We start from the raw sequence: 57,671 nt of genomic DNA on the forward strand, positions 1-57,671 counted from the left end.
CGTAGCCCTGCTTGAAGTACTCGCCGTACTGCGCGTTGTTGCCGGTCTCGGGCAACGGCGCGCCGAAGCGGATCGGCGCGTTCTCGTCGCCCGATCCGCCGTCGCCGCCGGGAGAGGCGCACGCGGACAGTCCGACGGCGAGCAGGGCCGTGCCGAGGACGGCGGTGAGACGGCGTAGGGACATGGGGGCTCTCTCCTCGAGGACAGGCGATGTGCGAAGGACGGCGCCGGGACGTGGCGGGGCCGGCGCCGGGACGTGGCGGGGCAGCCCAGCCGATTATCCGTGGTGCGGGTCGCCTTCCGATAATCGGGCGGCGCTGCCGTGACACACAACGTCATCGGGCGCCACAGGCGTCCGCACGGGCAGGGCCCGGCCGCGGGTGCGACACAATCGGAGTGTGAACCACGCCAGCCTCGCCATCGTCGGCGCCAGCGTGCGCGGCACGGCGCTGCTGGATCGCGTCGTCGCCAGCGCGCGCGAGTTGCTGGGCGAGGGCCAACTGGACGTGCACGTCCTCGACCCGCACCCGCCGGGGTCCGGGCGGATCTGGCGCGCGGGACAGCCTCAGGAGCTCATCATGAACACCGTCGCGGCGCAGTCGACGGTGTTCACGGACGCGTCGGTGCGGATGGAAGGCCCGGTGCGGCCCGGCCCGAGCTTCGCCGAGTGGTGCCGCGCGGTCGCGCCCGGGTTGCCCCTGCCGCAGGCGCTCGCGGACGAGGCGGCGCGCACCGAGGACTGGTCGAACCCGAGCCGCGTGCTGTACGGCCACTACCTCCGCTGGGCGTTCGAACGGATCACGTCGACCGCTCCCGCCGGTGTGCGCGTGACCGTGCACGCCCGCCGCGTCACGGCCCTCGCGCCCGACGGGACCGGCCACCGCCTGACCCTCGACGACGGCACCGCGCTGCGCGTGGACGCGGCGATCCTCGCGCTCGGCTGGCTCGCGCGGGAGGGCGCGGCGCCGCATCCGCGCGTGATCGGGCCGGACAACCCGATCGACCAGGACCTCTCGCGCATCCGGCCCGGCGAGCGCGTCGTCGCGCGCGGACTCGGGATGAACTTCTTCGACGCCATGAGCCTGCTCACCGAGCATCGTGGCGGCCGCTTCGAGCCGACCGGCACGGGGCTGCGGTATCGCCCGAGCGGACGCGAGCCGGTCATCCTCGCGGGATCCGCGCGAGGCGTGCCCTATCGCGCCAAGCCCGTCTTCGGGCGCGTGCCGCCGCCGGCCCCGCAGCCCGCGCTGCGCGCCGCGCTGGCCGAGCTGCGCGCGCGCCGCCCGCTCGACTTCGACCGTGACGTCCTCCCGCTGATCGAGGCGGACGCCCGTGCCGAGCATCCCGAGCTGTCGCTCGGCGACGCGCGGGACCCGCTGCCGGCGCTGCGCCGGGCGCATCCCGATCTCGACATCGACGCCCTGGTCGCGCTCGCGGTGAGCGCCGACGCCGCGGAGGCGGCCCGGGGGCTGGAGAGCCCGCTCAAGCGCGCGCTGCACAGCTACCAGCTCTCCCGCGCGGCCGTGGTGGACCTGGTCGCCTTCGGCGGGCTGACGCCCGCCTCGTTCCCGGCCTACCGGCGCTACCTCGCCACCGCGGCGAGCTTCGGCAGCGGACCGCCGCTGCTGCGGACCCACCAGCTCCTGGCGCTGCACGAGGCCGGCCTGGTGCGTTTCCTCGGCCCGGGGCTGCAGGTGAGCGTGGCCGATGACGGCGTGACGGCCTGGGCGGACCACGCGCCGGCGGTGGAGGCCGACTGGCTGCTGGAGGCCTGGCTGCCGGCGCCCGGCATCGAGCACACGGCGGATCCCCTGCTGCGGTCGCTGAGGGACGCCGGCCTCGCGCGCGCATGGCGTCACGCGGACGGCACGCCCTCGGATGCGGTCGACGTGCGGCCCGAGGACGGCGCGGTCGTCGCCGCCGCGGGCGACGTCGTGCCCGGGCTGTTCTCGGTGGGGGTGCCGCACGAGGACAACCGGGTGTTCACGATCATTGCGCCCATCCCGGGCGTGGACTCGCCCGTGCTTCGCGAGGTCGACGCGGCCGCGCGCGCCGCGCTGCGGCATGCGCAGGCTGCGACGCGGCGGGAGCGGGCGGCCGTCGCGAGAGGAGGGACGTCGTGAGGACGCGGTTCGTCGTCATCGGGGCGGGCATCATGGGGCTCGCCGCCGGCTGGCGGTTGGCGGAGGAGGGACACCGGCCCGTCGTGGTCGACCAGTTCCCGGCGGGGCATACGCGCGGAGCCTCCCACGGCGCCACGCGCAACTTCAACGATGCGTACTCCGAGGCGCACTACCTGCGGCTGCTGCGACGCTCGCGGCAGCTGTGGGACCGGCTCTCCGCCGTCGCGGGGGCGCAGCTGCTCGCCCTGCACGGACTGGCGACGCACGGCGACGAGGCCGAGATCGAGCGCATCCGCATAGCGATGAGGGAGCACGACCTCCACCCGCGGCTCCTCACGGCTGCGCAGGCCGCCGAGCGCTGGCCCGGCATGCGCTTCGCCACCGACGTGCTCGTCTCGGAGGACGCGGGGGTCGTGAGAGCGGCCGCGGCGCTCGCGGCCCTCGAGGGCCGCATCGAGGCCCTCGGCGGCCAGGTGCTGCGGGGCGCGCCCGTGTCGCACCTCGAGCCGGCCTCCGACCACGTCGACGTGCGCGTCGCGGGCCCGGCCGGCCCCGTGACGATCCGCGCCGACGTGGCGGTGGTCGCCGCCGGCGCATGGACCTCCCGCCTGCTGGCGGGGCTGGTGGACCTCCCGCCGCTCACCGTGACCGAGGAGAGCCCCGCGCACTTCGCGCCCGTGATCGGCGCCCCCTGGCCGTCCTTCAACCACCTGCTCGGCGACGACTGGCCGGCTCCCGTCTACGGCATGCCCACGCCCGGCGAGGGCATCAAGGTGGGCTTCCATCGCGTGGGCGCGGAGGTCGACCCGGACGCGCGCACCCACGCACCGGCGCCCGGACAGGAGACTCTGCTGCCGCGCTACGTCCGCGAGTGGATGCCCGGTCTGGACCCCGACCGCCTCGACTGGGTGAGCTGCACGTACACGAACACGCCGGACGCGGCCTTCGTGCTCGACCGCCGCGGCCCGCTCGTCGTGGGCGCGGGCTTCTCGGGCCACGGCTTCAAGTTCGGCACGGGCGTCGGCGACGTGCTCGCCTCCCTCGCGCTCGATCCGGACGCGACCGCCGCCGACGCCTTCCGGCTCGCGCGCTGAACCGGAAGGGCGGTCCGCCTCGGGCCGGGCGGCCGTGGAAGACTGAGGTCATGCCTCTTGTCGCCGTCACGGGCGGGATCGCGTCCGGCAAGTCGACCGTCGCCCGTCGCCTCGCGGAGCACGGCGCCGTCGTGGTCGACGCGGACGCGCTGGTCCGCGAGCTGCAGGCGCCGGGCCAGCCCGTGCTCGCCGCGATCGCCGAGCGCTTCGGCGCGGGCGTGCTCGCGCCGGACGGCTCGCTCGACCGCGCCGCGCTGGGCGCGCTCGTGTTCGGCGACCGCGACCGTCTCGCGGCGCTCAACGGCATCGTGCACCCGGCCGTGAAGGAGGAGTCCAAGCGGCGCTTCCGTGCCGCGTTCGAGGCGGATCCGGACTCGGTGGTCGTGTACGACGTGCCGCTGCTCGCGGAGGCCCGCGGCGCGGGGGAGTGGGACACGATCGTCGTCGCCCACGCGCCCGCCGACGTCCGGATCGCGCGGATGGTGGAGCACCGCGGCCTGTCCGAGCAGGAGGCGCGGTCGCGCGTGGCCAGCCAGGCGAGCGACGAGGAGCGCCTGCGGCTGGCCGACGTCGTGATCGACACGTCCGGCACCATGGACGAGACCATCGCGCAGACGGACGCGCTGTGGGAGTCCCTGCGGGCCTGACGGGAGAGCGCGTGGCGTCGATCGACCTCAACTCGGATCTGGGAGAGAACACCCCGGAGCGGGTCGTCGCGGACGACGAGGCGATGCTGGGGGTCGTCACGAGCGCGAACGTCTCGTGTGGCTTCCACGCGGGCAGCCCCGAGGGGATCCGCGCCACGCTCGCCGCGGCCGCCGCACGCGGCGTGACGGTCGGCGCGCATCCCGGGTACCGCGACTACGAGGGGTTCGGACGTCGCCCGCTCGACGTCGACTCCGCGACGCTGCAGGCGCACGTCGAGTATCAGCTGGGCGCCCTGAACGGCCTCGCGGCCGCCGTGGGCGCGGTGGTGCGCTACGTCAAGCCGCACGGCGCGCTGTACAACGCCATCGCGCGGGACGAGCGCCAGGCGAGGGCTGTGGTCGCGGCCGTCCGCGCCGTGGATCCGTCGCTCGTCCTGCTGGGGCTCGCGGGCGGAGTCGTGCTCGGCGTCGCGGAGAGGGCGGGGCTCGCGACGGCCGCGGAGGCGTTCGCCGACCGGGCGTACACGCCCTCCGGCGAGCTGGTGGCGCGCGGAACCCCCGGAGCCGTCCTGCACGATGCGGACGCCGTGGCCGCGCGCGTCGTTCGCCTGGTGACCGACGGCGTGATCCGGGCCGTGGACGGGGCGGACCTTGCGCTGCGCGCGGACTCGGTGTGCGTCCACGGCGACAGCCCCGGCGCGGTGGCGATGGCGCACGCGATCCGCACGGCCCTCGACGCCGCGGGCGTGCGGATCGCTCCCTTCGCCGGGACGCGCGCGTGAGCGGTCTCGCGCCGCACTCGGGGCGGCGCGTGCTGCGCGCGGGGGACCGCGCCCTGCTCGTGGAGGAGGCGGACCTCGACGCCGCGACCCGCCTGCACGCCGCGCTGTCGGACGCCGCCCTGCCGGGCGTCACGGAGCTCGTGCCGGCGGCGCGCACCGTGCTCGTGCGCTTCGAGCCGGCGATCGTCTCCGCGCGGGACCTCGGCGACCGCCTACGTGCGGTGGAGCCCGCCGACGCGACCGCGCGTGACGGGCGGGCCGTGGTGCTGCGGGTCAGGTACGACGGCGAGGATCTGGAGGAGGCCGCCGCGGCGCTGCGCGTGTCGCCGGAGGAGCTCGCCGCGCGGCACGCCGCGGCGTCGTGGCGCGTCGCATTCACCGGGTTCGCGCCCGGATTCGGCTACCTGATCGGGGACGACCCGCTGTTCGACGTGCCGCGCCGGGCGTCGCCGCGGACGCGCGTGCCCGCCGGCGCCGTCGCCCTCGCCGGGCCGTACTCGGGCGTCTATCCGCGCGAGATGCCCGGCGGCTGGCAGGTGATCGGGCGCACCGACGCCGTCATGTGGGATGCGCTCCGCGACCCGCCCGCGCTGCTCGCGCCCGGCGCCGTCGTGCGGTTCGAGCGCGTCGAGCGGCTCTCGGTCACCGGGGCGGCGCCGGGGGCCGTGGGACGGAGCGCGGACGCGCGATACGCGGTCGAGGTGATCTCGCCGGGCGTGCAGCTGACCGTGCAGGATCGGGGCCGTGCGGGACGCGCGGCGCTCGGCGTGGCCGCGTCGGGCGCGGCCGATCGTCGCGCCCTGCGGGCGGCGAACGAGGCCGTCGGGAACTCCCCGTCCGCGGCGGCGCTCGAGGTCGCCGGGGGAGGTGCCGTGCTGCGCCTGCGGGGCGCCGGCGTCGTCGCCGTGGCCGGGGCGCGGATGGACGCCGTGCTCACGCGGTCCGACGGAACCGTGCGCATGCTCGAACGGGGCGTGCCCGCAGCCGCGGGCGACGGGGACGTGCTCGAGCTGGGGCCGGCGCAGGAGGGGCTGCGCGCCGTCGTCGCGGTGCGCGGCGGGATCGACGCCGAGCCGGTGCTGGGGAGCCTGTCGATCGACACGCTCGCGGGCCTCGGGCCGTTCGGCGGGGCGCCGCTGGCCGCGGGGAGCGTGATCCCCCTCCGCGGCCCGGCCGCCGTGCGGGCGGCCGTCCTTCCCGGGCCCGCCGCGCCGGTGCGGCTGCCGCGACCGGGAGACGTCGTCGAGCTCCGGGTCGTGCCGGGGCCCCGCGACGACTGGTTCACGCCCGCGGCCGCGCGGGCGCTCGGCGAGCGGGAATGGCTTGTGACACCCCGCGCCGACCGGGTCGGCGTGCGCCTGCAGGCCGAGCCCGGCGACGGGGCCCCGCTCGAGCGTGCTGTGACGCGCGAGCTGCCGAGCGAGGCGGCGGTGCCGGGTGCCGTTCAGGTGCCGCCCGACGGCCATCCCGTGCTGTTCCTGCGCGACCATCCCGTCACGGGCGGCTACCCCGTGATCGCGGTCGTCGCGGACGCCGACCTCGACGTCGCCGGTCAGCTCCCGCCCGGCGCCCGCGTCCGCTTCCGTCCCGCCTGAGGGTCGTCCCCGCGGCGTCCGGAGCGATCGCGCGCGTCCGCCGGTGGCGGAGAACGGGCCCGGTGTCGGTGGCCCCGCCTACGCTGGAGCACATGCAGACGACGCGCAGCGTCCGCCCGTTCGAGGTGGTCAGCGAGTATCAGCCGTCCGGCGACCAGCCCAAGGCGATCGCCGAGCTGGCGGCGCGCATCAACGCCGGCGAGACGGACGTCGTGCTGCTGGGCGCCACGGGAACCGGCAAGTCCGCCACGACCGCCTGGCTGATCGAGCAAGTGCAGCGGCCCACGCTCGTGATGGCGCACAACAAGACGCTCGCGGCGCAGCTGGCGAACGAGTTCCGCGACCTGCTGCCGCACAACGCCGTCGAGTACTTCGTCTCGTACTACGACTACTACCAGCCCGAGGCGTACGTGCCGCAGACGGACACGTTCATCGAGAAGGACTCGTCCATCAACGCCGAGGTGGAGCGCCTGCGCCACTCGACGACGAACTCGCTGCTCAGCCGGCGCGACGTGGTCGTGGTCAGCACCGTCTCGTGCATCTACGGCCTGGGCTCGCCCGAGGAGTACCTGCGGGCGCTCGTCGCGCTGCAGGTGGGGGAGCGCTACGATCGCGACGCCCTCATCCGGCAGTTCATCGCGATGCAGTACAACCGCAACGACGTCGACTTCTCGCGAGGCAACTTCCGCGTGCGCGGCGACACGATCGAGATCATCCCGGTCTACGAGGAGCACGCGATCCGGATCGAGCTGTTCGGCGACGAGATCGAGGCGCTCTACAAGCTGCACCCGCTCACGGGAGACGTGCTCGAGCGGCTGGACGCGGTCGCGATCTTCCCCGCCACCCACTATGCGGCGGGTACCGACACGGTGCAGCGGGCGATCAAGACCATCGAGCACGAGCTCGAGGAGCGGCTGAAGGAGCTCGAAGGCCAGGGCAAGCTGCTGGAGGCGCAGCGGCTGCGGATGCGCACGACGTTCGATCTCGAGATGCTGCAGCAGCTCGGCTTCTGCTCGGGCATCGAGAACTACTCGCGTCACCTCGACGGCCGGATGGCGGGCGAGCCTCCCCACACGCTGCTCGACTTCTTCCCCGACGACTTCCTGCTCGTGATCGACGAGTCGCACGTGACCGTGCCGCAGATCGGCGCGATGTACGAGGGCGACGCGTCCCGCAAGCGCACGCTCGTGGAGCACGGCTTCCGGCTGCCGAGCGCGATGGACAACCGCCCGCTGCGCTGGGACGAGTTCAAGAACCGGATCGGGCAGACCGTGTACCTGTCGGCGACGCCCGGCAAGTACGAGATGGGCATCGCGGACGGCGTCGTGGAGCAGATCATCCGCCCGACGGGCCTGGTCGACCCGGAGATCGTCGTGAAGCCCTCGAAGGGACAGATCGACGACCTGCTCGAGCAGATCCGCCTCCGCGTCGACCGCGACGAGCGCGTGCTCGTGACGACGCTCACGAAGAAGATGGCCGAGGAACTGACCGACTTCCTGGGCGAGCACGGCGTGCGGGTGCGGTACCTGCACTCGGATGTCGACACCCTGCGCCGCGTCGAACTGCTCACGGAGCTGCGCCAGGGCGTCTACGACGTGCTGGTCGGCATCAACCTGCTGCGCGAGGGCCTCGATCTGCCCGAGGTGTCCCTCGTCGCCATCCTCGATGCCGACAAGGAGGGGTTCCTGCGTTCGGGCACGTCGCTCATCCAGACCATCGGACGCGCGGCACGCAACGTCTCCGGCGAGGTGCACATGTACGCCGACACGATCACGGACTCGATGCGCGGCGCGATCGACGAGACCGAGCGACGCCGTGAGATCCAGCTGGCGTACAACCGCGAGCACGGGATCGACCCGCAGCCGCTGCGCAAGCGGATCGCCGACATCACGGACCAGCTCGCGCGCGAGGGGGCCGACACCGACGCCCTCCTGTCCAAGCGCGACGCCTCCCGCCTCAAGAGCGGCAAGGGCAAGGCGCCGACGCCCGTGCGCAAGCGCGAGGGCCTCGCGGCGGAGGGCGCGCAGCAGCTCGAGGACGCCATCGCCGACCTCACCCAGCAGATGCTGAGCGCGGCCGACGAGCTCAAGTTCGAGCTCGCGGCGCGCCTCCGTGATGAGGTCCAGGACCTCAAGCGCGAGCTACGCCAGATGGAGAAGGCCGGCCACGCCTGACAGGGGCTTCGGGCCGGTCGCGTCGGGCCCGCGGGTCATCTCGGGCAGACCAGGGCCCCGGAGGCGTCCTCCGAGTGCTGATCGCGACGGGAGCCGCAGTGCGCGCACGGATCCGCGTCCCGGTTGCGCGGGAGGTTCGGGCTCACCTGCGCGGGGCCCGCGAGGCGGATGAGGGTAGCGTTCACCCACTGGTACATGCCTCCGGCCTCGCGCACCCTGGTTCGCCACTTCTTGGACTCGGCCATAACACTTAGTGTACTAAATATAGGGCTGATAGCCTTGCTCCGTGCCTGTCACCCGGGAAGACCCTCTCGCGCTCGAGAGCCAGCTCTGCTTCGCCATCGTGACCGCTGCTCGCAACGTCGTCTCGATCTACCGGCCCGTGCTCGAACCGCTCGGGCTGACGCACCCTCAGTACCTCGTGATGCTCGCCCTGTGGGAGAACGCGCCCCGCACGCTGGGCGACCTCGCCGAGGAGCTCGCGTTCGACCCGGCCACCGCGTCGCCGCTCGTGAAGCGCCTCGAGGCCCAGGGCCTGGTGCGCCGCGCGCGTCGCACGGACGACGAGCGCCGGCTCGACATCGACCTCACGGAGGAGGGGCGAGAGCTGCGCGAACGCGCGCTCGCGGTGCCCGAGCAGATCATGGCGCGGGTCGGCATGACGCATGACGAGGTGGTGGCCCTGCGTGAGGCCCTCCGGCCGTTCTCGGGGCGGGTCGACCGCGCCGAGTGACCTGGGCTTCCGCTGAGCATCGGGGCGCGCGGGTTCGAACAAACGTCCGGATGTCCGTGGCGGCGCCTACACTGGTCGGGTGCCGATCGTCCCCGTCCCCAGCCCCGGAAAAATCAGTGTCCGGGGTGCCCGCGTCCACAACCTGAAGAACGTCGACCTCGAGATCCCGCGCGACTCGATGGTCGTGTTCACGGGGCTCTCGGGCTCCGGCAAGTCCAGCCTCGCGTTCGACACGATCTTCGCCGAGGGGCAGCGCCGCTACGTGGAGTCGCTCAGCGCGTACGCCCGGCAGTTCCTCGGCCAGGTGGACCGGCCCGACGTCGACTTCATCGAGGGCTTGAGCCCCGCGGTCTCGATCGATCAGAAGTCCACCAACCGGAACCCCCGGTCGACCGTGGGCACGATCACCGAGATCTACGACTACATGCGCCTGCTGTGGGCGCGCATCGGCGTGCCGCACTGCCCCGAGTGCGGTGAGCGCATCCAGCGCCAGACCGTGCAGCAGATCGCCGATCAGCTCCAGGCCCTTCCCGAGGGCACGCGCTACCAGGTGGTCGCGCCCATCGTGAGCCAGAAGAAGGGCGAGTTCGTCGACCTCTTCAAGGAGCTGGGCGCGAAGGGCTACTCGCGCGCGATCGTCGACGGCGAGCTCGTCCAGCTCGCGGAGCCGCCGACCCTCAAGAAGAGTTACAAGCACGACATCTCGGTCGTGGTCGACCGCCTCGTGGCGCGCGGGGACATCCTGAGCCGCATCACCGACTCGGTGGAGACGGCGCTCGGCCTGGCCGGCGGCGTCGTGCAGGTCAACTTCGTCGACGAGGAGGGCGACGCCGCGTGGCAGTCGTTCTCCGAGCGGCTCGCGTGCCCCAACGGCCACGCGCTCCAGCTGACGGAGATCGAGCCGCGTACGTTCTCCTTCAACGCGCCGTTCGGCGCGTGCCCCGCGTGCTCGGGCCTCGGCACGCGCATGTCGGTCGACGTCGAGCTCATGCTGGGCGACGAGGAGCTCTCGCTGGCCGAGGGCGTCATCGTGCCGTGGACGACGCAGGGCAAGGGCCTGTTCCAGTACTACGAGCGCCTGCTCGACGGCCTCGCGAAGGACCTCGGCTTCTCGCTCCACACGCCCTGGCGCGCGCTGCCGCAGTCGGTCAAGGACGCGGTGCTGTACGGCGAGGGCTACAACGTCAACGTGCGGTACAAGAACCGCTGGGGCCGCGAGGTGCGCTACGCGAGCGGCTTCGAGGGCGTCGTGCCCTACATCGAGCGCCAGTGGTCCCAGGCCGAGAGCGACACGCAGCGCCAGCGCTGGGCCGAGTACCTCCGCGAGGTGCCCTGCCCCGTCTGCGACGGCGACCGCCTCAAGCCGGAGGTCCTCGCGGTCAAGATCCACGACCGGTCGATCGCGGAGGTCTCGCACCTCAGCCTGGAGGAGGCGCGGGCCTTCATGGACCTGCTCACCCTGACCGACCGCGAGGCGCACATCGCGGCGCAGGTGCTGCGCGAGATCCGCGTCCGCCTGGACTTCCTCATCCGGGTGGGCCTCAACTACCTCACCCTCAGCCGCGCGGCCGGCTCGCTGTCGGGCGGGGAGGCGCAGCGCATCCGGTTGGCGACGCAGATCGGCACGGGCCTGACCGGCGTGCTGTACGTGCTCGACGAGCCCTCGATCGGCCTGCACCAGCGCGACAACCGGCGGCTCATCGACACGCTCCTCACGCTGCGCGACCTGGGCAACACGCTCGTGGTCGTCGAGCACGACGAGGAGACGATCGAGGCCGCCGACTGGATCGTCGACATCGGCCCGCGCGCGGGCGAGGGCGGGGGCCAGGTCGTGCACTCCGGCCCGTACGAGCAGCTGCTGGCCGACACCTCCTCGATCACGGGCGACTACCTCGCCGGCCGGCGGGAGATCCCGGTGCCGTCCCAGCGCCGCCGCATCGACCGCAAGCGGATGCTCGGGGTGGTCGGGGCCCGCGAGAACAACCTCAAGGGCGTCGATGCGCAGTTCCCGCTGGGGGTCCTGACCGCGGTCACGGGCGTGAGCGGATCGGGCAAGTCCACCCTCGTGAATGACATCCTGTACCAGGTGCTGGCGTCCCGCCTCAACGGTGCGCGCACGGTGCCCGGCAAGCACACGCGCGTGACGGGCCTCGAGCACCTCGACAAGGTCGTTCACGTGGACCAGGCGCCGATCGGCCGCACGCCCCGCTCGAACCCTGCCACCTACACGGGCGTGTTCGACCGGATCCGATCGCTGTTCGCCGAGACGCCCGAGGCCAAGGTGCGCGGGTACCAGGCCGGCCGCTTCAGCTTCAACGTGAAGGGCGGACGCTGCGAGGCGTGCTCGGGCGACGGCACGCTCAAGATCGAGATGAACTTCCTGCCCGACGTCTACGTCGACTGCGAGGTCTGTCACGGCAAGCGGTACAACCGCGACACGCTGCAGGTGCACTACAAGGGCAAGAACATCGCCGAGGTGCTCGAGATGCCGATCGCCGAGGCGGCCGAGTTCTTCGAGCCGATCCAGGCGATCCACCGCTACATGAAGACGCTCGTCGACGTGGGCCTCGGGTACGTGCGACTCGGGCAGGCGGCGACGACGCTCTCCGGCGGCGAGGCGCAGCGGGTCAAGCTCGCGACCGAGCTGCAGCGGCGCAGCAACGGGCGCAGCATCTACGTGCTCGACGAGCCCACCACGGGGCTCCACTTCGAGGACGTCCGCCGGCTTCTCGACGTGCTCAACGGCCTCGTGGACAAGGGCAACACGGTCATCGTCATCGAGCACAATCTGGACGTCATCAAGTCGGCCGACTGGATCATCGACCTCGGGCCCGAGGGCGGATCCGGCGGCGGAGAGATCATCGCGACGGGGACGCCGGAGCAGGTGGCGACGGTGGAGGGCAGCCACACGGGGGCGTTCCTCGCCGAGGTGCTGGGGCTGCGCGAGCGAGAGCTCGTCCAGCGCAGGGCCGGATAGGGATGTCGGACCAGCTCCCGTACCGGCCCGGGCCCGGCGAGATCCCCACCAACCCGGGGGTCTACCGCTTCCGTGACGCGAACGGGCGCGTGCTGTACGTCGGCAAGGCGAAGAACCTGCGTCAGCGCCTGTCGAACTACTTCGCGCCGTTGCACACCCTCCACGAGCGCACGCGCCGCATGGTGACCACGGCCGCGTCGGTCGAGTGGACCGTGGTGCCGACCGATGTCGACTCGCTGCAGCTCGAGTACCAGTGGATCAAGGAATTCGACCCGCCCTTCAACGTCCGCTACCGGGACGACAAGTCCTATCCGTTCATGGCGATCACCCTCGCGGACGAGGCGCCGCGCGTCATGGTCACGCGCAACCGGCGCATCCGGGGCGCCAAGTACTTCGGGCCATACCCGAAGGTGTGGGCGGTGCACGACACGATCGACCTCATGATCCGGGTCTTCCCGATCCGCACGTGCAGCGACGCGTCGTACAAGCGGGCGATGCAGACCGGGCGGCCCTGCTTCCCCGGCCAGATCGGCAAGTGCGGCGGGCCCTGCTCCGGCAAGGTCACGATCGAGGAGCATCGCGCGATCGTCGACGATTTCATCGCCTTCATGAACGGGGGCGACGAGCGGTTCACGCGAGACCTGACGGCTCGCATGAAGGCCGCCGCGGCCGCGATGGACTACGAGCAGGCCGCCGTGCTGCGCGACAAGCTCGCCTCGATCGAGGCCGTGCTCAACAAGAGCGCTCTCGTGCTGCCGTCCGACACCGACGCCGACCTGTTCGGCGTCGCCGAGGACGAGCTGTCGGCGGCGGTCCAGCACTTCGTGATCCGCGGCGGCCGTGTCCGGGGCGTCAGCTCCACGACCATCGACAAGGAGCTCGACATCTCCGGGGGCGAGCTGGTCGACCAGATCCTCCAGCGCGTCTACGGCGACGCGGCCCCGGTCGACATCCCCCGGCGCGTGCTCGTGCCGGTGCTCCCGCCGGACGCCGCCGAACTCCAGGAGTGGCTGCGCATGCGCCGCGGCAAGGCGGTCGAGATCGTCGTGGCCCAGCGCGGGCAGCGCGCCGAGCTGCTGCGCAACGCGACGCTCAACGCCCAGCAGGCGCTGCTGCGGCACAAGACCCGGCGCACCAGCGACTACGCCGCGCGCACGCAGGCCCTCGGCGATCTGCAGGAGGCGCTCGGCATGACCGAGGCGCCGCTGCGGATCGAGTGCTACGACATCTCCCACCTGCAGGGGACGAACGTCGTCGGCTCGATGGTCGTCTTCGAGGACGGGCTGCCGCGGAAGGACCAGTACCGCTCGTTCTCGATCGCCGAGACGAGCGACGACACCGACTCGATCCATCAGGTGCTCACGCGCCGTCTCGCACACCTCGATCGCGCGGACGAGCCGACCGGCGACGGCGACGGCGAGAGCCAGGCCACGAAGCGTCGGCGGTTCGCGTATCCGCCGCAGCTGCTCATCGTCGACGGCGGGCGGCCGCAGGTGCAGGCAGCCGCCCGCGCCCTGCGGGAATCCGGTCACGAGGAGATCGCCCTGTGCGGCATCGCGAAGCGGCTGGAGGAGATCTGGCTGCCGGACGAGGACTATCCCGTGATCCTGCCGCGGACGAGCGAGGCGCTCTACCTCGTGCAGCGACTGCGCGACGAGGCGCACCGCTTCGCGCTCAGCCACCAGCGCCGTCGCCGCAAGCGCGACATCCGCAGCGTGCTCAGCGAGGTGCCCGGGCTGGGGGAGGCCCGCATCCGGGCGTTGCTGCGCCACTTCGGCTCGGTGTCCGCGCTGCGGGGGGCGACCGTGGAGCAGATCGCGGAGCTGCCCGGCATCGGGCCCAAGCTCGCGCAGACGGTCCACCGCCACCTCCGCGCCGAGGACGTCGCCGACGCGTCCGCCGGGATGCCCGCAGAGGCCCCGACCCCCTAGGCTGGAAGCCGAGGAGAGTGATGATCGACGACGCTGACGCGACGCTCTCGCCGGAGCGGCGGGATCCCGCATTCCCGCCGTCGGACGCGCATCCGGGTCCCGCCGACGTGCGCCGCGGAGACGACAGCGGCGAGGTGCTGATCGTCACGGGCATGTCGGGTGCTGGGCGCTCGACCGCGGCGAACGCCCTCGAGGATCTCGACTGGTACGTCGTCGACAACCTGCCTCCCCAGATGCTGCGCCCGCTGCTCGACCTGGCCGGACGGCTCGGGGGACAGCTGCCCCGGATCGCCGCCGTCGTGGACGTGCGCGGCCGGGACCTCTTCTCGGAGCTGCCGGCCGAGACCCAGGCGATCCGCGACCGCAGCAATCTGCGCGTCGTCTTCCTGGACGCCTCGGACGACGTCCTCGTGCGCCGTTTCGAGGCGGTGCGACGCCCGCATCCGCTGCAGGGGCAGGGCACCCTCATCGACGGGATCCGCCGCGAACGCGATGTGCTGGCGACGCTGCGCGAGAGCGCCGACGTGATCATCGACACGTCGCGTTTCAACGTGCACCAGCTGGCCAATCGCATCGCCGACCTGTTCGCCGACGCCGAGACGCCCGCCCACACCGTGACGCTGCAGAGCTTCGGCTTCAAGTACGGCGTCCCACCGGACGCCGACCTCGTCGCCGACATGCGGTTCCTGCCCAACCCGTTCTGGGACGACGACCTGCGCGCGCTCACGGGTGAGGAGCAGAGGGTGGTCGACTACGTGCTCTCCCAGGAAGGCGCGGCCGAGTTCCTCGACGCGTACGCGGCGGCGCTGCGTCCCGTCTTCGCGGGGTACCAGCGCGAGAACAAGCGGCACTCGACGGTGGCCGTCGGTTGCACGGGAGGCAAGCACCGCTCGGTCGCGATGGTGAACGCCCTCGCTGAGCGGCTCCGGGACCTTCCGGGCGTGGCGGTGCGCGTGCGCCACCGCGATCTCGGCCGCGAGTAGCCCCTCCGCCGGACGACGCGTGGGCCGGCGCCCGAAGGCACCGGCCCACGCGGGCGGATCGGATTACCGGGACTCGGCGCCCTGGACCGTGAGCGTCGCGGGAGCGGTGTAGTTGGTGTACTCGTGTCCGTCGATCACGGTGGTGAACGCGGCGCGGGAGCGCGCGCCAGAGAGCTCCTCGGTCGCCACCACCGACAGCGTGCCGGACGTCGCGCCCTCGATGCGCTCCCACGAGCCACCGGGCAGCTCGCGCTGCCAGACGACCGTCGCCGCGGGGACGGCGTGCGCCGAGGCGCGGAAGGTCGCGACCTCACCGGCTGCGACGGTCGCGTGACGCGGCTCCTCCGTCACGCGCGGGGCCTGCCAGCGTCCCACGATCGTGACGGGCGCCGGCGTCGCGTTCGCGCTCGACGTGTAGACCAGGCCCGTGGTGGGGTCGACGGCGATGCCCTCGACGGCCCGACCGAAGGCGTTGTCCGCGTAGCGCGTCACGGTGCCGTCCTCGAGCGAGACGACCGAGATGCCCGCCTGGCCCGAGGAGGTGGGGCGGTGCCCGACGTAGGCGAGGCCGGCAGCCGGGTCGACAGCGACCGAGCGCACGCCACGGTCCAGGGTGTACGAGCCGACGACGGCAAAGTCGTTCCGGGTGTCGTACACGCGCAGCCCCTCGCTGCCGTTCTCATTGGTGTCGAAGGTCGCATACAGGCGTCCGCTGGTCTCGTCCACCGCGATCCGGTAGATCGTGCTCTCGGTCGGGATCTGGCCCACGAGGCGCTCGGTCGCGACGTCGAGCGTCACGATCCCGCCGCGGTTGAGCGTGAAGAACGCGAGGTTCCGGGTCTGGTCGACCGCCACGCCGCGCACCGAGTCGGGCAGCTGGATGACGTCGATCAGGGGCTGTCCGAACGTCGCCGCGGCCGTCGAGTACGCGCCGACCTTGCCGCCCGAGAACCCGACGGCGACGGCGTCGAGCAGGGGGATGTAGGCGAGGTCCCGCACGGGAGCGCCCACCGAGAACTCGTTCAGGAGCTGGTCGCCGTCGAGGCGGATCGCCTGCACCTTGCCCGCGGAGCTCGAGTCGCCGACGAAGAGGCGGCCGCCGGCCGTGTCGACGTCGACCGCGTCTCCCCGGCCGACCGTGGGGGAGGTGAGCGAGCCCACCGGCGAGTGGCCGAACGGCGCCTCGACGGGGGCGTCGCCGCGCACCTGGACGCGGACGGTGCTGGAGTTGGAGGGCTTGAAGGAGGCGTCGGCAGGGGTGAACCAGGCGGTGATCTCGTGGATCCCCTCCGGCAGGTCGGTGAGCGTCGCGGTCGCGACGCCCTCGATGACGGCGACGGGCTCACCCACGGGGTTGCCGTTGCTGCGGAACTCGACGGTGCCGTCGACCCGGGGCGCGACCTCGGCCGAGACGTCGATGCTCTGACCGAGCTCGATCGCCGAGGCGGAGGCGCTGACCGTGGTCACGGTGATTCCCGAGGGCTGCTGGGGGTTGTTGCCGGTGTCGGGGTCGTCGGTGAGGTCGGTGACGATCTTGGGGCTGTTCCAGCCGTTGCCGGGCTTGTCGACGCGGTAGCCGTCGTAGAACTCGCCGGTGGCGAGGCGGGCCTGGTAGAGGAGGGAGCCTTCGGAGACGTCGATGAGCTGGTAGAGCTGGATGTTCTGTCCGTTGACGCGGAGGTTGGCGCCGTTGTTGGTCCAGTTCTGGCCCTGGTTGAGGGAGTACATCTTGCCGCCGGAGACGGAGATGGAGTAGACGGTGCCGTGCGACTTGGTGGGGTCGTTGGGGTCGTCGTCGGTGATGAGGTTTCCGCGGTTGTAGACGTGGTCGTGGCCCTGGAGGACGAGGTCGACGCCGTACTTGTCGAACAGGGGGGTCCAGTCGGCGCGGACGAGGGAGTTGTTGCGGGTTCCGGTGCCGGCGAATGCGGGGTGGTGGTAGGTCACGACGGTCCACTTGGGGCGCTCGGGGTCGGTGAGGACCTGCTCGAGCCATTCCTTCTGCGCGGCGCGGACGTGCTCCTGGACGGGGCCGTTCTGGAGGGGGCTGGAGTCGAGGGAGATGTAGCGCACGCCCTGGTAGTCGACGTAGTAGGCGCTGCGCTCGACCTCGGGCATGGGGGTGCCGTCGGCGAGGGCGGGGCCGTTGGAGGGGAAGGGGAACTGCGGCTTCCAGAACGGGGAGATGCTGGTGGAGGAGTTGTATTCGTGGTTGCCGGGGGTGGCGATCACGTTGCGCTGCTGATTGCTGTAACCGGCGGCCGCGTACCACTCGGCCCATTCCTTCTCCTGGATGCGGAGGGAGGAGTCGGTGGTGCCGGTCTGGTTCATCAGGTCGCCGGCGTGGAGGAGGATGCGCGCGTCGGGGCGGTCCTTGACGGCCTGCTGGAAGACGCGGGGGACGGCGGAGTCGATGTAGTTCTGCGCGTCGCCGAAGTAGATGAACGAGTACGGCTCGAGTCCGTCGGCGGCCGTGGTGAAGTCCATCCACGGGCTCCAGTTGTTGATCGAGCTGGCGCCCGAGCCGCTGGTGACGGGCTGGGTCGCGTCGCCGACGCGGTAGGAGTAGCGAGTGTTGGGCTTCAGGCCGGTGAACTCGGCGGTGTGGTACCGGTTCACGTATCCGGTCTTGGGGTCGACCTCTTCGGTGAACGCGGCCTCGACCTCGATCACGTCGTAGGCGGCGGCGTTGGAGCGCTGCACGTCGCCGAACGCGGCGGGGGCCTCGACGATCTGGGCGCGGGGGGTGGCGGAGTCCGCGCGCCAGGTCACGCGCTGGCTGGTGGCGGGGTCCTCGGTGGGGATCAGGGTGATCCGGTCGGGGACGGGGGTGATCGCATAGCGCTGCGCGGCGGGGTACGGGGTGTCAGCAGCGAAGGCGGCGGAGGCGGTGAGGCCGACGGAGCCGATCGTTGCGCACACGGCGACCGCGAACGCGAGCGCGACGCGGCCACGAGGGCGACGGGGAACGGGAGAACCGGAGAGCGGATGAGCAGTCACGTGCCCTGACGCTAAGCAGGGGCGATGACCCCGGCATGAACAGAAGCGACCTTCAGGCGACCCGCACATGACGTCTGGGTTAACCGGGCTGGGCATGCTGCGCGACTCGGCTGCGCTCAGGCGCGCTCGAGCGGGTCGACCGTGAACCGGCCCTCGAGCGAGTAGACGACGCACATGGCGTCGCGGTCGCCCTCCGCCCACGACCGCTCGGACGGCGGTGCGGGGTAGAAGGCGAGGTCGCTTTCGCCGGGCTTGCCCCAGAGCTCGTCGAAGCCCTCCTCGCACAGCGCGGTCGCCTCTTCCGCGACCCGCTCCTCGTCCCACGGGCCGTCTGACAGCTCTACGAACGTGTAGACCTGGTTGCTGGCGCCGACGCACTCCGTCGTGGTGAGCATTTCCTCCCCGAGCGCCCGGTTCTCCTCCAGGTCCAGGAAGCAGTCGCCGTTCTCGAATCCGAGGACGCCGGGAGTGTCGACGTTGATGAAGGACGCGTCCTTCACGGCGGGCTGCGACGTGCAGCCGGCGAGCAGGACGAGGGCGAGCGCGGGCAGGGTGCGGACGATCCGGGTCATGGCGCCCACGTTGCCCCCGGGAGATGAACGAGAGGTTGCGCACGGCGCGGAGCGGCGACTGAGAGGTCGCCCCGGTCGGATCGCGTCAGGACGGGTAGGCTAGTCCCTCGCGCCGACGTCGGCGTCGGAGTCGGCGGCCGTGGGGGCCACCGACGCGAGGGGATGCGACTGCGGCCCCGCCGTGCGGCGGGCTTCCCGGTCCGAGAAGTAGGGAGAACGGTGTCACTGACCGCCGATGTCAAGGCCGAGCTGACCGCGGTGCGCGATCCGCGTCCGTCGGTTCGGGTCGCCGAGCTGACGGCGCTGCTGCGCTTCGCAGGCGGCCTCCACTCGATCGCCGGTCGCGTGGCCGTCGAGGCAGAGGTGGACACCGCGCCGCTCGCGCGCAGGACGGCGCGCGACATCGCGGAGATCTACGGCGTGCGTCCCGAGATCGCCCACGTGCAGGGATCCGGCACCCGCGACGGCGAGTTCTTCGCGGTCCGCATCATCGACGGCGGTGAGACGCTCGCCCGCCAGACCGGGCTGCTCGACCTGCGGCGTCGCCCGGTGCGCGGGCTGCCGAACCGCCTCACGACCGGCTCCCGCGACGACCTCGCCGCCGTCTGGCGCGGGGCGTTCCTGGCGTCGGGCAGTCTGTCGGAGCCGGGACGCTCCGCATCCCTCGAGGTCGCGTGCCCCACGGGGGAGGCGGGCATGGCGCTCGTCGGCGCGGCGCACCGCATCGGCATCGCCGCCAAGGCGCGCGAGGTGCGGGGCGTGCCGCGCGTGGTCGTGCGGGAGGCCGAGGCGATCCGCGGCATGCTCATCGCGATGGGCGCCGCGAAGACGGCGGGCGAATGGGACCAGCTGCGGCAGCGCCGCGAGGTGCGCGCCGGCGTCAACCGCCTCGTCAACTTCGACGACGCCAACCTCCGCCGCTCCGCGCAGGCGGCGGTCGCGGCCTGCGCGCGCGTCGAGCGGGCGCTCGAGATCCTGGGCGACGAGGTGCCCCCGCACCTGAGGCAGGCCGGGGAGCTGCGTCTCGCGCATCGCGACGCGAGCCTCGACGAGCTGGGCCACCACGCCGACCCGCCGTTGACGAAGGACGCCGTGGCCGGCCGCATCCGCCGGCTCCTCGCGATGGCCGACAAGCGCGCCGAGCAGGACGGCGTCCCCGGCACCGAGTCGGCCGTCCCCGCCGGCAGCTGACCCCCATCGCGAACCGCGTCAAGCGCGTCCCGTCCCCGTCCTCGCGTCACTAGGATGAGGATCGTCCGGTCCCGTCGCGTCCGCGACGTGGAGGTACACCGATAGGCGCCGTTGTCGCGGCGCGGATGGGAACATCGCATGGCTGTCTACACCCTCCCCGACCTGCCCTACGACTACGCGGCCCTCGAGCCGCACATCAGCGGCAAGATCATGGAGCTGCACCACGACAAGCACCACGCGGCCTACGTCGCCGGCGCGAACACCGCCCTCGAGCAGCTCGCCGCGGCCCGTGAGAGCGGTGACTTCGCGAACGTCAACAAGCTCGAGAAGGACCTCGCGTTCCACCTCGGCGGGCACACCAACCACACGATCTTCTGGAACAACCTGTCGCCCGAGGGCGGCGGGGAGCCGGAGGGCGAGCTCGCCGCGGCGATCGCGGACCAGTTCGGCTCGTTCGCGGCCTTCCAGGCGCACTTCGCGGCCGTGGCCAACGGTATCCAGGGCTCCGGTTGGTCGGTGCTGGGCTGGGACGCGATCGGGGAGCGCCTCGCGATCTTCCAGCTGTTCGACCAGCAGGCCAACGTGCCGCTCGGCATCACGCCGCTGCTGATGCTCGACATGTGGGAGCACGCCTTCTACCTCGACTACCTCAACGTCAAGGCGGAGTACGTCAAGGCGTTCTGGAACATCGCCAACTGGCAGGACGTCGCCGCCCGCTTCGGCGCCGCCCGCGAGAAGACCGCCGGACTGCTCGTCGCCGGCTGATCTCTGGGGGACCGTCCGGGGTGCGTGCCCGGCGGTCCCCCTCTCACCGCGCCCCCGGGCGCACGACATACAGGAGACCTCAGTGTCTGTCAGGATCGGAATCAACGGCTTCGGCCGCATCGGCCGCAACTTCGTCCGCGCTGCGCTCGCGCAGGGTGCGGACATCGAGATCGTGGGTGTCAACGATCTCACCGACAACAAGGCGCTCGCACAGCTGCTCAAGTACGACTCCGTGGGCGGGCCGCTGGGCAAGGACGTGACCTACGACGAGCAGTCCATCACGGTGGACGGCCACGTCATCCGCGCCTTCGCCGAGCGCGACCCGGCCGCGCTGCCGTGGGGCGACATCGGCGCCGACGTGGTGATCGAGTCGACCGGACGCTTCACGAAGCCCGAGGACGCCGCCAAGCACCTCGAGGGCGGCGCCCGGAAGGTCCTCATCTCCGCCCCCGCGAAGGGCGCGGCCCCGACGTTCGTCATGGGCGTCAACGAGGACTCGTACGACCCGGAGAACGACCACGTCATCTCGAACGCGTCCTGCACGACGAACGCGCTCGCGCCGCTCGCGAAGGTGTTCAACGACGCGTTCGGCATCGAGCGCGGTTTCATGATGACCGCGCACGCTTACACGGCCGACCAGAACCTGCAGGACGGCCCGCACAGCGACCTGCGACGCGCGCGCGCCGCGGCGGTCAACATCGTCCCCACCTCGACGGGCGCCGCGAAGGCGATCGGCCTGGTGCTTCCCGAGCTGCAGGGCAAGCTGGACGGCACCAGCTACCGCGTCCCGGTCCCGACCGGGTCGATCGTCGACCTCACCCTCGTGACGCGGGACGGGCTCACGAAGGACGAGATCAACGCCGCCTACGCCGCGGCCGCGGCGGAGGGTCGCCTCGCCGGATACCTGCAGTACTCCGAGGATCCGCTGGTGTCGAGCGACATCCAGCTCAACCCGTTCTCGTCGATCTTCGACGCGGGCCTCACGAGCGTCAGCGGCAATCTGGCCAAGGTGTCGGCGTGGTACGACAACGAGTGGGGCTACTCGAACCGCCTCGTCGACCTCGCGGAGTTCGTCGGCGAGCGTCTCTGACACGCCGTCCGCAGCGAAGGCCCGCCGGTGCTCCGGCGGGCCTTCCTCGTCCGCGCGGGCGCGGTAGAGTCGGATCGATGTCACTGCGAACTCTCGAATCCCTCGGCTCGGTCGCCGGCAAGCGCGTGATCGTGCGCTGCGACCTCAATGTGCCCCTCTCGGAGGGCCGCATCACGGACGACGGGCGCGTGCGCGCGTCGCTGCCCACGCTCGATGCGCTCGTCAACGCCGGCGCGCGCGTCGTGGTGTGCTCGCACCTGGGGCGCCCCAAGGGCGAGCCCGACCCGCAGTACAGCCTGGAGCCCGTCGCGCAGCGCCTGTCGGAGCTGCTCGGCAAGCCCGTCGCCTTCGCCCGCGACACGGTCGGCGAGTCGGCGCGCGAGGCCGTCGACGCTCTCGAGGACGGCGACGTGGCGGTGCTCGAGAACCTGCGCTTCAACGCCGGCGAGACCGCGAAGGACGACGCCGAGCGGCGCGCCTTCGCGGAGCGTCTCGCGGCGCTCGGCGACCTCATGGTCTCGGACGGCTTCGGCGTGGTCCACCGCAAGCAGGCGAGCGTCTACGATCTCGCGCAGCTCCTGCCGAGCGCGGCGGGACTGCTGATCGCCACCGAGCTCGAGGTGCTCGACCGGCTCACGCAGAAGCCCGAGCGGCCGTACACGGTCGTGCTCGGCGGATCCAAGGTCTCCGACAAGCTGGGCGTGATCGACCACCTCCTGCCGCGCGTCGACCGCCTGCTGATCGGTGGCGGCATGATGTTCACCTTCCTCAAGGCACAGGGTCACGCGATCGGCGCGAGCCTGCTCGAGGAGGACCAGCTCGACACCGTGCGCCGGTACATCGCCGCGGCGGAGGAGCGCGGCATCGAGCTGCTCCTTCCCACGGACGTCGTCGTCGCCGAGAAGTTCGCGGCGGACGCCGTGTGCGAGATCACACCCGCCGACGCGATCGAGAGCACCGTCGACGGGGCATCGGGCATCGGCCTCGACATCGGACCCGAGACGGCCGCGGCCTTCGCCGACGCGATCCGCGGGTCGAAGACCGTGTTCTGGAACGGCCCGATGGGCGTGTTCGAGTTCCCCCGGTTCGCCAACGGCACGAAGGCCGTCGCCCAGGCGCTGACCGAGGTGGACGGCCTCAGCGTGGTCGGCGGCGGCGACTCGGCCGCCGCGGTGCGCCAGCTCGGCTTCGCGGACGACCGCTTCGGCCACATCTCGACGGGCGGCGGCGCGAGCCTGGAGTTCCTCGAGGGCAAGAAGCTGCCCGGACTGGAGGTGCTCGGATGGTCGGCGTGAACGCGGCGGCGTCCGGCGCCCGTCCGGCACAGCGCACTCCGCTCATCGCCGGCAACTGGAAGATGAACCTCGACCACCTTCAGGCGGTCGCGTTCGTGCAGAAGCTCCACTGGGCGCTGAAGGACGCCAAACACGAGTTCGACACGGTCGACGTGTCGGTCTTCCCGCCGTTCACCGACCTGCGCAGCGTGCAGACCCTGCTCGACGCCGACAAGATCCCGTTCGGGCTCGGCGCGCAGGACCTGTCGATCCACGATTCCGGCGCCTACACGGGCGAGGTCTCCGGTGTCTTCCTCAAGCGGCTCGACGTCCGCTCGGTCATCATCGGCCACTCCGAGCGTCGCGAGTACCACGCCGAGACGGACGAGGTCGTCGCGGCGAAGGTGCAGGCGGCGCTCCGGCACGAGCTCGTCCCCGTCATCTGCGTGGGCGAGACCGCCGAGGACCTCGAGCGCCACGGAGCGAGCGCCGTGCCCGTCGGACAGCTCGAGGCGGCACTGGCAGGCGTCCCCGCGTCGGCGGACGTCGTCGTCGCGTACGAGCCCGTGTGGGCGATCGGATCCGGGCAGGCCGCCACTCCCGAGCAGGCGCAGGAGGTGTGCGCCAAGCTGCGCGACGTCGTCCGCGCCGCCCTGGGCGACGACGCCGCGGCGCGCACGCGCATCCTCTACGGAGGCTCCGTGAAGGCCGCGAACATCGCGAGCTTCATGCGCCAGCCCGACGTCGACGGGGCCCTCGTCGGCGGCGCGAGCCTGCTGGTCGACGAGTTCGCGTCGATCATCCGCTTCCGCAAGCACGTCGGCGTGTGACGGACGAGCGGCGCGCGGGCGCCGTCAACGGGCCCGTGCCTGCGAAGCCCGTATACTGAACCATCGTGCGGGTCCCCCGGCCCGCAGCCACGAAAGGCCTTATCCCGTGCAGATCATCGAATTCACCCTCCAGGTGCTGCTCGGCCTGACCAGCCTGCTCCTGACGCTGCTGATCCTGCTCCACAAGGGGCGCGGCGGCGGTCTCTCCGACATGTTCGGCGGAGGGATGTCGCAGGCGATGGGATCGTCGGGCCTCGCGGAGCGCAACCTCAACGTCCTGACGGTCATCCTCGCGCTCGTCTGGTTCTTCGCCGTCGTCGGCCTCGGCCTCGTCACGAAGTTCCAGGTGCTCTGACATGGCGGTCGGGGGTAACGCGATCCGCGGCACCCGCGTCGGCTCCGGCCCGATGGGGGAGCAGGACCACGGCCACCACGCCGAACGGATCTCCGTCAGCTACTGGGACAGCCTCGGCAACGAGACCGTGCGCTACTACGCGGCGGGCGTGCCCGAGGAGGAGATCCCGGACGTCGTCGACCACCCGCACTCGGGCCTGCCCGCGGGACGCGACAAGGACAATCCTCCGCAGGTCGCCAGGAACGAGCCGTACAAGACGCACCTCGCCTACGTGAAGGAGCGCCGCACGGACGAGGAAGCCGAGCAGCTCCTCGACGAGGCGCTGCAGAAGCTCCGCGACCGCCGCGGGGAGTAGAATCTCCTCTTTTCCCGGTCGGCGGTGCCGCGTCAGTAGTCCGGGTCGATGAGGTCTTCGGGGACGTCGGCGGCGGCTTCCTGGTCGACGAAGACCACGGTCTCGTGCGTGCCCTCGGCTCCGGCGGCCGGCACGCTCGAGTAGCCGGCGCCCGCGAGCACGAGCCCGAGCGCGGCCGCCTTGTCGGAGCCGGCGACGACCATCCAGATCCGCGATGAGGCGTTGATCACGGGACGCGTGAAGGTGATGCGCTCGGGCGGGGGCTTCGGCGACTCGCGCACCGGGAGCACCGCGCGGTCGGTCACGTGCACCTCGCCGCGGTCGGGGAACAGCGACGCGATGTGCCCGTCCGGGCCCACGCCGAGGAAGCACACGTCGAACGCGGGCCAGGGGCGCCCGTCCGCGCCGAAGCGCGCGAGCTCCGCGGCATAGGCGTCCGCCGCCTCGTCGAGCGTGACGGCGTCGTCGGCCGCAGCCGGCTCGTGCACGTTCTCGGCGGGCACGGTGATGACGTCCAGGAACGCCGCCCGCGCCTGGCCGGCGTTGCGCTCGGGATCGCTGCGCGGCACGAACCGCTCGTCGCTCCACCAGAAGTGCACCAGCGACCAATCGATGTTCGACGCCCAGCCGTGCTGCGCCGCGGCGGCGAGCACGGCGGAGCCCATCGAGCCGCCGGTCAGCGACACGTGGACGGGGCGGCCCTCCTGGGTGAGCTGCGCGAGCTTGCCGACGAAGCGGCCCGCGACGTCCTCCGCGAGCCTCGCCTTGTCGGGATGCACGACGACGCGGCGGCCGTCCGCGCGGTCCGAGGCGGTCATGCGGCGCCCCTCGGCTCGCTCAGTCGAGCCCAGCCCTCGCTGATCACCCGGCCGTACAGGGGATCCGGGTCCAGGCGACGAAGCTCCTCCGCGAGGCACTCGCGCAGCGTCCGGCGGGGCAGGTGCAGGTCGTGGTCGGGCTGCCCGGGCTGCGTCAGCAGCGCCATCGCGTCGCTCTGCCGCTCCAGCACGATGTCACCGCTCGCGCGCGTCAGGCGCACCGATCGGATGCCGTGGTCCCACACGTCCGGATCCTCGTAGCGCCAGTCGACGGGGAGGTCCAGCGCGAGTCCCAGCCATGCCGCGAGCAGCGCGGTGGAGGGGGATGTGGAGGCGCCCCGCACCTGCACGGCGGTCACGGGCTCGTAGGGCGGCTGGTCCAGCACGGCCGCGAGCTGCTCGCGCCACCGCGTGAGGCGGGTCCACGCGAGGTCCGTGTCGCCCGGCGTGTAGGAGGACTCCAGCTGCGTGAGGCGCTCGGACGAGTACGGCGCCGTCGCGGTGTCCGTGATGCGGCGCTGGGCGATCCGTCCCAGCGCGGACGCCCCGGGACGCGGCGGCGGCTCGTCGGGCCACCACGCCACGACGGGGGCATCCGGCAGCAGCAGGCCGGTCAGCAGCGTCGACTCGTTGCCGGCGGCGTCCCCGTAGGCCTGCAGCACGACGACCTCGCTGGCGCCGGCGTCGCCGCCCACGCGGATCTGCGCGTCGAGCCGCGCCTCGCCGTGCGGATCCGTGACGAGCACGATCACGCGCATGGGGTGCTCCCGAGACGCGTCGTTCGCGGCCTCGATCGCCGACTCCTCGAGCCCGCGGTGCGACGTGATGACGAGCGTCAGCACGCGGCCGAGGGCGACCGCACCGCCCTCCTCGCGCGTGCTCACGAGCTGGCGCGCGACCTTGCTGACGGTGGTGTCGGGCAGGTCGATGATCACAGGTCTCTCCAGTCCATCGAGTCGGTCCGGCGCGTCACGGGCGCCTCCAGACGCGGCCGTCGCGGGCGAGCAGCTCGTCGGCCGAGGGCGGGCCCCACGAACCGGGGTCGTACTGCTCGAGCGGGCCGCCCTGCGCGGCCCAGAACTCCTCCACGGGGTCCAGGATGCGCCAGGACAGCTCGACCTCCTCGTGCCGCGGGAACAGCGGCGGGTCGCCCAGCAGGACGTCCAGGATCAGGCGCTCGTACGCCTCGGGGCTCGCCTCCGTGAACGCGTGTCCGTACCCGAAGTCCATCGTCACGTCGCGCACATGCGTGCCGGTGCCGGGCACCTTGGAGCCGAAGCGGATCGTGACGCCCTCGTCGGGCTGCACGCGGATCACGAGCGCGTTCTGTCCCAGCTCGGCCGTCTGCCCGCGCGAGAACAGGTGCTCGGGCGCCCGCTTGAACACGACCGCGATCTCGGTGACCCGGCGCCCCAGGCGCTTGCCCGTCCGCAGATAGAACGGCACGTCCGCCCAGCGGCGGGTCGCAATCTCGAGCTTGAGCGCGGCGTACGTCTCCGACGTGGAGTGGGGGTTCATCCCCTCCTCCTCGAGGAAGCCGCACACCCGTTCGCCGCCCTGCCAGCCGCCCGCATACTGGCCGCGTGCCGTCGCCGTGGCCAGGTCGCGGGGCAGGCGCACGGCCGCGAGCACCTTCTCCTTCTCGGCGCGCAGGTGCTCGGCGGAGAGGCTGATGGGCTCCTCCATCGCGGTGAGCGCCAGGAGCTGCAGCAGGTGGTTCTGCATGACGTCGCGCGCCGCCCCCACCCCGTCGTAGTAGCCGGCGCGGCCGCCCACGCCGATGTCCTCCGCCATCGTGATCTGGACGTGATCGACGTAGTTGCGGTTCCAGATCGGCTCGTACAGCTCGTTGGCGAAGCGCAGCGCCAGGATGTTCTGCACCGTCTCCTTGCCGAGGTAGTGGTCGATCCGGAAGATCGAGTCGGCCGGGAACGCGGCCTCCAGGGCATCGTTCAGCGCGCGGGCCGACGCGAGGTCGTGGCCGAACGGCTTCTCGATCACGACGCGGCGCCACCGGTTGTCGTCCGGGGTGTCGTCGACGAGCCCGGAGTCCAACAGCTGCTTCGCCACGGTCGGGAACGCCTTCGGCGGGATCGACAGGTAGAACGCGTGGTTCCCCATCGTGCCGCGCTCGACGTCGAGCCGATCCACGGTCTCCCGGAGTCGACGGAACGCCTCGGGGTCGTCGAACTCGCCCTGCACGAACCGGATGCCCTGCTGGAGCTGCTGCCACGTCTCCTCGCGGAACTCCGTGCGCGCGTGGTCGCGGATCGCGTCGTGCACGACCTGCGCGAAGTCCTGGTCCTCCCAGTCGCGCCGGGCGAAGCCCACGAGGGCGAAGCCCGGCGGCAGGAGGCCGCGATTGGCGAGGTCGTACACGGCCGGCATCAGCTTCTTCCGCGACAGGTCGCCCGTGACGCCGAAGATGACCAGTGCGCTGGGCCCCGCGATGCGGTTGAGGCGCCGGTCGTCGGGGTCGCGCAGCGGGTTGACGCCGCGCGAGATCTGGACGGTCATCGGGTCAGGCTCCCTGCTCCCACGGGCGTGGCCACTACTGCGCCGCCTCGAACAGCGTGAGCACCTCGGCCTGCGGGTCCGTGAGCGTGAGCGTCACGACCGGGCGTCCGTGCTCGGCGAGGACGGCGGCGTCGCCGCTCGCCTGCGCCTCGATGAGCTGTCCGAAGGTGAAGGGCCGCTCCGGGATCTCCACGTCCAGCTCCGTGCGCTCCGTGATCTGAAGGAACACGCCCTGGGCCGGACCGCCCTTGTGGTACTGCCCGGTGGAGTGGAGGAACCGCGGCCCCCAGCCGAAGGTGGTGGGGCGCCCCGAGTCCGCGGCGACCATCTCCCGGAGCCCCAGCAGCTGAGGCACCTCGAGGCGGTTCACGTACGCCTGGATCGACACGTAGCCGTCCTCGGGGAGCTTGCGCCAGAGGGCGTCGAGGACGCTCTGCACGGTGCCGCCGGCCGCGAGCGCCGGATCGCTGACGCGCACCTCCACGCCCGCCTCGACGAACGCCGGCGCCGACGGCTCGGGCCGCGCCTCGAGGAGGCCGCGCGCGGCGGCCTTGGCCGACTCGACGTCCGGCTGGTCGAACGGGTTGATGCCGAGCATCCGGCCGGCGATGGCGGTCGCGTACTCCCACACGACGAACTGCGCGCCCAGCGTGCCGCTGACGACGATCTCGCCGTCGTGGCGGTGCGCGACCTCGTCCACGTCGTCCACCAGGCGCGCGATCTGCAGGTCGGCCGGCCGGGAGTCCAGCTCGGGCGAGACGGGCAGCATCACGACCGGAAGGATGCCCGTGCCCTGCTTGCCCGTGGACTCCGCGATGAGCTGCTCGATCCAGTCGGGCAGGCCCACGATGTGCGTGCCGTCGGTGATCAGACCGAGCTTGTCGCGGCGCGGCGACGTCCCCGCGATGGCGGCGGCGAGCACGAGCGCGGGGTTGTCGGGCGCGTCGATCGCGACGCGCAGGAGCGTCGCCTCCGCCTCGTCGAGCAGGGCGTCGATGTCGGCTCCCGCCAGGCCCGACGGCACGAGCCCGAACGCCGTGAGCGCCGAGTACCGGCCGCCCACGGTGGGGTCGGCGTTGAAGACGCGGTAACCGGCCGCGCGCGCGGACTCGTCGAGCGGGGAACCGGGATCGGTGACGATGATGATGCGCTCGGCCGGGTCGATCCCGAGGTCGCGGAAGGCGGCCTCGAAGGCGCGGCGCTGCGAGTCGGTCTCCACCGTCGAGCCGGACTTCGACGACACGATGAGCGCCGTGCGGTCGAGCCCCGAGTCGAGCGCTGCGAGCACCTGGCCGGGGGAGGTCGAGTCGAGGATCGTCAGCTCGACGCCCGCGGTCTGCGTGATGACCTCGGGGGCGAGCGACGAGCCGCCCATGCCCGCGAGCACGAAGCGATCCACGCCCCGGGCCGCCAGCTCCTCGCGCAGCGCGACGATGTCCGGCACGAGCGGGCGGGAGACGGAGACCGCCTGCACCCACCCGAGGCGCTGGGCGGCCTCCTCCTCGGCCTCGGGGCCCCACAGCGTCGCATCGAGGTTCGTGATGCACGACGCGACCAGCTCGTCGATCAGGCGGGGCAGGTGGGTCGCGACCGCGGCCTCGGCGTCGCCGGAGACGCGGATCGCGAACGTCACTGCGCTCCCTCCGGCTGGGCGCCCGCCAGCGCGGCGGCGACGGTGTCCTGCAGCTCGTGCCACGACGCGATGAACTTCTCCACGCCCTCCGATTCGAGCACCTGCGTCACATCGGCGAAGTCGACCCCCACCTCGGCGAGGTCGGCGAACAGAGCGTGCGCCTCGTCATACGCGCCGGTGACGGTGTCGCCGGTCACCTCCGCGTGGTCGAAGGTCGCCTCGAGCGTCTTCTCCGGCATCGTGTTGACGGTGCCCTTCGCGACGAGGCCCGTCACGTAGAGCGTGTCCGGAAGCGCCGGATCCTTCACGCCCGTCGAGGCCCACAGCGGGCGCTGCACGTTCGCGCCGGCCGACACGAGCTGCGTCGCGCGGTCCTCCGCGAAGCGCTTCTCGAACAGCTCGTACGCCAGGCGGGCGTTGGCGAGACCGGCCTTGCCGACCAGCGCCTTCGCCTCGTCGCTGCCGATGGCGGCGAGGCGCTTGTCGACCTCCGTGTCGACGCGCGACACGAAGAACGACGCGACCGAGTGGATCGTCGACAGGTCGATGCCGGCCTCGCGCGCCTTCTCGAGACCCGACAGGTAGGCGTCGATGACCTCGTCGTACCGCTCGAGGCTGAAGATGAGCGTGACGTTGACGCTGATCCCGGATCCGATCACCTCGGTGATCGCGGGCAGACCCGCCTTGGTCGCGGGGATCTTGATCAGCGCGTTGGGGCGGTCCACACGCGACCACAGGTCCTTGGCCTGCGCGACCGTGCCCTCGGTGTCATGCGCCAGGTCGGGGGAGACCTCGATCGAGACGCGGCCGTCGACGCCGTCCGTCCGGTCGTAGATCGGGCGGAACAGGTCGCACGCGTTGCGGACGTCGTCGGTCGTGATCGAGAAGATCGCCTCGTCGGTCGACACACCGGCCTTGGCGAGCTGCTCGACCTGCCCCTCGTAGGCCTCGCCCTTCGACAGGGCGCCCGCGAAGATCGTGGGGTTGGTGGTGACGCCGGTCACGTCGCGCGACGAGATGAGCTCGGCGAGGTTGCCGGACAGGATGCGCTGGCGCGAGAGGTCGTCGAGCCAGATGCTGACGCCCGCGGCGGCCAGAGCGGCGGTGGGGGTGGTCATGCGTTCTCCTTGAGGGTCTGGCGAGCCGCCTCCACGACGGCTTCTGCGGTGATGCCGAACTTCTCGAACAGGGTCCTGTAGTCGGCCGAGGCGCCGAAGTGCTCGATCGACACGGAGCGGCCGCGGTCGCCGACGATGTCGCGCCAGCTGAGCGACAGACCGGCCTCCACCGAGACGCGCGCCGTCACGCTCGCCGGGAGCACGCTCTCGCGGTACTCCTCGTCCTGCTCGGCGAACCACTCGAGCGCCGGCGCCGAGACGACGCGCGCGTTGACGCCCTCGGCCGCGAGCGTCTCGCGGGCCGCGATCGCGAGCTGCACCTCGGAGCCCGTCGCCACGATGATGACGTCCGGCGTGCCGCCCGGGGCCTCCGCCAGCACGTACGCGCCGCGCGCCGCGCCCTGGGCCGATGCGAGCGTGTCGCCCGACGCCTCGCCCTCGCCGCGTTCGAACACCGGGATGTTCTGGCGCGTGAGCGCGATACCGGCCGGGCCCCGGCGGCGTCGCAGCATCTCGAGCCACACCACGGCGGTCTCGTTCGCGTCGGCGGGCCGGACGACCGTCAGGTTCGGGATGGCGCGCAGGGCGGTGAGCTGCTCGATCGGCTGGTGGGTGGGGCCGTCCTCGCCGAGCGCGACCGAGTCGTGGGTCCACACGAAGATGCTCGGGATGTCCATCAGCGCGGCCAGGCGGACGGCCGGGCGCATGTAGTCGCTGAAGATCAGGAACGTGCCGCCGAACGCGCGGGTCGGCCCATGCAGCACGATGCCGTTGACGATCGCGCCCATCGCGTGCTCGCGGATGCCGAAGTGCAGCACGCGACCGTAGGGGTTGCCGGACCACTCGCCGGTCGACCACTTCTCCGGGATGAACGACGGCGCGCCCTTGATCGTCGTGAGGTTCGACTCCGCCAGGTCGGCCGAGCCGCCCCAGAGCTCGGGCAGCTGCGCGGCCAGCGCGTTGATGACCTGACCGGAAGCCGCGCGCGTGGAGACGTCCTTGCCCGGCTCGAACGTCGGCAGCGCGTCCTCGATGCCCTCGGGAAGCTCGCCGGCGTGCAGGCGGTCCCACAGCGCCTTGCGGTCGGGGTTCGCGGTCGCCCAAGCGTCGAAGCGCTCCTGCCACTCCGCGCGAGCCGAGGCGCCCCGCTCCGCCAGGGAGCGCGTGTGCGCGATCACGTCGTCCGCGACCACGAAGGTCTGCTCGGGATCGAAGCCCAGGGCCTTCTTGGTCGCGGCGAGCTCGTCGGCGCCGAGCGCCGAGCCGTGGATCTTGCCGGTGTTCTGCTTGCCGGGCGACGGCCAGCCGATGATCGTCTTGAGCACGATGATCGACGGCTGGGAGGTCTCGGCCTTCGCGGCCTCGATCGCCGCGTACAGCTCGGCGACGTCCTCGACGTAGTCGCCGGTCTTCTTCCAGTCGACCGTCTGCACGTGCCAGCCGAGCGCCTCGTAGCGCGCCGCGACATCCTCCGTGAAGGCGACGTTGGTGTCGTCCTCGATCGAGATCTGGTTGGCGTCGTAGATCACGACGAGGTTCCCGAGCTGCTGGTGTCCCGCGAGGGAGGACGCCTCGTTGGTGACGCCCTCCTGGATGTCGCCGTCCGAGGCGATCACGTACACGAAGTGGTCGAACGGGCTCTCGCCCGCCGGCGCGTCGGGGTCGAACAGCCCGCGCTCGTAGCGCGCGGCGTACGCGAAGCCGACGGCGGACGCGAGGCCCTGACCGAGCGGGCCCGTCGTGATCTCCACGCCGTCGGTGTGGCCGTACTCGGGGTGCCCGGGGGTCTTGGAGCCCCAGGTGCGCAGCGACTTGAGATCGTCGAGCTCGAGTCCGAACCCGCCCAGGTAGAGCTGCACGTACTGCGTGAGAGAGGAGTGGCCCGCGGACAGGATGAAGCGGTCGCGACCGGCCCAGCGGGTGTCAGCGGGATCGTGGCGCATCACCCGCTGGTACAGCAGATACGCGGCGGGCGCGAGGCTCATGGCCGTGCCGGGATGGCCGTTGCCGACCTTCTCCACGGCGTCCGCGGCCAGCACGCGGGCCGTGTCCACGGCCCGCCGATCGATCTCATCCCAACGCAGTTCCGTCACCGGATCGCCTTTCGTGGTGGGGTGGGGCGCCCGAGGGGGCCGCTCGGCAGGACCGTGTGGCTCCACGGGTGAGGCAACCGGCCCGGGGCGCGAGTGTGCCCCCAGCATAGCGCCGGGGCCGTCGGCAGGGAGGGCCTCGCGACGCAGCCTGACACGACGGAACGTCGCGCGTGCTGCGGGCGCGTGTCCGAGCCGTGTCGGTTCTCTCACGCTGGCGCCCGCGGCGTGGTGAATCGCGCTGATCCCGTAGACTGGGGGAGCCTGTGCCCGTGCGCGCGGGCGCGGCACCGGGGAGGAGAGGCATGGCCACGACGACCGTCGGCGCCGAGCGCAAGACGAGAAGCGGCCTCGGCCGCAAGGTGCGCGCGTACGTCGCGCTCACCAAGCCGCGCGTGCTCGAGCTGTTGCTCGTGTCGACCGTGCCCGTGATGTTCCTCGCCGCGCAGGGTCTGCCGAACCTGTGGCTCGTGCTCGCCACGGTGGTCGGAGGCTCCCTGAGCGCCGGCTCGGCTGCGGCGTTCAACATGTATCTCGACCGCGACATCGATGCGCACATGCAGCGGACGGAGAAGCGGCCGATCGTCACGGGCGAGATCTCCCCGCGCAGCGCGCTCGTGTTCGCATGGGTCCTCGCGATCGTCTCGACCGCGTGGTTCCTCCTCACGACCAACCCGCTGACGGCGTTCCTGTCGGCGTTCGCGATCTTCTTCTACGTCGTCATCTACACGATGATCCTCAAGCGCCGCACCGAGCAGAACATCGTGTGGGGTGGCATCGCGGGCTGCTTCCCGGTGCTGATCGGCTGGGCGGCGGTGACGAACTCGCTCGACTGGGCGGCCTTCATCCTGTTCGCGCTCGTGTTCCTCTGGACGCCGCCGCACTACTGGCCGCTGTCGATGAAGTACAGCGACGAGTACGAGAACGTGGACGTGCCCATGCTCGGCGCGACCCGATCGGGTGCGCAGGTGGGCCTCCAGATCATCCTCTACGCGTGGGCGACCGTCGCGTGCTCCCTGCTGCTCATCCCGGTCGCGGGGATGGGTGTCGTGTACACCGCCTCCGCCCTGGTGTTCGGCGGCTGGTTCCTGTACGAGTCGCACCGCCTCTACAACCGCGCGGTGCTGGCGAGCGCGGAGGGGCGCGCCCTCTCGCCCGGTCCGATGCGCGTGTTCCACGCATCGATCACATACCTCACGCTCGTCTTCGTCGCGGTGGCGGTCGATCCGCTGCTGCCGTTCTGACACGCGGGCGCTGACCGGCGTGGAGACGGTACGTCGGTGGCCGGCCTTCTGGGTCTGTGCCACCGTCGCGGCCCTCACGATCCTCGACCTGACGAAGGTCAACGTCGCGCTGCCCTCGATCGAGCAGGCCTTCGATGCTGGCTCCACCGAGCTGCAGCTGGTCGTGTCGGGGTACGTGCTCGCGATGGGGCTGCTGCTCGTGCCGATGGGTCGCATCGGCGACCAGCGCTCCCGCCGCACGATGATCGTGATCGGGCTGAGCCTGTTCACCGTGGCCAGCGCCGTGTGCGCGCTCGCACCCAACGCCGAGGTGCTGCTGGTCGGGCGGCTGCTGCAGGGCGTGGCGGCGGGTGTGCACATGCCGCAGGTGATGGGCCTCATCCAACAGCTGTTCCAGGGTCGCGAGCGGGGTCGGGCGTTCGGCATGTTCGGGGCCACGATCGGCCTCGCGACGGCGTTCGGGCCCCTGATCGGAGGCCTGTCGATCGCGATCGGCGGAGCGGAGGAGGGCTGGCGCGGCATTTTCTGGATGAACGTGCCCGTGTGCGCGGCCGTGATCGTGCTGGCACTCCGGTTGATCCCGGGCTCGGCCGGCAGCGGCCGCCGGCTCGAACTGGACCCCGTGGGGACCGTGCTGTTCGGCGGCGCGGTGATCGCGCTCATGTTCCCGTTCTTGTTCACGACCGGGTCCCCCGACGATCCGCCTGCCCGCTGGTGGGCGCTGGCCGCGCTGGGTCTCCTGCTGGTCGCCTTCGTGCTGTGGGAGCGGCGCTACGAGGCCGGCGGTCGGGCACCGCTGCTGCCCATCCGGCTGTTCGCCCTGCCGTCGTTCCGCAACGGCGCGCTCGTGGGCACCGCGTACTTCGCGGGTCTGCCGGCGATGTTCGTGCTGACGACGCTCTTCCTGCAGATCGGGGTGCACCTGGCGGCCCTCGACGCGGCGCTCGTGACGATCGGCTTCGCGCTGTCGAGCGCCGTGACCGCGTGGCTCAGCGGCCGCCTGGTCGCCCGGTACGGCCGGGGGCTCGTGGTGCTGGGAACCGTGGTGATGCTGATGGGCATCGGCGGTCTCGTGCTCGCCGCCCTGTTCGCCCCCGCCGAGATCGTGGGCTACGTCATGGCCGCCATCATGGTCTTCAGCGGGCTCGGGGGAGGCCTGGTCGTCTCGCCCAACCAGACGCTGATGTTCGCCGAGGTGCCCGTGCAGCAGGCGGGGCTCGCGGGGTCGGTCGGACAGCTCGGCCAGCGCGTCGGTTCGGCGATCGGCATCCCGATCGCCCTGTCGTTTTTCTACTCGACGATCTACCGGGAGAGCGGCACGCGGCTGGAGATCGTCGTGTATCAGGACGCCTTCGCGTTCGGGATGATCGCGGTCGGCGGCTTCACCCTGGTGGCCCTGCTGGCCGCGCTGGCGGACCTCGTGCACCGGCGGCGACCTCCGGCGCGCGACGCGGCCTGACGGCCGCGTTCCGGGCGGCTAGCCTGGGAGCGGAAGGAGGGTCACCATGTTCTCTTACGATCCGTATGCCGAGCTCGCGACCCTGCGGGACTTCGCGCCCCTCACGCTGACGAGCGACGACATCGCCCACGACCAGCCCCTGCCGCGTGCGCAGTGGGGCTCCGCGATGGGCGGGAGCGACACCTCGCCCCAGCTGAGCTGGTCGGGAGCCCCGGAGGGGACGAAGTCCTTCGCGCTGTCGTGCTTCGACCCCGACGCTCCCACCGGCTCGGGGTTCTGGCACTGGGCGGTGTACGACATCCCGGCCGACGTGACGTCGTTCCCGGCGGGCCAGACCCCCGCGGGCATCACGCTGAGGAACGAGGCCGGCACTCGCGGCTTCATCGGGGCGGGCCCGCCGCCCGGCACGGGCGTGCACCGGTACTTCTTCGTGGTCGACGCCCTCGACGTGGAGCACCTCGACATCACCGAGGACGCCACCCCGGCGGTGCTCGGCTTCCATCGCCACTTCCACTCGCTGGCGCGCGGCATCCTCGTCCCGACCGCCACGTCGGACGAGTAGTCCCGTCCGGAGGAGGGTGAACAGGGCGCGTGCCCCGGATCCGCCATCCGGGGCACGCGCCCTGTCGTTCGCGCCTCAGGCGAGCATGCCTCGCCACACGGTCTCGAAGGCGACACGACAGCGGGCGAGTGCCTCGGGGTCGCCCATCGATACGCCACGGACGAACGCCTGATAGTAGAAGACGCCGTTGATGAGATCGATGCTGGAGTCGATGTCGAGGTCGGCGCGCAGGATGCCCCGGTCGATACCCGCCTGCAGCGCGCGGCCGATGCTGCCGCGGCGCCCGCTCACGTGCGAGCGCCAGTACGCGCGCTGCAGCTCCCGGTCCGCCATCACGAGCTGCATGCGCAGACGGAAGCGGCGGTCGGGGTATTCGGCCCCGCGCGACTCGCGGGGGTGCGTGAAGTACGCATCGACGATGTTCTGCTTGAGATCGCCCTCCGCGGAGATCTCGACGGCGTTGTTGCGGCCGTGGTCCAGGGCCGCCGCCACGAGGTCGGTCAGGCTGCGCCAGCGCCGGTAGAGGGCTGCTCGCGACACCCCGCTGGTCTCGACGACCGCGTTCACCGTGACCTCGCGGCCCGCGTCGATGAGCTCGAGAGTCGCACGGAGGATCCGCTCGTCGTGTTCCTGGATGCGCGGGCGCCCCGGGCCGCGCCGGCGCGACGCGGTCCCGGGTGGCGCCGTCTGCGCCGTCTGCGCCGTCACGCGTCGAGCGCCCGACGGCGCAGCAGGTCGACCAGGGCGTCGGTCAGACCGGCGCGTCGCACCGGGGCGAGCGCGTCCCCGTCGTGACGTTCGCGGAGCGTGTCGAGGGCCGTGCGCATGGCATCGCCGTGAAACCTCTGCTCGCCCGCCGCGAGGCTCGCCGCGTCCATGTCGATGCCCATGGCGCGCGTCATCGGCCCGATCACGGCGCGCGCGCGCTCGAGGATCGCCGGCACGTTGGGGCCGGTGCGGGCGTAGTCGGCGACGATCTCGTCGTCGGAGGCGCCCAACGCGAGCAGCAGCGAGGCCGCGAGCACGCCCGTGCGATCCTTGCCCGCGGTGCAGTGGAAGGCGACGGTGCCGGGCGCGGTCGCCATGACGGCCAGCGCGTTGACGATCAGCGGTGCGGCGTTCTCGATCAGCGCGGCGTACATCGGGCCGTACGTGCGGCGGTAGTCGCCCGAGAAGAAGTCATGGCGGTTGAGGTCGCCGCGGATGTCGGTCGTGAGCGCCACGTGGTGGTAGGTCACCGCGTGGTCGGCGAGCGGTCCGCGGCCCGTGATGCGCGTCTCGAGGTTCGAGCGGAGGTCGATCACGGAGGTGAGCCCCGCCCCGACCAGCTCGGCCGCGACCTCGTCGGTGATGAGCGTGAGGTCGTCGGCGCGGATCGCGAACCCGGGGCGGATCTCGCCGCCCTGCACGCGGATCCCGCCCATGTCGCGCAGGTTGACGGGCGCGCTGCGCACGAGCGCGTCGACGGGGGACGTCTCGACGGTGGTCATGTGATCTTCTTTCTGATGATGGCGCTGGCCTGATCGATGACGGTGACGAGCACGATGATGCAGATCACCATGGCGGAGAGGTGGCCGTAGTTGTACATGTTCATGGCGGTCGTCAGCTCCAGGCCGATGCCGCCCGCGCCCACGAGGCCGAGGATGGTGGCGCCGCGCACGTTGCCTTCGAACAGGAGCAGGGTGTAGCTCGTGAGCATCGGCAGCGCCTGGGGTAGGATGCCGTACTGCACGATCTGGCGCTTCGACGCCCCGACCGACTCCATCGCGGTGATGGGGCCCCGGTCGACCGCCTCCATCGCCTCGGCGAACACCTTGCCGATGGAGCCGATGGATCCGACCGTCATCGCGAGGATGCCCGCGAAGGGACCCAGTCCCACGGCCGAGACGAACATCAGCGCGATGACCAGGTCGGGCAGTGCGCGGATGATGTTCATCGTCCAGCGGCAGATGTAGTAGAGCCAGCGCGGGGCGATGTTGCTGGCCGCGCCGAAGGCGACGATCAGCGACAGCACGGTGCCGAGCACGGTGCCGACGATCGCCATCTGCAGCGTCTCGATCAGCAGCGCCAGGATCCGATCGAACCGTGAGAAGTCCGGCGGGAAGAGCCGGCCGATGAAGCCGACCATGTTGACGGTGCCCTCGCCCAGCTTGACGAAGTTGAACTGGGCGCCGTTCGCCGACCACACCACGATCGCGGCGGCGAGGACCGCGCCCACGACGAACCGGGCGCGCGGGATCCGGAACGCGCGCTCGAGTCGCTCGCGGTGCTTCGCATCGAGGGTGGTGGCCTGCGCCGGCTTCTTACGGGGATTGCGCGGTGTGTCGGGGGACGCCTGGGCCTCGTCCGCGGGATTCACGGTCGCCATCAGTCCTCCTCCTCTTCGTCGTCGACGTCGTACACCACGGCGAGCTGTGCGGCATCCAGCTGGGACGTCGCGCCCTGGACGACCAGCTCGCCGTGACGCAGCCCGACGATGCGGTCGGAGTGTGCGAGCGCGAGCGGAAGGACGTGCAGGCTCACGAGGACGGGGATGCCCTCCTGGTGCGCGATGGAGCGCAGCAGCTCGAGCACGGTGCGGCTCATCTTCGGGTCGAGCGAGGCGACGGGCTCGTCGGCGAGGATCAGCTTCGGGCGCTGCATGAGCGCCCGCGCGATCGCGACGCGCTGCTGCTGCCCGCCCGACAGCGTCCGTGCCTCCTGGTCCGCCTTGTGCGCGATGCCGACGCGGTCCAGCAGCTCCAGCGCGCGCTTGCGGTCCTCGCTGCGGAATGTGCCGAGCAGGTTCAGGGGGCCGGCGCCGTAGAGCGAGCCCGCGAGCACGTTCGTGAGCACCGAGAGGCGTCCGATCAGGTTGAACTGCTGGAAGACCTGCCCGACGTTCGAGCGCAGCTCGCGCAGCTGCCCGCGGCGGAGGTTGTTCAGGTCGAAGCCGCCGACCCGGGCCGTGCCGCCGCTGATCGGAGCGAAGCCCGTGAGCGTCTTCATGAGCGTCGACTTGCCGGAGCCCGAGGCGCCGAGCAGGGCGACCATCTCGCCGGGGTGGAGGTCGAGGTCGACACCGTCGAGCACGAGCGGAGCGTCGGGTGCGTACCGCACGCGCAGGTCGCGCACGGTGACGAGCGGGAGCCGGGCCTGCGCCCCGGCGGTGCTGGGGGCGACGAAGGGCGTCGACACGGCGGTCACTCGAGGTCGGAGATGTCGACGTCGGCCACGGCCGCGATGTCGACGAAGGGCTGGAAGAGCGCCTTCTCGGGCTCGAGGATCGGCTCGACGCCCTCCGGGATCCCCTCGACGTACAGGCCGAGCACGTCGGCGTTGTCGGCGCTCCACACGGCGGGGATGGCGCTCAGCAGCGCCTCGCGCTTCTCGGCACTCATCTGCTGGCTGCCGAGCACGGCGATCCCGACCGGCATCGAGATGCTCTCGCCGAGCGACCGGGTCTCGCCGGGCTCGAACGGGAACATCGGCGAGCCCTGGCCCGCGAGCTTCGGGAAGAAGGTCGCGGTGCAGGCGACGTCGGCCTGGCCCTGCTGCAGCGCGATGAAGCTCCGGTCGTGGCCGCCCGAGAGCAGGGGCGTGTAGTCCTCGTCCTTCGTGAGGCCCGCGGCGTCGAGCATGTGGATCGGCATGAAGTAGCCCGAGCTGGAGGCCGGGTCGGCGAACGCGACGACGGTGTCGGGCGTGATGTCCTCGAGCGACTGCAGAGGCGAGTCGTCGAGCACGAGGCACGTGGAGACCGGGTCGTCGGATCCGGGCCACGCCACGAGGGCGTCGACCTCGCCGGTGTTGACGGCCAGCGCGGACGGGAAGCCGCTCATCATGACCATGTCGGAATGTCCGGCGCGGACCGCCTCGATCGCGGCGGAGTAGCTCGGGACGTCGACGATCTCGACGTCCATCCCGGTCTTCTCGGCGAGCAGGTCCTGGAGGGCGTCGACGGGCGTGACGGCGTTGGGGTCGTCGCCGAGCGGCAGCGTGGCGACCCGGATCGTTTCGGGGGCGGCGTCCGCCGGGGACGCGGCGCAGCCGGCGAGGAGGACGGCGGAGCCCGCGGCGAGCGCGCCGAGGAGGAGCGGGGTGCGGTGACGCATGAGGTGCCTTTCGGGGGAGGACGCCCGCTCGGTCGGTCGGGCTGCTCGCCCCAGTGTGCGCACCGAAGGTTTCCGGCAATTACGAGACTGCCGATACGCGAATCGACATCTTCATGAACGCAGGGTTACGAAACCCGCGTTCCCGTAACCCGGCCGGGAGCGAAGCGACCCGGGCCCCATCTCCGACGGGACGACCCCGCAGCCTAAGCGGAACCCTACGAGCCAGACACCGGACGCTTCAGGCGCAGAACGACCACGGTGAACGCGGCGGCGGACAGCGCCGCCAGCACCATGTGAATCCCCACGAGCAGCTCGGGCAGCCCCTCGCGGGCCTGCCAGACGCCGACGAACACCTGCACGGCGAGCGCGGCGAGGAGCGCGATGAGCCAGCGGCGGGGCGGCAGATGCAGGGCCCACGCGGCGATCAGCATCACGAGCACGAGTCCGAGCAGGATGTAGCCGGGCCACGCGTGGATGTGAGCGAGCAGAGTGGCATCGAAGCCGTCGCGCACGACGTTCGCGTCGCCGGAGTGCGGGCCGTTGCCGGTCGTGAGCACGCCGAAGAAGATGGTGGCGGCGAGGGCAAGCGTCGTGATGTGGGTGAGCACGGCGAACCACGTGGGCACGGCGCGGGTGCGCGGCCCCGGCCGGTCGTACGCGCGCACCAGGAACGCGGCGGTGACGCAGACCAGCAGCAGCGACGCCGTGTAGTGGAATCCGACGACGAACGGGTTCAGGCCGGTCCAGACGGTGATGCCGCCGACGATGGCCTGGGCGACGACGCCGCCGACCACGACCGATGCGAGGACGAAGAGATCGCGTCGCTCGGCGCGGATGCGCAGGACCAGCACGAGCACCGCCAGGGCGAGCAGCCCGACCACGCCCGTCATGGTGCGGTTGCCGAACTCGATGACACCGTGGATCCCCATGTCCTCGGTCGGCACGAGCGAGTCGGGTGTGCACAGCGGCCACTCCGAGCACCCGAGGCCTGAGCCGGTGAGGCGCACGGCGCCGCCGGTGGCGATGATCGTGACCTCCGCGATGAAGGACAGCCAGGCGAACACGCGGATACGGCGGTCGACCGACTCGGGGAGGCGATCCCAGAAGCGTCGGCCAGGTCCGGACGGGGCGGCGGGGGGAGCGGCGGTGTCGACGGACATGCGGTGGGCCTCCTGGCGGGGGGCTGGGCGGGCGCGGCCCCGGAAGGGGCTGAGCCTGTAGAATCGGGAGTGCTGCGGATGCGGGCGAGCAACTCGCCGCACCGCCCACAGTCTAGGCGCGGCACCTTCGCGTCTCGTATGAAGGCCCACCGACGGCGACCCCGGCTCGATCAGGGGCGCCGGGGCGGCTGATACCGTTTGCGGCCTATGAGGAGAGTGTGACGTCATGTCCGATGTGCTGATCGACCGTCCCGAGCTCGAAGGTCTGGGGGTGTACGAGTTCGGCTGGCACGATGCGGATGTCGCGGGTGCCAGCGCGCGCCGCGGTCTGAGCGAGGCCGTCGTCCGCGACATCTCGGCCCTCAAGAGCGAGCCCGAGTGGATGCTCAAGACCCGGCTGAAGGGGCTCGACCTCTTCGGCAAGAAGCCCATGCCGACCTGGGGTGCGGACCTCAGCGACATCGACTTCGAGAACATCAAGTACTTCGTGCGCTCCACCGAGAAGCAGGCCCAGTCGTGGGAGGACCTTCCGGAGGACATCAAGAACACGTACGAGAAGCTGGGCATCCCGGAGGCCGAGCGTCAGCGCCTCGTCGCGGGCGTGGCCGCGCAGTACGAGTCCGAGGTCGTCTACCACCAGATCCGCGAGGACCTGGAGGCGCAGGGCGTCATCTTCATGGACACCGACACGGCGCTGCGCGAGCACCCCGAGTTCTTCGAGGAGTACTTCGGCACCGTGATCCCGGCCGGCGACAACAAGTTCGCCGCGCTCAACACGGCCGTATGGTCGGGCGGGTCGTTCGTGTATGTGCCGAAGGGCGTGCACGTGGAGATCCCGCTGCAGGCCTACTTCCGTATCAACACGGAGAACATGGGTCAGTTCGAGCGGACGCTGATCATCGCCGACGAGGGCTCGTACGTGCACTACATCGAGGGCTGCACGGCCCCGATCTACAAGAGCGACTCGCTGCACTCGGCCGTGGTCGAGATCATCGTGAAGAAGAACGCGCGCGTGCGCTACACGACGATCCAGAACTGGTCGAACAACGTCTACAACCTCGTCACCAAGCGCGCCGTGGCGCACGAGGGCGCGACGATGGAGTGGATCGACGGCAACATCGGATCCAAGGTGACGATGAAGTACCCGTCGATCTTCCTGATGGGGGAGCACGCGAAGGGCGAGACGCTGTCGGTCGCCTTCGCCGGTCCCGGCCAGCACCAGGACGCCGGCGCCAAGATGATCCACATGGCTCCGTACACGCAGTCGTCGATCGTCTCGAAGTCGATCGCGCGCGGCGGCGGCCGCGCCGGCTACCGCGGCGAGGTCCGCGTGGACGCGAACGCGCACCACTCGGCCAACACCGTGCGCTGCGACGCCCTGCTGGTCGACACGATCTCCCGCTCCGACACGTACCCGGCGATCGACATCCGCGTCGACGACGTGCAGCTCGGCCACGAGGCGACCGTGTCGAAGGTGAGCGAGGAGCAGCTGTTCTACCTGATGAGCCGCGGGCTCCCGGAGGACGAGGCGATGGCGATGATCGTGCGCGGCTTCATCGAGCCGATCGCGCGCGAGCTGCCCATGGAGTACGCCCTCGAGCTGAACAAGCTGATCGAGATGGGCATGGAAGGATCGGTCGGCTAAATGACCAGCTCGACGAAGGCGCCGGATACGGCGCAGGACAGGCACGCCCACGTGGACCCGGCGGCGCAGGTGGCGGACACCAGCGCGCCCGTTCCCGGGGTCCCGGTGCAGACCCGCTCGGAGCGGCTGCGCTCGTATGAGCCGGCCGTGTTCGGGGTGCCCAGCGGCCGTGAGGTGAACTGGAAGCACACGCCGCTGAGCCGCGTGCGGCCGCTGTTCGAGCCCGCCGCGGTGAACGACGGCGTGGAGTACGCCGTGACCGCGGGCGAGCAGTACGTCGGCGCTCCGCTCGCGGCGGGCCAGGCCCCGCGCGGCGAGTTCTTCACGCCCGAGGACCTGCCGGCGGCCGTCGCCTGGCAGGGCGCGACCGAGGCGCTGCACATCCGCGTGCCGCGCGAGGAGGAGGTCGCCGAGCCGATCGTCGTCTCGATCGTGGGGCAGGGAGCCGACCGTCGCGCCGACGGCCACCTCGTGATCGAGGCGCTCGAGCACAGCAAGGCCACCGTGGTGCTGCGCCACTCCGGATCGGCGCAGTACGCGCAGAACGTGGAGATCATCGCGCGCGACGGAGCGAACCTCACCGTCATCAGCGTGCAGCAGTGGAACGACGACGCGATCCACGCGGCCGCGCACCAGACGCGCGTCGACCGCGACGCGTCGGTGCGTCACGTGGTCGTGAGCTTCGGGGGCGGCGTGGTCCGCGTGAACCCGAACCTCGAGCTGTCGGGCACGGGCTCGCACGGCGAGATGTACGGGCTGAGCTTCTCGGACTCCGGCCAGCACCTCGAGAGCCAGGTGTACCTCCACCACAAGGGTGCCGAGACCAGCGGCGACGTGCTGTACAAGGGCGCGCTGCAGGGCGAGAGCGCGCGCAGCGTGTGGATCGGCGACGTGCTGATCGGCCCGGACGCGACCGGCACCGACTCGTACGAGGCGAACCGCAACCTGGTCCTCACGAACGGCGCGCGCGCCGACTCGATCCCGAACCTCGAGATCCAGACGGGCGACATCAAGGGCGCCGGTCACGCCTCGGCGACGGGCCGCTTCGACGACGAGCAGCTGTTCTATCTGCAGGCGCGCGGCATCGCGGAGGACGAGGCACGCCGCCTGGTCGTGCTGGGCTTCCTCGCCGAGATCGTTCAGAAGATCGGCATTCCCTCGCTCGAGGAGGAGCTCACGGGGCTCATCGAGCGTGAGCTCGCCGCCGGCCCTGACGGGCAGGGAGCCCCGGCGTGAGCGCCCGGCGCGTCTGCGCCCTGAGCGACCTGCAGCAGGACCAGCCGCTCAAGGTCGAGGTGGACGGCATCCCGATCGCCGTCGTCCTCGACTCCTCGGGCGAGGTGCACGCCATCGGCGACACCTGCACCCACGGGGACATCTCGCTGTCCGAGGGGTTCGTCGAGGGCGACACGCTCGAGTGCTGGGCCCACGGCTCGGCGTTCTCGCTGCGCACCGGCAAGCCCCTCAACCTCCCCGCCTACGAGCCCGTCCCGGTCTACGTCGTGCAGATCGACGGCGACGACGTGCTCATCGATCCCGCCGCCACGAAGGCGATGTCCTAGGCCCCGGCCACGGCATCCCCGGCCCACGAACACCGCGAAGAAAGAAGTCTGATATGTCCGTCCTCGAGATCCGCGACCTGCATGTGACGGTCGAGACCGACGAAGGCACGACCCCCATCCTCAACGGCGTCGACCTCACGGTCCGCTCCGGCGAGACCCACGCCATCATGGGCCCGAACGGCTCCGGCAAGTCGACCCTGGCCGCGACGATCGCCGGCCACCCCAAGTACACCGTCACGAGCGGCTCGATCACGTTCGACGGCGAGGACGTGCTCGAAATGGAGGTCGACGAGCGCGCCCGCGCCGGCCTGTTCCTCGCGATGCAGTACCCCGTCGAGATCCCCGGCGTCACGGTGACGAACTTCCTGCGCACCGCGAAGACCGCCATCGACGGCGAGGCCCCGTCCCTCCGCACCTGGACCAAGGAGGTCAAGGAGGGCATGAAGAACCTGCGCATGGACGACCGCTTCGCCCAGCGCAACGTGAACGAGGGCTTCTCCGGCGGCGAGAAGAAGCGCCACGAGATCCTGCAGCTCGAGCTGCTCAAGCCCAAGATGGCGGTCCTCGACGAGACCGACTCCGGCCTCGACGTCGACGCGCTCAAGATCGTCTCCGAGGGTGTGAACCGCGCCATGGAGAACAGCGGCCTCGGCGTGCTGCTCATCACGCACTACACGCGCATCCTCCGCTACATCAAGCCGGACTACGTGCACGTCATGGTGGGGGGACGCATCGTCGAGGAGGGCGGGCCCGAGCTGGCCGAGCGCCTCGAGAACGAGGGCTACGACCGGTATCTGGCCCCCGGTGAGCCGGTTCAGGCGTAGGATCGCCGCATGACCGCGACGCTCACCTCGGAGAAGTACGACGAGGTCATCGAGGCGCTCAAGGACGTGATGGACCCCGAGCTCGGGGTGAACGTCGTCGACCTCGGCCTCATCTACGACCTCGCGTGGGACGACGAGAACGACGCCCTCATCATCCACATGACGCTCACCAGCGCCGGCTGCCCGCTCACCGACGTGCTCGAGGAGCAGACCGCGCAGGCGCTGGACGACGTCGTCGAGCGGTTCCGCATCAACTGGGTGTGGATGCCGCCGTGGGGTCCCGAGCGGATCACCGACGACGGCCGCGACATGATGCGCGCGCTCGGTTTCGCCATCTGACGCGGCGCTGCTCGGATCCGCAAGGGGAGGGCTAGGCTGGAGCGGGTGACGACACCGCTGGACGCGCTCCCGATCGAACGGCTCCGCACCCGTACGAGCACGAAGTGGGCGCGCTATCCCGACGACGTGCTGCCGCTGTTCGTGGCGGAGACGGACTTCGAGCTCGCGCCGCCGATCGCCGAGGCCCTTCACGCGGCGGTCGCGCGCGGCGACACCGGGTACACGCCGCCGCGCACGCGCCTGCCCGAGTCCTTCGCGGGGTTCGCGCGCCGACGTCTCGGGTGGGACGTGGACCCCGCACGCGTCAGCACGACGTGCGACGTGATGATGGGCGTGGCCGAACTGCTGCGGGCGGTGACCGAGCCCGGCGACCGGGTCATCGTCACACCGCCGGTCTACCCGCCGTTCTTCGCGGTGCACGAGGAGTCCCGCACCGAGGTGGCGCGTGTCCCGCTGCTGCGCTCCTCGGAAGGCTGGGAGCTCGATCTGGACGGCATCGATGCGGCGTTCGCGACGGGTGCCAAGGCCATGCTGCTGTGCAACCCCCACAACCCCACCGGCACGGTTCACTCGCGCGAGAGCCTCGCCGAGCTCGCGCGCATCGCGCAGCGGCACGGCGCCTGGATCGTGAGCGACGAGATCCACTCGCCGCTCACGATGCCCGGCGTCACGTTCACGCCGTTCCTGACCGCCGCCCCCGAAGCGGCCGAGGTCGGGTTCGCACTCACGAGCGCGAGCAAGGCGTTCAACCTGGCGGGTCTGAAGTGCGCGCTGCTCGTGACGGCCGGCGACGCGCCGACGCGCATCGCGCGCGGGATCCCGGACGAGGTCGAGTGGCGCACGTCGATCTTCGGCGTGCACGCCGGGATCGCCGCCTTCGACCACGGCGACGCGTGGCTGGACGCCCTGCTGGCCCGTCTCGACCTGAACCGCCGCCTTCTTGCCGACCTCCTCACCCGGCAGCTTCCCGGGGCGCGATACCTGCCCGGCGACGCGGGCTTCCTCGCCTGGGTGGACCTGAGCGCGCTGGACTGGGGCGACGAGCCCGCGGCCCGCATCCTGCGCGAGGCCCGGGTCGCCCTCAACCCGGGCACGACGTTCGGCGACGAGGGCCGCGGCCACGTACGCATCAACTACGGCACGGGCCCGGAGATCCTGGAGGAGGCGGTCGGCCGCATCGGGGCCCTGGTCGGCTGACGGGGGGCTTTTCTTTTCCTCCCGCGCTGTTCTTTTTTCCCACGCTCTTTCTTTTTCTCCCACGCGTCGGGCCCCGGGGGGCCGCTCCGCGAGGGAGGCGCTTCGCTTTGCTTCGCGCGCCGGCGCTGCGCGCCTGGTGGCGGGCGCACTCGCGCCCGCACGCTCGCGCTACGCGCTCGCACCGGGTTGAGGTGGGTGGGTGGGGGTAGGGGGCTTTTGGTTGCTCGTTGAGTGGGGCCGCGGTCGCGCAGTCGAAGCCGAGGCAGGGGGCCGAGGTTTTTCCGGTCGTTGAGCGGAGCGGCGGAGCCGCGGAGTCGAAACGGGTTGAGCGGAGCCGCGTAGCGGCGGAGTCGAAACCGGGGCGGGGCGGGAGGCGCGGGTGGGGCGGGGCTTTGTCTGCTCGTTGAGCGAGCCGGAGGCGAGTCGAAACGCGGCCCCGAGCTTGCGCCGGGGGCTGGCCGTATCCGGTGGGGCGGGCCCGCACTCCTCGTCCCCAGCACACCCCGAAATGGGGTTGCCCACGGGTGTGGGTTTCGGGTGTGGATCGGCGGTTTCCCGGGGCCTCGAATGTCGGTGGTCCGGCCTACCGTTGGGGGTATGGAACAGCGGTACGCGACCAGCGACGAGGGGCGGGATGTCCTCGCTTCCCTCGATGCGTTGCGTGCCCTGATCCGTGACACCGCTGCCCTGTCGGACACCGACCTCGTCGATGCCGTAGGCACGGTAGAAGCGTTGGGGCGGATGGTCGACGCCGCCCGAGTCCGTGTGGCCGGTGAAGTGGACGTCCGGTCTGCCCGCGACTCCGAGGACCGCCTCTCGGCCCGGTACGGGTGCCGCAACGGGGTGGAGCTGCTGGAGCGCACGACCCGGGTGTCGGCGAAGACGATCAACGCGCGTGTCCGGTTGGACAAGCGCACCCGGCCCCGGGTGTCGTTGACCGGAGACGAACTCCCGGCCCGGTTCCCCCACGTCGGCCAAGCACTACGAGACGGCACCCTCGGCGCGGATGCGGCGCACGAAGTCACGACCGTGCTGAGCAAGGTGGAGGATCGTGCTGACCCGGTCGAGTTCGACGCGGCCGAAGCCACGACGGTGGCGTACGCCACCGGTGCGCTGGAAGAGCAGGCCGGGATGATTCCGCCGACGTGCGGTGAGGTCGAGGTGCACGCACGCACCTGGGCGGCGTACCTGGACCAGGACGGCCCCGCACCCGACGCGGAACGCGCCGCCCGCAACCGGGGTCTCACTCTCGGCACGTCCCGGGACGGGGTCGTCCCCCTGCGCGGTTCCCTCCTCCCGGAGGTCGCCGCCGGGCTGCAGCGGCTGCTGGACGCGCACCTGAACCCCGCCGTCCGCTTCACCCCCACCGACCCCGAGGACCGGGACGAAACCGAAGCGTGGTCGCCGGATGAGGCGGTGTACGACCCCCGCACGAACACGCAGAAGCGGCACGACGTGCTCGCGGTCATCATCCACACGGCGGCGAAAGCCACAACCACCCCGACACTGGGTGGCGCAGCACCCACCCTCGTCGTCACGGTCGCCGAGGAAGACCTCCACGACCCCACCGCCGCGGCGCGCATCGACGACACCCCGGTCCCGGCGTCCACCGCGCACCGGATCGCGTGCACCGGGGCCGTGCAGAAGATCATCCACGACCGCACCGGAAGGATCATCCGCCTCGGCACCCCGGAGCGGGTGTTCAACACCCACCAGCGCCGGGCGATCACCGCCCGCGACGGCGGGTGCGTGATCCCCGGGTGCACGATCCCCGCGGCGTGGTGTGAGATCCACCACGTCGACGAACACGCGAACGGCGGCCCCACCCACACCGACAACGGGGTCCTGCTCTGCTGGTGGCATCACCACAACCTCGACCGCTCCGGGTGGGACATCCGCATGAGAGCCGGCACTCCGGTGATCAAGGCCCCACCCTGGATCGACAGGCGCGGCACCTACCGCCCCGCACCCAACGCCCTCACTCGCCGAAAGCCCACGCCACGGGCGAGGAGTAGCTAAGGCTTACCTAATAACGTAGAGTGGACGACCGTGACCGCTCTCGCCCCTTCCCTCACGCGCCCCGCGTACCGCCCGTACCGGGCCTGGGTGCGCGATGTCCAGCGGCTCAGCCCCCACTTCGCGCGGATCACGTTCGCCAGCGACGACTTCCGCCATTTCGGCACCGCGGGCCTCGACCAGCGCATCAAGGTGCTGATCCCGTTCCTCGACGGATCCCTGTGCGACGTCGGGCAGGACGACGAGGGCATGCTCCTGGCCGGCACCTGGTACGACGCGTGGCGCGCGTTGCCGGAGGAGCGGCGCAACCCCTTCCGCACCTACACGGTCCGCCGCATCGACAACGACGCGTGCGTGCTCACGGTGGACTTCGTGCTCCACCACGACCCCGGCCCCGCCGGCGCGTGGGCGGAGTCGGCGCGAGCGGGCGACGAGATCGTGATCGTCGGGCCGGACGAGCGCAGCCCGCACTCGCGCACCGGCATCGACTGGCAGCCCGGCAGCGCGTCGCGCCTGCTGCTCGCAGGTGATGAGACCGCGCTGCCGGCGATCGGGGGCATCCTCGACGCGCTTCCCGCGGACCGCTTCGCAGACGTGTTCATCGAGATTCCCACGGCGGACGATGCGCGCGTCCTCACGGCGCCTCCGCACGCCGACGTCCGCTGGGTCGTCCGCCAGGGCGGCGGCGGTCGCGCGCGGGAGCACGGCGCCGGACTCATCGACGCGGTCACGGAGTGGGCTGCGGCGAACGGAGACACCCTCTCGCGGGCCGCGGCGCCGCGGCCGCAGGAACTGGCCGACGTCGACGTCGACCGCGAACTGCTGTGGGACAGCCCCGCCGCGCTGGGCGCGCCGTCCGCCGATGGCGAGTTCTATGCCTGGATCGCGGGGGAGGCCGCGACGGTCAAGCTGCTGCGCCGGCTGCTCGTCTCCGGCCACGGCGTCGACCGCCGGCGGGTCGCCTTCATGGGGTACTGGCGACGCGGCCTCGCCGAGCGAACGGGATGACCGGACGCTCCCGTCGGGGGCTCGCGCTGCTGCTCGCCGGAGTGCTGCTCGCACTCGTCGCGGTGCTCGCGGGCCTCGCCCTCGGCACGCGCCAGATCCCGCTGCCGACGGTGATCGACGCCCTCCTGGCATACGACCCCGCGATCAACGACCACGTCGTGGTCGCGACCCAACGGATCCCGCGCACGCTCATCGGCGTCGTCGCCGGCGCAGCGCTCGCGATCGCGGGCGCCCTGATGCAGGGCGTGACGCGCAATCCGCTCGTGGACCCCGGACTCCTGGGCGTCAACGCCGGGGCCTCCGTGGCCGTGCTGCTGGCCATCACGCTGCTGCACATCACGCATCCGGCCGGCTACGTCTGGTTCGCGTTCGTCGGCGCGGCCGCCGCCGCGGCGCTGGCGTGGGCGATCGGGTCGGCCGGTGCGGACGGCGCCAGTCCCGCGAAGCTCGCGCTGACCGGAGCGGCCGTGACGGCAGGGCTCACATCGGTCGTGCTGTTCATCCTCTCGACGAGCGCGACGGCCCTCGGCACGTTCCGGTTCTGGTCCGTGGGATCGCTGACCGGGCGAGGGCTCGACACGCTCGCGCTCGTGCTCCCCGCCGTCGCGATCGGCGTCGCCCTGGCCGCCCTGGCGTCGGGAGGCCTCAACCTGCTCGCGCTCGGCGACGACACCGCACGCGGACTGGGGCACTCGGTGCGCACCACGCGGGCCCTCGCGCTGCTGGCCACCGTGCTCCTGTGCGGGGCGGCGACGGCGGCGGCGGGACCGCTGGTCTTCGTCGGACTGGTGGTGCCGCACGTCGTGCGGGCCGTCGTCGGCAGCGACTACCGCTGGATCGTCGTGGTGTCCGCGCCGCTGGGCGCGGCACTCGTCGTGCTGGCCGACGTGCTGGGACGCCTGCTCTCGGAGGTCGAGGCCGGGCTCGTCGTCGCGTTCATCGGGGCTCCCGTGCTGCTCGCGCTCGTGCTGCGGCGGAGGCAGGTGGCGGTGTGAGCCAGGGCGTCCTCTTCCTCGGTGTCCGGCGAGCGACCGCGCGCCGTTCGGCCGTCGTCGCGACCGTCATGGCCGCGATCGCCGCGCTCGCGCTGGGCGTCGCGCTGCTGCTCGGCGACTTCGTGCTCTCGCCCGGAGCGATGCTGCAGGCACTGTTCGGCGGCGGGACCCCCATCGAGCGATACGTGGTCTGGCACGTCCGGATGCCGCGCGCCGCGCTGGCGCTCCTGGCCGGAGCGGCGCTCGGACTCGCGGGCGCGCTCTTCCAGACCATGCTGCGCAATCCGCTGGCCAGCCCGGACCTGCTGGGCATCAGCGGGGGAGCGAGCGTCGGCGCCGTGTTCGCCACGCTCGTCGCGGGCTGGACCGGCGCGGCGGTCGCCGGCGCCGCGTTCGCGGGCGCATCCATCGTCGCGGTCGTGCTGCTGCTCGCGGCCCGCACGCTCGCGGACGGCGGATACCGCCTGGTGCTGGCGGGCGTCGGCATCGCCTTCCTGTGCGCCGCGATCGTGGGATACCTGCTCAAGCGGGCGCAGCAGAACGAGGCGGGATCCGTGCTCATGTGGATCACCGGCAGCCTCGGCGCCACCACGTGGGAGCCCGTGCTGGTGCTGGGTACGGTGCTCGTCGGCGGTGCCGTCGCCACGACGCTCCTCGCACGGCCTCTGGAGCTGTCGGAGCTGGGCGACCCTCTCGTGCGCGGCCTCGGGTCACGGCCCGCCGCCGTGCGCGCGGGCGTCGTGCTGGTCGCCGTGCTGCTCGCCGCCACCACCGCCGCGTTCATCGGGCCCGTCTCGTTCGTGGCTCTGTGCGCCGCGCCCATCGCCCGCACGCTCGTGGGACGCGGCGCCCTCGCCCTGCCCGCCGCGGCGTTCACGGGCGCCGCCCTGCTGCTGCTCGCCGACGTCGTGGCCCAGCACGCCTTCCCGGGTGCCGCTGTGCCGGTGGGCGTCGTGACGGGCGCCGTGGGTGCGCCCTACCTGCTCTGGCTGCTCGCCTCGTCGAAGGGACACCGCGCATGACCGACACCCCGCATGCCCGGGCGGAGGCCGAGGGATCCCGCCTGTCCGCCCGCGGACTCGCCGGCGGCTACCCCGGTCGCCGGGTCATCGACGGGCTCGACCTCGACATCGCGCCGGGTCGCATCACCGCGATCATCGGTGCGAACGCCTCGGGCAAGTCGACGCTGCTCGCCCACCTGGCGCGCCTCCAGCAGCCGGCGGAGGGCGCCGTCCTGCTCGACGGCGAGGACCTGCGTGCGGTGCCGCGGCGGCAGCTCGCACGCGTGCTCGGCATCCTGCCGCAGCAGCCCATCGCCCCGGAGGGCCTCACGGTCGCCGAGCTCGTGGGACGGGGGCGCCACCCCCACCGGGGACCGCTCGGCCGCTGGAGCGTGCGCGATGCGTCGGCCGTGGACGATGCCATGGCCGCAACGGGCGTCGCCGAGCTCGCCGATCGGCCGATCGGAGAGCTGTCCGGCGGGCAGCGCCAGCGGGTGTGGATCGCCATGGCGCTCGCCCAGGATCCACGGGTGCTGCTGCTCGACGAGCCCACGTCGTTCCTCGACCTCGCGCACCAGCTGGAGGTGCTCGACCTGCTCCGGCGCCTGAACCGCGAGCGCGGCACCACGATCGTCGTGGTGCTGCACGAGCTCGGCCTCGCGGCCCGCTACGCCGACGACCTCGTCGTCATGAAGGACGGCGGCATCGTGGCGCACGGCGCGCCCGGAGACGTCCTGACCGCCCCGACCATCGCGGACGCGTTCGGGCTCGAGGCGCTCGTCATCCCCGACCCTCTCACGGGAACGCCCCTCGTCGTCCCCGTGCCCGGCGGCGCGCACTCCGCGCCCGACCCTGCCTGACCCGGCCCGACCGGCCGCATACGAAAGGAAGTCCATGACGCTCTCGCGCACGACGGCCCGCTGGGCCGCCACCGCCACCGCGGTGCTCGCGCTCGCCCTGTCGGGCTGCGCGTCCGACCCCGCGCCCTCGGACACGTCCGACGCCACCGGCGACGGGACCTTCCCGGTGACCGTCTCGCACGTCTTCGGCGAGACCGTCATCGAGCAGGCGCCTGAGCGCATCGCCACCTGGGGATGGGGAGCCGCGGACGCGGTGCTCGCCCTCGGGGAGGTGCCCGTCGCGATCCCGCAAGAGAACTACGGCGGCGACGAGAACGGCGTGCTGCCGTGGATCGCGGAGGCCCTCGAGGAGCGGGGAGCCGAGACGCCCACCATGCTCCCGTCCGACACGACCGGCGCCCTGCCCGTGGAGGCCATGCTGCAGGCGGCCCCCGACGTCGTGCTCGCCCCCTATTCGGGCATCACGCAGGAGGAGTACGACCAGCTCACGGCGGCGGGCGTGGACGTCGTCGCCTACCCGGAGGTGGCGTGGGCGACGCCGTGGCGGGACGTCATCCGGATCACCGGCGAGGCGCTCGGCAAGAGCGCCGAGGCCGACGAGGTGCTGGCCGGCATCGACGCCGAGATCGCGGCGCAGGCCGAGGCGCATCCCGAGTTCGAGGGGCTGTCGATCGCGGAGGTGTGGAACGTGGGCGGAACCTTCTACGTCTACCTGCCGTCCGACCCCCGCGTGGAGTTTGCGGAGGACCTCGGCTTCGTCAGCGCGGACTCGGTGACCGAGCTGGACACCGGCGAGTCGACGTTCTTCTACACCCTGAGCTACGAGGAGCTCGACAAGCTGGAGGCCGACGTCCTGCTCATCTACGGCGACACCGAGGCCGAGGTGGAGGAGTTCCTCTCCTCCGACCAGGGGCAGCTGCTGCCGCAGGTGCCGGACGGCAACGTCGTCCGCATCACCGGCGAGCCCGCCGTGGCGTCGGTCGCTCCGCCGACCGCCCTCTCGCTGAGCTGGGGCATGGACGACTTCGTCGCCGCGCTCGAGGCCGGCATCCGGCCGTAGCCCCGGCCGCCCCACCTCGGACCTTTGACTAGCGTTCGTGCTGCTTACTAGCGTTCCCCGCGCTAGCGAACTGCACGAACGCTAGTCAACGCCGGCCGCAAGCCCGGGTGGGGTGCCGTCCGGGCGGGGGCGGGTCAGCGGGTGAAGGCGCTCAGTCCCGTGACGGCGCGGCCCACGATGAGGGAGTTCATCTCGTGGGTGCCCTCGTACGTGTAGACCGCCTCGGCGTCCGCGAAGTAGCGCGCGAGGTCGTTGTCGACGCGGATGCCCTCCGCGCCCGCGATCTCGCGGCCGAGCGCGACGGTCTCGCGCACGCGATCGGCCGCCCACGTCTTGCCGAGGGCGGCGAGGGTCTCGGTGAGCCGCCCGCGGTGCTTGAGCTCGGTCAGCCGGACGGCCAGGGACAGGGTCGCGGTGGCGTTGCCGAGCATCCGGGTGAGCTTCTCCTGGATGAGCTGGAAGCCGGCGATCGGGCGACCGAACTGCCGACGCCGCAGTGCGTACGCCAGCGCCGCCTCGTACGCGCCGGTCTGCATGCCCGCGGCGTTCCAGCCGATCACGTAGCGCAGGCTGGTCAGGATCGCCGACACGTGCCGGAACGAGTCGATGCGGCCCAGGCGCTCCGACTCGTCGACGCGCACGCCGTCGAGCACGATGTCGGCGTTGCGCACCATGCGCAGCGCGATCTTGCCCCGGATGTCCGTGAGCGAGACCCCCGGGGCCTCGCGCGGCACGAGGAAGACCTTCGCTGCGCCGTCGGAGGCGTCCTTGGCGACGACGGCGATCACGTCGGAGATCGCGGCGTTGCCGATCCAACGCTTCCGGCCCGTGATGCGCCACGCGTCGCCCTCCCGCGTCGCGAGGGTCTCCAGGCCCGCCGCGACATCGGACCCGTGCTCCGGCTCGGTCAGCGCGAAGCACCCCGTGTACTCGAACCGGCCGATCCGGTCGTCGAGCCGAGCCACCTGCTCGGGTGTGCCGCCCTCGCGGACGACCGTGCGGAACATGGCGGTCTGCCCCCCGTACAGGGTGCCGATCGAGGCGTCGAAGCGCTGCAGCTCGAAGTGCTTGAAGCCGGTGTAGTAGGGGTTGGGGCGCCCGTCGTCGCGCAGCAGCGCCGGATCGTCCTCCAGATCGAGTGCGGCGAGCTCCTCGCGCAGGTGCGCGGGGCAGTGGCCGCGCTCCCACCACTCGGCCAGGTGGGGGCGCGCGCGGTCCTCCAGCAGCAGCCGCAGGGACGCGAGCTTGGCGCGCTCGACGTCGTCGAGCAGTTCCCCGGAGAACTCCAGCAGATCGGTCGGGGCGGGCGGCGCCGCCGCGTCAGGCTCGGTCATCGCGCGCCCGCGAGCTCGGCAACGGCATCGGCCTTCACGCGCGCGAGCTCGATCTTGCCAGTGGCGCTGCGTCCGAGGCTCGGCCTGACGAACACGTGCCGCGGCTTCTTGTAGCCCGCGAGGCGCTCGCCCACGAAGTCCAGCAGCGCGGCAACGTCGATGTCCGTCCCCGGCGCAGGCGCCACCATGGCGCTCACCGCCTCGCCGAAACGCGCATCGGGCAGCCCGAAGACGACGGCGTCGTCGACGGCCGGGTGCTCCAGCAGCACCTGCTCGACCTCGGCGGGGAACACCTTCTCGCCCCCCGTGTTGACGACGGCGCTCAGCCGGCCGAGCAGGTCGATCGTGCCGTCGCCGCGCGCGCGGGCCCAGTCCCCGGGGATGACGTATCGGCGGCCGCGGATCTCCCGGAACGTCGACGCGGTCTTCTCCGGATCGCCGTAGTAGCCCCGCGGCAGGATCCCGCGGTAGGCGACCAGGCCGAGCGCTCCCTCCTCGAGCGTGATCTCGCGGTGGTCCTCGTCGAGCAGCACCGCGTCGGGCGTGAGTGCGAGGCGGGCGGGGAGGTCGTCCGCGCTGCGGGTGATGCCGAAGGCGTAGGGCCCTCCCTCGCTCGAGGCGAACATGTCGACGATCGCGAGGTCGCCGAGCGTGTGGAGGCGGCGCTTGACCTCGTCGCTGAACCGCATCCCGGAGCTGACGATCGAGTCGACGGTCGGCAGCCCTCCGCCCCGCTCGGCCGCCTCGGCGAGCGGCAGGGCGAGGACGTCGCCGGCGACCACCAGGCGCGTCACGCCGTGCTCTCGGATCAGGCGGTACGCCTCGCCGACATCCATGCGCGCGCGGGCGTGCAGCACGACGGTGCCGCCCAGGGCGAGCGTCGCCATCGTCGCCGACTGCGCGGTGCCGTGCAGCATCGGGCTCAGGGGGAGGATCACGACGCGGGGCCGGTCCTCGTCGATCGCGATCGCGACCGCGTCCTCGAGCGTCTCGGGCGGGGTCACGCCGATGAGCCCCCACGTCGACTGCCGGCGCGCGATCAGGAGGGTGTCCAGGTCCCACACCACGGCCTTCGGCGCCCCCGTCGTGCCCCCGGTGTACAGACGCAGGTCCGCGCCCCGCGGGGCCTGGCGCGGCATGTCGCCGCCGGCCACGACGATGTCGGCGTACCGCGTGGCCCCCGGCACCGCGGTGTCGTCGTCGTCCACGACGATGAGCTCGACGTCCAATCCCGCGGCCGCCTCGGCGGCGACCGCCCCCAGCGACGACGGCACGACCAGGACACGCGAGTCGGAGTCCTGCAGCAGCGCGCGCACCTCGTGCGCGCGGTAGCGGTAGTTGATCGCGACGGGGGCGACGCCGATCGCGAGGCACGCCCACGTGAACGCGAGGTACTCGGGGCGGTTGTAGAGGAGCGTCGCGGCGGCGTCGCGCACGCGCAGCCCGCTCACCTCCGAGAGATGCTGGGCCAGGGCGGCCGACTCGGCATGCAGACGGCCCCACGAGAGCGTCTCATCGGCCGTGATCACCGCGGGGCGATCGGGCACCGCCCTGGCGATGCCCTGCCACAGGTCGCTGTAGTGGGGCGCGTTCATGATCCCGCGTCCCGGCGGGGTGGTCCGGACGGCTGCGCCTGCGCGGCGAACCGCCGGCGCCACGCGGTGTCGACGCCCGCGGCGTCCCAGCCGCCGTCGGCATAGTCGACATCGAGCACCGCGGGGTGGGAGTAGAGCGTGAGCCGGTCGCCCCCGATGCCGATCGCCTGTCCCGTCACGTCGCCGGACCGCTCGGAGGCGAGCCACACCACGAGCGGGGCGACGTCCTCGGGGCTGCCGAGGGCGTGGTCGTGGCGGAACTCGTGCGGGATGGCTTCGCCGGCCTGGAACCGCTCGTACAGCTCCGCATAGGCCGGGATGGTGGCGGTCATGGGGGACAGCGCGGTGGGGATGACCGCATTGGCGGTGATCCGGTCGCGTGCGAGCTCCAGGGACCAGGTGCGCGCCATCGCCACGAGCCCCGCCTTCGCAGCCGCGTAGTTCGTCTGCCCGAAACTGCCGAACTGGCCGGCGGGCGAGCCGATCAGGATGAGCCGCCCGCCTTCGCCCTGCTCGCGCAGGAAGCGGGCCGCGGCCCGTCCGGTCGTGAACGTGCCGCGCAGGTGGGTCTCGATCACGAGGTCGAAGTCGTCGTCCGCCATCTTCCACAGCACGCGGTCCCGCAGCACGCCGGCGTTGGCCACGAGGACGTCGAGCCGGCTGAAGCCCTCGGTCGCGGCCGCGACGAGCCGCTCCGCGGTCTCCGACGGGCCGACGGGCCCGATGCACGCCAGCGCGCGGCCGCCGCGCGCCGCGATGTCGGCCACGACCGCCTGCGCGCTGTCCTCGTCGATGTCGTTGACGACGACCGCGGCCCCGGCATCGGCGAGCGCGAGCGCATACGCGCGCCCGAGGCTGCGCCCGGCACCCGTGACGATCGCCACGCGCCCGTCCAGGCGCACGCTGCCGGCCTCCTGCCCGGTCATCGCCTCCTGCCCACTCATCGGTAGTGCCTCAGGATGAGCTCCGCGACGACCGCCGGCTTCGCGGCGCCCTCCACCTCGAACGTCAGCGCGAGCGTCACCTGCCATCCGCCCTCGACCTCGAGGACCTCGGCGACCTCACCCCG

Annotated in this window: 51 protein-coding genes and 1 pseudogene (2 of these 52 running past the window's edge); 32 read left to right on the forward strand and 20 right to left on the reverse strand. The window is 71.8% G+C overall.

The genetic code is table 11. From position 1 onward, the window contains the following. A pseudogene (locus tag IEX37_RS16125) lies at positions 1 to 184 on the reverse strand (ABC transporter substrate-binding protein) (it extends 964 nt beyond the left edge of the window). A gap of 214 nt (positions 185 to 398) precedes the next feature. Here IEX37_RS16125 and IEX37_RS01195 point away from each other — a divergent pair. The 6 genes from IEX37_RS01195 to uvrB all read left to right on the forward strand — a co-directional run bounded on the left by IEX37_RS01195 (position 399) and on the right by uvrB (position 8,415). Further along, positions 399 to 2,123 (forward strand): FAD/NAD(P)-binding protein, encoded by a 1,725-nt coding sequence (locus IEX37_RS01195; protein WP_188754420.1) that lies wholly within the window; start codon positions 399 to 401, stop codon positions 2,121 to 2,123. Beyond that, positions 2,120 to 3,217: an FAD-dependent oxidoreductase gene (locus IEX37_RS01200; protein WP_188754421.1), complete on the forward strand. Its 1,098-nt coding sequence runs from the start codon at positions 2,120 to 2,122 to the stop codon at positions 3,215 to 3,217. The genes IEX37_RS01195 and IEX37_RS01200 overlap by 4 nt, the downstream gene beginning before the upstream one ends. Positions 3,218 to 3,267: 50 nt before the next feature. Next, on the forward strand, positions 3,268 to 3,864 hold the full coding sequence (coaE, locus tag IEX37_RS01205) for a dephospho-CoA kinase (protein ID WP_188754422.1): 597 nt from the start codon (positions 3,268 to 3,270) through the stop codon (positions 3,862 to 3,864). 11 nt (positions 3,865 to 3,875) lie between these two features. Continuing rightward, positions 3,876 to 4,646: a LamB/YcsF family protein gene (locus tag IEX37_RS01210; protein ID WP_188754423.1), complete on the forward strand. Its 771-nt coding sequence runs from the start codon at positions 3,876 to 3,878 to the stop codon at positions 4,644 to 4,646. Next, entirely contained in the window at positions 4,643 to 6,241 is a 1,599-nt protein-coding gene (locus IEX37_RS01215) for a 5-oxoprolinase subunit B/C family protein (RefSeq protein ID WP_188754424.1), read from the forward strand. Before IEX37_RS01210 ends, IEX37_RS01215 begins: the two co-directional genes overlap by 4 nt. Positions 6,242 to 6,333: 92 nt before the next feature. Then, entirely contained in the window at positions 6,334 to 8,415 is a 2,082-nt protein-coding gene (gene uvrB / locus IEX37_RS01220) for an excinuclease ABC subunit UvrB (protein WP_188754425.1), read from the forward strand. A 35-nt stretch (positions 8,416 to 8,450) separates the two neighbouring features. On the opposite strand, the gene IEX37_RS01225 is transcribed toward uvrB, so the two are convergent. Next, the gene (locus tag IEX37_RS01225) at positions 8,451 to 8,660 is read right to left on the reverse strand and encodes a hypothetical protein (RefSeq protein WP_188754426.1); all 210 of its coding nucleotides are present in this window, start codon (positions 8,658 to 8,660) and stop codon (positions 8,451 to 8,453) included. 41 nt (positions 8,661 to 8,701) lie between these two features. Between IEX37_RS01225 and IEX37_RS01230 the strand changes: the two genes are divergently transcribed. From IEX37_RS01230 to rapZ, 4 genes are all read left to right on the forward strand, one after another. Further along, on the forward strand, positions 8,702 to 9,148 hold the full coding sequence (locus tag IEX37_RS01230; RefSeq protein WP_188754427.1) for a MarR family winged helix-turn-helix transcriptional regulator: 447 nt from the start codon (positions 8,702 to 8,704) through the stop codon (positions 9,146 to 9,148). A 79-nt stretch (positions 9,149 to 9,227) separates the two neighbouring features. Continuing rightward, on the forward strand, positions 9,228 to 12,125 hold the full coding sequence (uvrA, locus tag IEX37_RS01235; protein WP_188754428.1) for an excinuclease ABC subunit UvrA: 2,898 nt from the start codon (positions 9,228 to 9,230) through the stop codon (positions 12,123 to 12,125). Positions 12,126 to 12,127: 2 nt separating this feature from the next. Continuing rightward, entirely contained in the window at positions 12,128 to 14,056 is a 1,929-nt protein-coding gene (gene uvrC / locus IEX37_RS01240) for an excinuclease ABC subunit UvrC (RefSeq protein ID WP_188754429.1), read from the forward strand. Positions 14,057 to 14,208: 152 nt separating this feature from the next. Next, positions 14,209 to 15,039, forward strand: a complete 831-nt coding sequence (rapZ, locus tag IEX37_RS01245; RefSeq protein WP_229663025.1) for an RNase adapter RapZ — start codon at positions 14,209 to 14,211, stop codon at positions 15,037 to 15,039. A gap of 63 nt (positions 15,040 to 15,102) precedes the next feature. On the opposite strand, the gene IEX37_RS01250 is transcribed toward rapZ, so the two are convergent. Further along, positions 15,103 to 18,039 carry a fibronectin type III domain-containing protein gene (locus IEX37_RS01250; protein WP_229662994.1) on the reverse strand — a complete coding sequence of 979 codons (2,937 nt, stop codon included), beginning with the start codon at positions 18,037 to 18,039 and terminating at the stop codon, positions 15,103 to 15,105. 116 nt (positions 18,040 to 18,155) lie between these two features. Continuing rightward, positions 18,156 to 18,611: a hypothetical protein gene (locus tag IEX37_RS01255; RefSeq protein ID WP_188754432.1), complete on the reverse strand. Its 456-nt coding sequence runs from the start codon at positions 18,609 to 18,611 to the stop codon at positions 18,156 to 18,158. A gap of 219 nt (positions 18,612 to 18,830) precedes the next feature. On the opposite strand from IEX37_RS01255, the gene whiA reads away from it, so the two are divergent. From whiA to IEX37_RS01290, 7 genes are all read left to right on the forward strand, one after another. Beyond that, a complete protein-coding gene (gene whiA, locus IEX37_RS01260; RefSeq protein ID WP_188754433.1) occupies positions 18,831 to 19,802 on the forward strand; it encodes a DNA-binding protein WhiA in 972 nt (323 codons plus the stop codon). Positions 19,803 to 19,940: 138 nt separating this feature from the next. After that, positions 19,941 to 20,567, forward strand: a complete 627-nt coding sequence (locus IEX37_RS01265) for a superoxide dismutase (protein WP_188754434.1) — start codon at positions 19,941 to 19,943, stop codon at positions 20,565 to 20,567. 82 nt (positions 20,568 to 20,649) lie between these two features. After that, entirely contained in the window at positions 20,650 to 21,657 is a 1,008-nt protein-coding gene (gene gap, locus IEX37_RS01270) for a type I glyceraldehyde-3-phosphate dehydrogenase (protein ID WP_188754435.1), read from the forward strand. Between the two features lie 77 nt (positions 21,658 to 21,734). Beyond that, complete coding sequence (locus tag IEX37_RS01275; protein WP_188754436.1) at positions 21,735 to 22,952, forward strand: phosphoglycerate kinase; 1,218 nt, start codon at positions 21,735 to 21,737, stop codon at positions 22,950 to 22,952. Then, on the forward strand, positions 22,940 to 23,761 hold the full coding sequence (gene tpiA / locus IEX37_RS01280; RefSeq protein WP_188754437.1) for a triose-phosphate isomerase: 822 nt from the start codon (positions 22,940 to 22,942) through the stop codon (positions 23,759 to 23,761). Before IEX37_RS01275 ends, tpiA begins: the two co-directional genes overlap by 13 nt. Before the next feature lie 106 nt (positions 23,762 to 23,867). Next, positions 23,868 to 24,116 carry a preprotein translocase subunit SecG gene (secG, locus tag IEX37_RS01285; RefSeq protein ID WP_188754438.1) on the forward strand — a complete coding sequence of 83 codons (249 nt, stop codon included), beginning with the start codon at positions 23,868 to 23,870 and terminating at the stop codon, positions 24,114 to 24,116. A 1-nt stretch (position 24,117) separates the two neighbouring features. Beyond that, positions 24,118 to 24,471 (forward strand): RNA polymerase-binding protein RbpA, encoded by a 354-nt coding sequence (locus tag IEX37_RS01290; protein WP_188754439.1) that lies wholly within the window; start codon positions 24,118 to 24,120, stop codon positions 24,469 to 24,471. Positions 24,472 to 24,503: 32 nt separating this feature from the next. On the opposite strand, the gene pgl is transcribed toward IEX37_RS01290, so the two are convergent. From pgl to tkt, 6 genes are read right to left on the reverse strand one after another with little or no spacing between them, the layout of a single operon-like run. Continuing rightward, entirely contained in the window at positions 24,504 to 25,289 is a 786-nt protein-coding gene (gene pgl, locus IEX37_RS01295) for a 6-phosphogluconolactonase (protein WP_188754440.1), read from the reverse strand. Then, positions 25,286 to 26,224, reverse strand: coding sequence for a glucose-6-phosphate dehydrogenase assembly protein OpcA (locus IEX37_RS01300; RefSeq protein WP_188754441.1), 939 nt, complete (start codon positions 26,222 to 26,224; stop codon positions 25,286 to 25,288). Before IEX37_RS01300 ends, pgl begins: the two co-directional genes overlap by 4 nt. A gap of 34 nt (positions 26,225 to 26,258) precedes the next feature. Beyond that, positions 26,259 to 27,806, reverse strand: a complete 1,548-nt coding sequence (gene zwf, locus IEX37_RS01305) for a glucose-6-phosphate dehydrogenase (RefSeq protein ID WP_188754442.1) — start codon at positions 27,804 to 27,806, stop codon at positions 26,259 to 26,261. A gap of 34 nt (positions 27,807 to 27,840) precedes the next feature. Then, complete coding sequence (locus IEX37_RS01310; protein WP_188754443.1) at positions 27,841 to 29,439, reverse strand: glucose-6-phosphate isomerase; 1,599 nt, start codon at positions 29,437 to 29,439, stop codon at positions 27,841 to 27,843. Next, positions 29,436 to 30,557 (reverse strand): transaldolase, encoded by a 1,122-nt coding sequence (gene tal, locus IEX37_RS01315; protein WP_188754444.1) that lies wholly within the window; start codon positions 30,555 to 30,557, stop codon positions 29,436 to 29,438. Before tal ends, IEX37_RS01310 begins: the two co-directional genes overlap by 4 nt. After that, a complete protein-coding gene (gene tkt, locus IEX37_RS01320; protein ID WP_188754445.1) occupies positions 30,554 to 32,650 on the reverse strand; it encodes a transketolase in 2,097 nt (698 codons plus the stop codon). The genes tal and tkt overlap by 4 nt, the downstream gene beginning before the upstream one ends. A gap of 302 nt (positions 32,651 to 32,952) precedes the next feature. Here tkt and IEX37_RS01325 point away from each other — a divergent pair, with 302 nt between their 5' ends. From IEX37_RS01325 to IEX37_RS01335, 3 genes are read left to right on the forward strand one after another with little or no spacing between them, the layout of a single operon-like run. Then, the gene (locus tag IEX37_RS01325) at positions 32,953 to 33,891 is read left to right on the forward strand and encodes a heme o synthase (RefSeq protein ID WP_188754446.1); all 939 of its coding nucleotides are present in this window, start codon (positions 32,953 to 32,955) and stop codon (positions 33,889 to 33,891) included. A gap of 19 nt (positions 33,892 to 33,910) precedes the next feature. Next, positions 33,911 to 35,350, forward strand: a complete 1,440-nt coding sequence (locus IEX37_RS01330; RefSeq protein ID WP_229662995.1) for an MFS transporter — start codon at positions 33,911 to 33,913, stop codon at positions 35,348 to 35,350. A 46-nt stretch (positions 35,351 to 35,396) separates the two neighbouring features. After that, positions 35,397 to 35,912, forward strand: a complete 516-nt coding sequence (locus IEX37_RS01335; protein WP_188754447.1) for a YbhB/YbcL family Raf kinase inhibitor-like protein — start codon at positions 35,397 to 35,399, stop codon at positions 35,910 to 35,912. Positions 35,913 to 35,987: 75 nt separating this feature from the next. On the opposite strand, the gene IEX37_RS01340 is transcribed toward IEX37_RS01335, so the two are convergent. The 6 genes from IEX37_RS01340 to IEX37_RS01365 all read right to left on the reverse strand — a co-directional run bounded on the left by IEX37_RS01340 (position 35,988) and on the right by IEX37_RS01365 (position 41,166). After that, the gene (locus IEX37_RS01340; RefSeq protein ID WP_188754448.1) at positions 35,988 to 36,620 is read right to left on the reverse strand and encodes a TetR/AcrR family transcriptional regulator; all 633 of its coding nucleotides are present in this window, start codon (positions 36,618 to 36,620) and stop codon (positions 35,988 to 35,990) included. Next, entirely contained in the window at positions 36,617 to 37,402 is a 786-nt protein-coding gene (locus IEX37_RS01345) for a tyrosine-protein phosphatase (protein ID WP_188754449.1), read from the reverse strand. Before IEX37_RS01345 ends, IEX37_RS01340 begins: the two co-directional genes overlap by 4 nt. After that, positions 37,399 to 38,280 carry a phosphonate ABC transporter, permease protein PhnE gene (gene phnE / locus IEX37_RS01350; RefSeq protein WP_188754450.1) on the reverse strand — a complete coding sequence of 294 codons (882 nt, stop codon included), beginning with the start codon at positions 38,278 to 38,280 and terminating at the stop codon, positions 37,399 to 37,401. Before phnE ends, IEX37_RS01345 begins: the two co-directional genes overlap by 4 nt. Then, the gene (gene phnC, locus IEX37_RS01355) at positions 38,280 to 39,089 is read right to left on the reverse strand and encodes a phosphonate ABC transporter ATP-binding protein (RefSeq protein WP_188754451.1); all 810 of its coding nucleotides are present in this window, start codon (positions 39,087 to 39,089) and stop codon (positions 38,280 to 38,282) included. Before phnC ends, phnE begins: the two co-directional genes overlap by 1 nt. A gap of 5 nt (positions 39,090 to 39,094) precedes the next feature. After that, on the reverse strand, positions 39,095 to 40,006 hold the full coding sequence (phnD, locus tag IEX37_RS01360) for a phosphate/phosphite/phosphonate ABC transporter substrate-binding protein (protein ID WP_188754452.1): 912 nt from the start codon (positions 40,004 to 40,006) through the stop codon (positions 39,095 to 39,097). Positions 40,007 to 40,221: 215 nt separating this feature from the next. Further along, on the reverse strand, positions 40,222 to 41,166 hold the full coding sequence (locus tag IEX37_RS01365; RefSeq protein ID WP_188754453.1) for a COX15/CtaA family protein: 945 nt from the start codon (positions 41,164 to 41,166) through the stop codon (positions 40,222 to 40,224). A 226-nt stretch (positions 41,167 to 41,392) separates the two neighbouring features. On the opposite strand from IEX37_RS01365, the gene sufB reads away from it, so the two are divergent. The 12 genes from sufB (at position 41,393) to IEX37_RS01425 (ending at position 53,673) form a co-directional block, all read left to right on the forward strand. Continuing rightward, positions 41,393 to 42,811: a Fe-S cluster assembly protein SufB gene (sufB, locus tag IEX37_RS01370; RefSeq protein ID WP_188754454.1), complete on the forward strand. Its 1,419-nt coding sequence runs from the start codon at positions 41,393 to 41,395 to the stop codon at positions 42,809 to 42,811. Then, positions 42,812 to 44,047 carry a Fe-S cluster assembly protein SufD gene (gene sufD, locus IEX37_RS01375; RefSeq protein ID WP_188754455.1) on the forward strand — a complete coding sequence of 412 codons (1,236 nt, stop codon included), beginning with the start codon at positions 42,812 to 42,814 and terminating at the stop codon, positions 44,045 to 44,047. It abuts the gene before it with no gap. Next, the gene (locus tag IEX37_RS01380; protein WP_188754456.1) at positions 44,044 to 44,373 is read left to right on the forward strand and encodes a non-heme iron oxygenase ferredoxin subunit; all 330 of its coding nucleotides are present in this window, start codon (positions 44,044 to 44,046) and stop codon (positions 44,371 to 44,373) included. The genes sufD and IEX37_RS01380 overlap by 4 nt, the downstream gene beginning before the upstream one ends. Before the next feature lie 53 nt (positions 44,374 to 44,426). Next, entirely contained in the window at positions 44,427 to 45,197 is a 771-nt protein-coding gene (gene sufC / locus IEX37_RS01385; protein ID WP_188754457.1) for a Fe-S cluster assembly ATPase SufC, read from the forward strand. A 9-nt stretch (positions 45,198 to 45,206) separates the two neighbouring features. Next, positions 45,207 to 45,536, forward strand: coding sequence for a metal-sulfur cluster assembly factor (locus IEX37_RS01390; RefSeq protein WP_188754458.1), 330 nt, complete (start codon positions 45,207 to 45,209; stop codon positions 45,534 to 45,536). Positions 45,537 to 45,581: 45 nt separating this feature from the next. Further along, on the forward strand, positions 45,582 to 46,733 hold the full coding sequence (locus IEX37_RS01395) for a MalY/PatB family protein (RefSeq protein WP_188754459.1): 1,152 nt from the start codon (positions 45,582 to 45,584) through the stop codon (positions 46,731 to 46,733). 597 nt (positions 46,734 to 47,330) lie between these two features. Continuing rightward, complete coding sequence (locus IEX37_RS01400; protein WP_188754460.1) at positions 47,331 to 48,752, forward strand: HNH endonuclease signature motif containing protein; 1,422 nt, start codon at positions 47,331 to 47,333, stop codon at positions 48,750 to 48,752. A gap of 30 nt (positions 48,753 to 48,782) precedes the next feature. Next, positions 48,783 to 49,757 carry a siderophore-interacting protein gene (locus tag IEX37_RS01405; protein ID WP_188754461.1) on the forward strand — a complete coding sequence of 325 codons (975 nt, stop codon included), beginning with the start codon at positions 48,783 to 48,785 and terminating at the stop codon, positions 49,755 to 49,757. Next, a complete protein-coding gene (locus IEX37_RS01410) occupies positions 49,754 to 50,752 on the forward strand; it encodes a FecCD family ABC transporter permease (protein WP_188754462.1) in 999 nt (332 codons plus the stop codon). Before IEX37_RS01405 ends, IEX37_RS01410 begins: the two co-directional genes overlap by 4 nt. After that, positions 50,749 to 51,774: a FecCD family ABC transporter permease gene (locus IEX37_RS01415; protein ID WP_229662996.1), complete on the forward strand. Its 1,026-nt coding sequence runs from the start codon at positions 50,749 to 50,751 to the stop codon at positions 51,772 to 51,774. Before IEX37_RS01410 ends, IEX37_RS01415 begins: the two co-directional genes overlap by 4 nt. Continuing rightward, positions 51,771 to 52,613, forward strand: coding sequence for an ABC transporter ATP-binding protein (locus IEX37_RS01420; protein WP_188754463.1), 843 nt, complete (start codon positions 51,771 to 51,773; stop codon positions 52,611 to 52,613). Before IEX37_RS01415 ends, IEX37_RS01420 begins: the two co-directional genes overlap by 4 nt. Positions 52,614 to 52,647: 34 nt before the next feature. Continuing rightward, positions 52,648 to 53,673, forward strand: coding sequence for an ABC transporter substrate-binding protein (locus IEX37_RS01425; RefSeq protein WP_188754464.1), 1,026 nt, complete (start codon positions 52,648 to 52,650; stop codon positions 53,671 to 53,673). Positions 53,674 to 53,807: 134 nt separating this feature from the next. Here the strand turns inward: IEX37_RS01425 and IEX37_RS01430 are convergent, their stop codons facing one another. The 4 genes in view from IEX37_RS01430 to IEX37_RS01445 are tightly spaced (each overlapping or abutting the next) and all read right to left on the reverse strand, a layout consistent with a single transcriptional unit that may run on beyond the window. Beyond that, positions 53,808 to 55,007 carry an acyl-CoA dehydrogenase family protein gene (locus IEX37_RS01430; RefSeq protein ID WP_188754465.1) on the reverse strand — a complete coding sequence of 400 codons (1,200 nt, stop codon included), beginning with the start codon at positions 55,005 to 55,007 and terminating at the stop codon, positions 53,808 to 53,810. Continuing rightward, positions 55,004 to 56,602, reverse strand: a complete 1,599-nt coding sequence (locus IEX37_RS01435) for an AMP-binding protein (protein WP_188754466.1) — start codon at positions 56,600 to 56,602, stop codon at positions 55,004 to 55,006. The genes IEX37_RS01430 and IEX37_RS01435 overlap by 4 nt, the downstream gene beginning before the upstream one ends. After that, positions 56,599 to 57,546, reverse strand: coding sequence for an SDR family oxidoreductase (locus IEX37_RS01440; RefSeq protein ID WP_229662997.1), 948 nt, complete (start codon positions 57,544 to 57,546; stop codon positions 56,599 to 56,601). The genes IEX37_RS01435 and IEX37_RS01440 overlap by 4 nt, the downstream gene beginning before the upstream one ends. After that, on the reverse strand, positions 57,543 to 57,671 hold the end of the coding sequence (locus IEX37_RS01445) for a MaoC family dehydratase (protein ID WP_188754467.1). It continues 336 nt past the right edge of the window; only the last 129 of its 465 coding nucleotides appear in the window; the start codon falls outside the window, past its right edge; the stop codon is at positions 57,543 to 57,545. The genes IEX37_RS01440 and IEX37_RS01445 overlap by 4 nt, the downstream gene beginning before the upstream one ends.

It is taken from the genome of Microbacterium album, assembly GCF_014643695.1.
Classification (GTDB): domain Bacteria; phylum Actinomycetota; class Actinomycetes; order Actinomycetales; family Microbacteriaceae; genus Microbacterium; species Microbacterium album.

Coding starts and splice junctions, on each gene's coding strand:
- IEX37_RS01390 (WP_188754458.1), top strand. CDS start 45,207: ATGACCGCGACGCTCACCTCGGAGAAGTACGACGAGGTCATCGAGGCG.
- sufB (WP_188754454.1), top strand. CDS start 41,393: ATGTCCGATGTGCTGATCGACCGTCCCGAGCTCGAAGGTCTGGGGGTG.
- IEX37_RS01365 (WP_188754453.1), bottom strand. CDS start 41,166: ATGTCCGTCGACACCGCCGCTCCCCCCGCCGCCCCGTCCGGACCTGGC.
- IEX37_RS01345 (WP_188754449.1), bottom strand. CDS start 37,402: ATGACCACCGTCGAGACGTCCCCCGTCGACGCGCTCGTGCGCAGCGCG.
- IEX37_RS01225 (WP_188754426.1), bottom strand. CDS start 8,660: ATGGCCGAGTCCAAGAAGTGGCGAACCAGGGTGCGCGAGGCCGGAGGC.
- IEX37_RS01440 (WP_229662997.1), bottom strand. CDS start 57,546: ATGAGTGGGCAGGAGGCGATGACCGGGCAGGAGGCCGGCAGCGTGCGC.
- sufC (WP_188754457.1), top strand. CDS start 44,427: ATGTCCGTCCTCGAGATCCGCGACCTGCATGTGACGGTCGAGACCGAC.
- IEX37_RS01325 (WP_188754446.1), top strand. CDS start 32,953: ATGGCCACGACGACCGTCGGCGCCGAGCGCAAGACGAGAAGCGGCCTC.
- IEX37_RS01290 (WP_188754439.1), top strand. CDS start 24,118: ATGGCGGTCGGGGGTAACGCGATCCGCGGCACCCGCGTCGGCTCCGGC.
- IEX37_RS01335 (WP_188754447.1), top strand. CDS start 35,397: ATGTTCTCTTACGATCCGTATGCCGAGCTCGCGACCCTGCGGGACTTC.
- uvrC (WP_188754429.1), top strand. CDS start 12,128: ATGTCGGACCAGCTCCCGTACCGGCCCGGGCCCGGCGAGATCCCCACC.
- pgl (WP_188754440.1), bottom strand. CDS start 25,289: ATGACCGCCTCGGACCGCGCGGACGGCCGCCGCGTCGTCGTGCATCCC.
- IEX37_RS01435 (WP_188754466.1), bottom strand. CDS start 56,602: ATGAACGCGCCCCACTACAGCGACCTGTGGCAGGGCATCGCCAGGGCG.
- sufD (WP_188754455.1), top strand. CDS start 42,812: ATGACCAGCTCGACGAAGGCGCCGGATACGGCGCAGGACAGGCACGCC.
- rapZ (WP_229663025.1), top strand. CDS start 14,209: ATGTCGGGTGCTGGGCGCTCGACCGCGGCGAACGCCCTCGAGGATCTC.
- IEX37_RS01420 (WP_188754463.1), top strand. CDS start 51,771: ATGACCGACACCCCGCATGCCCGGGCGGAGGCCGAGGGATCCCGCCTG.
- IEX37_RS01410 (WP_188754462.1), top strand. CDS start 49,754: ATGACCGGACGCTCCCGTCGGGGGCTCGCGCTGCTGCTCGCCGGAGTG.
- zwf (WP_188754442.1), bottom strand. CDS start 27,806: ATGACCGTCCAGATCTCGCGCGGCGTCAACCCGCTGCGCGACCCCGAC.
- phnD (WP_188754452.1), bottom strand. CDS start 40,006: ATGCGTCACCGCACCCCGCTCCTCCTCGGCGCGCTCGCCGCGGGCTCC.
- IEX37_RS01265 (WP_188754434.1), top strand. CDS start 19,941: ATGGCTGTCTACACCCTCCCCGACCTGCCCTACGACTACGCGGCCCTC.
- IEX37_RS01275 (WP_188754436.1), top strand. CDS start 21,735: ATGTCACTGCGAACTCTCGAATCCCTCGGCTCGGTCGCCGGCAAGCGC.
- IEX37_RS01430 (WP_188754465.1), bottom strand. CDS start 55,007: ATGACCGAGCCTGACGCGGCGGCGCCGCCCGCCCCGACCGATCTGCTG.
- IEX37_RS01425 (WP_188754464.1), top strand. CDS start 52,648: ATGACGCTCTCGCGCACGACGGCCCGCTGGGCCGCCACCGCCACCGCG.
- tal (WP_188754444.1), bottom strand. CDS start 30,557: ATGACCACCCCCACCGCCGCTCTGGCCGCCGCGGGCGTCAGCATCTGG.
- uvrB (WP_188754425.1), top strand. CDS start 6,334: ATGCAGACGACGCGCAGCGTCCGCCCGTTCGAGGTGGTCAGCGAGTAT.
- tpiA (WP_188754437.1), top strand. CDS start 22,940: ATGGTCGGCGTGAACGCGGCGGCGTCCGGCGCCCGTCCGGCACAGCGC.
- phnE (WP_188754450.1), bottom strand. CDS start 38,280: ATGGCGACCGTGAATCCCGCGGACGAGGCCCAGGCGTCCCCCGACACA.
- IEX37_RS01255 (WP_188754432.1), bottom strand. CDS start 18,611: ATGACCCGGATCGTCCGCACCCTGCCCGCGCTCGCCCTCGTCCTGCTC.
- IEX37_RS01400 (WP_188754460.1), top strand. CDS start 47,331: ATGGAACAGCGGTACGCGACCAGCGACGAGGGGCGGGATGTCCTCGCT.
- coaE (WP_188754422.1), top strand. CDS start 3,268: ATGCCTCTTGTCGCCGTCACGGGCGGGATCGCGTCCGGCAAGTCGACC.